The organism is Streptomyces sp. NPDC041784, from assembly GCF_055591025.1.
In genome coordinates this window covers 43,466-98,048 of record NZ_JBVJAB010000025.1, presented here as the reverse complement: position 1 = coordinate 98,048, position 54,583 = coordinate 43,466, and the positions used below count along the sequence as shown (strand labels likewise).

53 protein-coding genes and 3 pseudogenes (1 of these 56 only partly in view) are annotated in these 54,583 nt (G+C 72.6%); 31 read left to right on the top strand and 25 right to left on the bottom strand.

What is annotated here, in order from left to right:
• From ACZ6D7_RS36860 to ACZ6D7_RS36845, 4 genes are all read left to right on the top strand, one after another.
• On the top strand, positions 1-243 hold the 3' end of the coding sequence (locus tag ACZ6D7_RS36860) for an amidase (RefSeq protein ID WP_469500503.1). Its footprint begins 1,182 nt before the window's first position; the window shows 243 of its 1,425 coding nt (coding positions 1,183-1,425); its start codon lies off the left edge, out of view; its stop codon occupies positions 241-243.
• 316 nt (positions 244-559) lie between these two features.
• The gene (locus ACZ6D7_RS36855) at positions 560-778 is read left to right on the top strand and encodes a hypothetical protein (protein WP_469500502.1); all 219 of its coding nucleotides are present in this window, start codon (positions 560-562) and stop codon (positions 776-778) included.
• A 134-nt stretch (positions 779-912) separates the two neighbouring features.
• Positions 913-2,295, top strand: a complete 1,383-nt coding sequence (locus ACZ6D7_RS36850; RefSeq protein WP_469500500.1) for a flotillin family protein — start codon at positions 913-915, stop codon at positions 2,293-2,295.
• 38 nt (positions 2,296-2,333) lie between these two features.
• Positions 2,334-2,780: a type II toxin-antitoxin system PemK/MazF family toxin gene (locus tag ACZ6D7_RS36845; protein WP_469500498.1), complete on the top strand. Its 447-nt coding sequence runs from the start codon at positions 2,334-2,336 to the stop codon at positions 2,778-2,780.
• Between the two features lie 69 nt (positions 2,781-2,849).
• Here the strand turns inward: ACZ6D7_RS36845 and ACZ6D7_RS36840 are convergent, their stop codons facing one another.
• The gene (locus ACZ6D7_RS36840) at positions 2,850-3,665 is read right to left on the bottom strand and encodes a TIGR02452 family protein (protein WP_469500496.1); all 816 of its coding nucleotides are present in this window, start codon (positions 3,663-3,665) and stop codon (positions 2,850-2,852) included.
• A 329-nt stretch (positions 3,666-3,994) separates the two neighbouring features.
• Between ACZ6D7_RS36840 and egtA the strand changes: the two genes are divergently transcribed.
• From egtA to egtD, 5 genes are read left to right on the top strand one after another with little or no spacing between them, the layout of a single operon-like run.
• On the top strand, positions 3,995-5,305 hold the full coding sequence (egtA, locus tag ACZ6D7_RS36835) for an ergothioneine biosynthesis glutamate--cysteine ligase EgtA (protein WP_469500495.1): 1,311 nt from the start codon (positions 3,995-3,997) through the stop codon (positions 5,303-5,305).
• Entirely contained in the window at positions 5,302-6,618 is a 1,317-nt protein-coding gene (egtB, locus tag ACZ6D7_RS36830; protein ID WP_469500494.1) for an ergothioneine biosynthesis protein EgtB, read from the top strand. Before egtA ends, egtB begins: the two co-directional genes overlap by 4 nt.
• Positions 6,618-7,409, top strand: coding sequence for an ergothioneine biosynthesis protein EgtC (egtC, locus tag ACZ6D7_RS36825; RefSeq protein WP_469500492.1), 792 nt, complete (start codon positions 6,618-6,620; stop codon positions 7,407-7,409). Before egtB ends, egtC begins: the two co-directional genes overlap by 1 nt.
• Positions 7,406-7,540 carry a hypothetical protein gene (locus tag ACZ6D7_RS36820; protein ID WP_469500490.1) on the top strand — a complete coding sequence of 45 codons (135 nt, stop codon included), beginning with the start codon at positions 7,406-7,408 and terminating at the stop codon, positions 7,538-7,540. The genes egtC and ACZ6D7_RS36820 overlap by 4 nt, the downstream gene beginning before the upstream one ends.
• Positions 7,537-8,517 carry an L-histidine N(alpha)-methyltransferase gene (gene egtD / locus ACZ6D7_RS36815; protein WP_469500488.1) on the top strand — a complete coding sequence of 327 codons (981 nt, stop codon included), beginning with the start codon at positions 7,537-7,539 and terminating at the stop codon, positions 8,515-8,517. The genes ACZ6D7_RS36820 and egtD overlap by 4 nt, the downstream gene beginning before the upstream one ends.
• Before the next feature lie 133 nt (positions 8,518-8,650).
• On the opposite strand, the gene ACZ6D7_RS36810 is transcribed toward egtD, so the two are convergent.
• The gene (locus tag ACZ6D7_RS36810) at positions 8,651-10,207 is read right to left on the bottom strand and encodes a glycosyl hydrolase family 28-related protein (protein WP_469500486.1); all 1,557 of its coding nucleotides are present in this window, start codon (positions 10,205-10,207) and stop codon (positions 8,651-8,653) included.
• Positions 10,208-10,269: 62 nt separating this feature from the next.
• On the opposite strand from ACZ6D7_RS36810, the gene ACZ6D7_RS36805 reads away from it, so the two are divergent.
• The gene (locus ACZ6D7_RS36805; RefSeq protein ID WP_469500485.1) at positions 10,270-10,971 is read left to right on the top strand and encodes a CDP-alcohol phosphatidyltransferase family protein; all 702 of its coding nucleotides are present in this window, start codon (positions 10,270-10,272) and stop codon (positions 10,969-10,971) included.
• Here ACZ6D7_RS36805 and ACZ6D7_RS36800 read toward each other — a convergent pair.
• From ACZ6D7_RS36800 to ACZ6D7_RS36780, 5 genes and pseudogenes are all read right to left on the bottom strand, one after another.
• Positions 10,972-11,409: pseudogene (locus ACZ6D7_RS36800) on the bottom strand (FAD synthase family protein); the annotation flags it as partial. It lies immediately after the preceding gene.
• Positions 11,406-13,061, bottom strand: a complete 1,656-nt coding sequence (locus ACZ6D7_RS36795; RefSeq protein ID WP_469500483.1) for a fibronectin type III domain-containing protein — start codon at positions 13,059-13,061, stop codon at positions 11,406-11,408. The pseudogene ACZ6D7_RS36800 and the gene ACZ6D7_RS36795, both read right to left, overlap by 4 nt.
• Positions 13,062-13,118: 57 nt before the next feature.
• On the bottom strand, positions 13,119-14,669 hold the full coding sequence (locus tag ACZ6D7_RS36790) for an oligosaccharide flippase family protein (protein WP_469500482.1): 1,551 nt from the start codon (positions 14,667-14,669) through the stop codon (positions 13,119-13,121).
• The gene (locus ACZ6D7_RS36785; RefSeq protein WP_469500480.1) at positions 14,666-16,234 is read right to left on the bottom strand and encodes a YveK family protein; all 1,569 of its coding nucleotides are present in this window, start codon (positions 16,232-16,234) and stop codon (positions 14,666-14,668) included. The genes ACZ6D7_RS36790 and ACZ6D7_RS36785 overlap by 4 nt, the downstream gene beginning before the upstream one ends.
• On the bottom strand, positions 16,231-17,703 hold the full coding sequence (locus ACZ6D7_RS36780) for a hypothetical protein (RefSeq protein WP_469500478.1): 1,473 nt from the start codon (positions 17,701-17,703) through the stop codon (positions 16,231-16,233). The genes ACZ6D7_RS36785 and ACZ6D7_RS36780 overlap by 4 nt, the downstream gene beginning before the upstream one ends.
• 257 nt (positions 17,704-17,960) lie before the next feature.
• On the opposite strand from ACZ6D7_RS36780, the gene ACZ6D7_RS36775 reads away from it, so the two are divergent.
• A complete protein-coding gene (locus tag ACZ6D7_RS36775; protein ID WP_469500477.1) occupies positions 17,961-18,941 on the top strand; it encodes an NAD-dependent epimerase/dehydratase family protein in 981 nt (326 codons plus the stop codon).
• Between the two features lie 32 nt (positions 18,942-18,973).
• Entirely contained in the window at positions 18,974-20,173 is a 1,200-nt protein-coding gene (locus ACZ6D7_RS36770; RefSeq protein WP_469500475.1) for a glycosyltransferase family 4 protein, read from the top strand.
• Positions 20,174-20,242: 69 nt separating this feature from the next.
• On the opposite strand, the gene ACZ6D7_RS36765 is transcribed toward ACZ6D7_RS36770, so the two are convergent.
• The 3 genes from ACZ6D7_RS36765 to ACZ6D7_RS36755 form a co-directional block, all read right to left on the bottom strand.
• A complete protein-coding gene (locus ACZ6D7_RS36765; RefSeq protein ID WP_469500473.1) occupies positions 20,243-21,370 on the bottom strand; it encodes a glycosyltransferase in 1,128 nt (375 codons plus the stop codon).
• Complete coding sequence (locus tag ACZ6D7_RS36760) at positions 21,367-22,017, bottom strand: LbetaH domain-containing protein (protein WP_469500472.1); 651 nt, start codon at positions 22,015-22,017, stop codon at positions 21,367-21,369. Before ACZ6D7_RS36760 ends, ACZ6D7_RS36765 begins: the two co-directional genes overlap by 4 nt.
• Positions 22,018-22,225: 208 nt before the next feature.
• A complete protein-coding gene (locus ACZ6D7_RS36755; RefSeq protein WP_469500470.1) occupies positions 22,226-23,698 on the bottom strand; it encodes a sugar transferase in 1,473 nt (490 codons plus the stop codon).
• 275 nt (positions 23,699-23,973) lie between these two features.
• Here ACZ6D7_RS36755 and ACZ6D7_RS36750 point away from each other — a divergent pair, with 275 nt between their 5' ends.
• On the top strand, positions 23,974-24,189 hold the full coding sequence (locus ACZ6D7_RS36750) for a dodecin (protein WP_469500468.1): 216 nt from the start codon (positions 23,974-23,976) through the stop codon (positions 24,187-24,189).
• Positions 24,190-24,236: 47 nt separating this feature from the next.
• Here ACZ6D7_RS36750 and ACZ6D7_RS36745 read toward each other — a convergent pair whose 3' ends face one another.
• The gene (locus ACZ6D7_RS36745) at positions 24,237-24,728 is read right to left on the bottom strand and encodes a phosphatase domain-containing protein (protein WP_469500467.1); all 492 of its coding nucleotides are present in this window, start codon (positions 24,726-24,728) and stop codon (positions 24,237-24,239) included.
• Positions 24,729-24,856: 128 nt separating this feature from the next.
• Between ACZ6D7_RS36745 and rpmF the strand changes: the two genes are divergently transcribed.
• From rpmF to ACZ6D7_RS36710, 7 genes and pseudogenes are all read left to right on the top strand, one after another.
• Positions 24,857-25,027: a 50S ribosomal protein L32 gene (gene rpmF / locus ACZ6D7_RS36740; protein WP_469500465.1), complete on the top strand. Its 171-nt coding sequence runs from the start codon at positions 24,857-24,859 to the stop codon at positions 25,025-25,027.
• Between the two features lie 96 nt (positions 25,028-25,123).
• Entirely contained in the window at positions 25,124-26,818 is a 1,695-nt protein-coding gene (locus tag ACZ6D7_RS36735) for a LuxR C-terminal-related transcriptional regulator (protein WP_469500462.1), read from the top strand.
• 174 nt (positions 26,819-26,992) lie between these two features.
• On the top strand, positions 26,993-28,378 hold the full coding sequence (locus ACZ6D7_RS36730; protein WP_469500461.1) for an FAD-binding oxidoreductase: 1,386 nt from the start codon (positions 26,993-26,995) through the stop codon (positions 28,376-28,378).
• Between the two features lie 52 nt (positions 28,379-28,430).
• Entirely contained in the window at positions 28,431-29,444 is a 1,014-nt protein-coding gene (locus ACZ6D7_RS36725; protein WP_469500459.1) for an LLM class flavin-dependent oxidoreductase, read from the top strand.
• Positions 29,441-30,745 carry a DUF2716 domain-containing protein gene (locus ACZ6D7_RS36720; protein ID WP_469500457.1) on the top strand — a complete coding sequence of 435 codons (1,305 nt, stop codon included), beginning with the start codon at positions 29,441-29,443 and terminating at the stop codon, positions 30,743-30,745. The genes ACZ6D7_RS36725 and ACZ6D7_RS36720 overlap by 4 nt, the downstream gene beginning before the upstream one ends.
• A gap of 138 nt (positions 30,746-30,883) precedes the next feature.
• Positions 30,884-31,312, top strand: a pseudogene (locus tag ACZ6D7_RS36715) (ABC transporter); the annotation flags it as partial.
• 86 nt (positions 31,313-31,398) lie between these two features.
• Positions 31,399-31,953, top strand: a complete 555-nt coding sequence (locus ACZ6D7_RS36710; protein WP_469500454.1) for an HAD domain-containing protein — start codon at positions 31,399-31,401, stop codon at positions 31,951-31,953.
• Positions 31,954-31,968: 15 nt separating this feature from the next.
• Here ACZ6D7_RS36710 and ACZ6D7_RS36705 read toward each other — a convergent pair whose 3' ends face one another.
• The 6 genes from ACZ6D7_RS36705 to ACZ6D7_RS36680 all read right to left on the bottom strand — a co-directional run bounded on the left by ACZ6D7_RS36705 (position 31,969) and on the right by ACZ6D7_RS36680 (position 38,295).
• A complete protein-coding gene (locus tag ACZ6D7_RS36705; protein WP_469500452.1) occupies positions 31,969-33,039 on the bottom strand; it encodes an NAD-dependent epimerase/dehydratase family protein in 1,071 nt (356 codons plus the stop codon).
• An 11-nt stretch (positions 33,040-33,050) separates the two neighbouring features.
• The gene (locus ACZ6D7_RS36700; RefSeq protein WP_469500451.1) at positions 33,051-33,926 is read right to left on the bottom strand and encodes a lysophospholipid acyltransferase family protein; all 876 of its coding nucleotides are present in this window, start codon (positions 33,924-33,926) and stop codon (positions 33,051-33,053) included.
• Positions 33,923-34,696 (bottom strand): GNAT family N-acetyltransferase, encoded by a 774-nt coding sequence (locus tag ACZ6D7_RS36695; RefSeq protein WP_469500449.1) that lies wholly within the window; start codon positions 34,694-34,696, stop codon positions 33,923-33,925. Before ACZ6D7_RS36695 ends, ACZ6D7_RS36700 begins: the two co-directional genes overlap by 4 nt.
• Positions 34,697-34,922: 226 nt before the next feature.
• The gene (locus tag ACZ6D7_RS36690) at positions 34,923-35,672 is read right to left on the bottom strand and encodes a succinate dehydrogenase/fumarate reductase iron-sulfur subunit (protein WP_469500448.1); all 750 of its coding nucleotides are present in this window, start codon (positions 35,670-35,672) and stop codon (positions 34,923-34,925) included.
• Positions 35,669-37,621: a fumarate reductase/succinate dehydrogenase flavoprotein subunit gene (locus ACZ6D7_RS36685; protein ID WP_469500445.1), complete on the bottom strand. Its 1,953-nt coding sequence runs from the start codon at positions 37,619-37,621 to the stop codon at positions 35,669-35,671. The genes ACZ6D7_RS36690 and ACZ6D7_RS36685 overlap by 4 nt, the downstream gene beginning before the upstream one ends.
• Positions 37,622-37,623: 2 nt before the next feature.
• Positions 37,624-38,295 carry a succinate dehydrogenase gene (locus ACZ6D7_RS36680; protein WP_469500547.1) on the bottom strand — a complete coding sequence of 224 codons (672 nt, stop codon included), beginning with the start codon at positions 38,293-38,295 and terminating at the stop codon, positions 37,624-37,626.
• A gap of 119 nt (positions 38,296-38,414) precedes the next feature.
• Here ACZ6D7_RS36680 and ACZ6D7_RS36675 point away from each other — a divergent pair, with 119 nt between their 5' ends.
• Positions 38,415-39,299, top strand: a complete 885-nt coding sequence (locus ACZ6D7_RS36675) for a LysR family transcriptional regulator (RefSeq protein ID WP_469500443.1) — start codon at positions 38,415-38,417, stop codon at positions 39,297-39,299.
• Complete coding sequence (locus ACZ6D7_RS36670; protein ID WP_469500439.1) at positions 39,296-39,502, top strand: hypothetical protein; 207 nt, start codon at positions 39,296-39,298, stop codon at positions 39,500-39,502. Before ACZ6D7_RS36675 ends, ACZ6D7_RS36670 begins: the two co-directional genes overlap by 4 nt.
• Before the next feature lie 122 nt (positions 39,503-39,624).
• Here the strand turns inward: ACZ6D7_RS36670 and ACZ6D7_RS36665 are convergent, their stop codons facing one another.
• The 3 genes from ACZ6D7_RS36665 to ACZ6D7_RS36655 all read right to left on the bottom strand — a co-directional run bounded on the left by ACZ6D7_RS36665 (position 39,625) and on the right by ACZ6D7_RS36655 (position 43,877).
• Positions 39,625-41,760 carry a putative bifunctional diguanylate cyclase/phosphodiesterase gene (locus ACZ6D7_RS36665; RefSeq protein ID WP_469500437.1) on the bottom strand — a complete coding sequence of 712 codons (2,136 nt, stop codon included), beginning with the start codon at positions 41,758-41,760 and terminating at the stop codon, positions 39,625-39,627.
• Positions 41,757-42,569: an SAM-dependent methyltransferase gene (locus ACZ6D7_RS36660; protein ID WP_469500435.1), complete on the bottom strand. Its 813-nt coding sequence runs from the start codon at positions 42,567-42,569 to the stop codon at positions 41,757-41,759. The genes ACZ6D7_RS36665 and ACZ6D7_RS36660 overlap by 4 nt, the downstream gene beginning before the upstream one ends.
• Positions 42,570-42,896: 327 nt before the next feature.
• Positions 42,897-43,877, bottom strand: coding sequence for an SCO0930 family lipoprotein (locus ACZ6D7_RS36655; RefSeq protein ID WP_469500432.1), 981 nt, complete (start codon positions 43,875-43,877; stop codon positions 42,897-42,899).
• A 311-nt stretch (positions 43,878-44,188) separates the two neighbouring features.
• On the opposite strand from ACZ6D7_RS36655, the gene ACZ6D7_RS36650 reads away from it, so the two are divergent.
• From ACZ6D7_RS36650 to ACZ6D7_RS36640, 3 genes are all read left to right on the top strand, one after another.
• Positions 44,189-44,863, top strand: coding sequence for a hypothetical protein (locus tag ACZ6D7_RS36650; protein WP_469500430.1), 675 nt, complete (start codon positions 44,189-44,191; stop codon positions 44,861-44,863).
• Between the two features lie 34 nt (positions 44,864-44,897).
• Positions 44,898-45,662, top strand: coding sequence for a bestrophin-like domain (locus ACZ6D7_RS36645; RefSeq protein ID WP_469500428.1), 765 nt, complete (start codon positions 44,898-44,900; stop codon positions 45,660-45,662).
• A 212-nt stretch (positions 45,663-45,874) separates the two neighbouring features.
• Positions 45,875-46,414, top strand: a complete 540-nt coding sequence (locus ACZ6D7_RS36640) for a hypothetical protein (RefSeq protein ID WP_469500425.1) — start codon at positions 45,875-45,877, stop codon at positions 46,412-46,414.
• Between the two features lie 114 nt (positions 46,415-46,528).
• On the opposite strand, the gene ACZ6D7_RS36635 is transcribed toward ACZ6D7_RS36640, so the two are convergent.
• Complete coding sequence (locus ACZ6D7_RS36635) at positions 46,529-47,032, bottom strand: hypothetical protein (RefSeq protein WP_469500423.1); 504 nt, start codon at positions 47,030-47,032, stop codon at positions 46,529-46,531.
• Positions 47,033-47,365: 333 nt separating this feature from the next.
• Here ACZ6D7_RS36635 and ACZ6D7_RS36630 point away from each other — a divergent pair, with 333 nt between their 5' ends.
• Positions 47,366-48,037, top strand: a complete 672-nt coding sequence (locus tag ACZ6D7_RS36630; RefSeq protein WP_469500422.1) for a class F sortase — start codon at positions 47,366-47,368, stop codon at positions 48,035-48,037.
• Between the two features lie 34 nt (positions 48,038-48,071).
• On the opposite strand, the gene ACZ6D7_RS36625 is transcribed toward ACZ6D7_RS36630, so the two are convergent.
• Both ACZ6D7_RS36625 and ACZ6D7_RS36620 read right to left on the bottom strand, forming a co-directional pair.
• Positions 48,072-48,908 (bottom strand): polysaccharide deacetylase family protein, encoded by an 837-nt coding sequence (locus tag ACZ6D7_RS36625; protein ID WP_469500420.1) that lies wholly within the window; start codon positions 48,906-48,908, stop codon positions 48,072-48,074.
• A gap of 157 nt (positions 48,909-49,065) precedes the next feature.
• Positions 49,066-49,320: a hypothetical protein gene (locus ACZ6D7_RS36620; protein WP_469500418.1), complete on the bottom strand. Its 255-nt coding sequence runs from the start codon at positions 49,318-49,320 to the stop codon at positions 49,066-49,068.
• Positions 49,321-49,431: 111 nt separating this feature from the next.
• Between ACZ6D7_RS36620 and ACZ6D7_RS36615 the strand changes: the two genes are divergently transcribed.
• A complete protein-coding gene (locus tag ACZ6D7_RS36615; protein ID WP_469500416.1) occupies positions 49,432-49,905 on the top strand; it encodes a universal stress protein in 474 nt (157 codons plus the stop codon).
• Positions 49,906-49,917: 12 nt separating this feature from the next.
• Here the strand turns inward: ACZ6D7_RS36615 and ACZ6D7_RS36610 are convergent, their stop codons facing one another.
• A complete protein-coding gene (locus ACZ6D7_RS36610) occupies positions 49,918-50,748 on the bottom strand; it encodes an alpha/beta fold hydrolase (RefSeq protein WP_469500414.1) in 831 nt (276 codons plus the stop codon).
• Positions 50,749-50,820: 72 nt separating this feature from the next.
• Here ACZ6D7_RS36610 and ACZ6D7_RS36605 point away from each other — a divergent pair, with 72 nt between their 5' ends.
• On the top strand, positions 50,821-51,336 hold the full coding sequence (locus ACZ6D7_RS36605; protein WP_469500412.1) for a MarR family winged helix-turn-helix transcriptional regulator: 516 nt from the start codon (positions 50,821-50,823) through the stop codon (positions 51,334-51,336).
• A 69-nt stretch (positions 51,337-51,405) separates the two neighbouring features.
• On the opposite strand, the gene ACZ6D7_RS36600 is transcribed toward ACZ6D7_RS36605, so the two are convergent.
• Positions 51,406-52,587 (bottom strand): CapA family protein, encoded by a 1,182-nt coding sequence (locus ACZ6D7_RS36600; protein ID WP_469500411.1) that lies wholly within the window; start codon positions 52,585-52,587, stop codon positions 51,406-51,408.
• Between the two features lie 284 nt (positions 52,588-52,871).
• On the opposite strand from ACZ6D7_RS36600, the gene ACZ6D7_RS36595 reads away from it, so the two are divergent.
• The 3 genes and pseudogenes from ACZ6D7_RS36595 to ACZ6D7_RS36585 form a co-directional block, all read left to right on the top strand.
• Positions 52,872-53,420 (top strand): sigma-70 family RNA polymerase sigma factor, encoded by a 549-nt coding sequence (locus ACZ6D7_RS36595; protein WP_469500409.1) that lies wholly within the window; start codon positions 52,872-52,874, stop codon positions 53,418-53,420.
• Positions 53,421-53,558: 138 nt separating this feature from the next.
• A complete protein-coding gene (locus ACZ6D7_RS36590; protein ID WP_469500407.1) occupies positions 53,559-54,074 on the top strand; it encodes a hypothetical protein in 516 nt (171 codons plus the stop codon).
• Positions 54,075-54,215: 141 nt separating this feature from the next.
• Positions 54,216-54,473: pseudogene (locus tag ACZ6D7_RS36585) on the top strand (zf-HC2 domain-containing protein); the annotation flags it as partial.
• Positions 54,474-54,583 lie beyond the last annotated feature (110 nt).

The following is a 54,583-nucleotide window of genomic DNA, read 5'->3' as shown; positions in this document are numbered from 1 at the left end:
GCCACCGACCGCGCGATGATCGCCGCCTGTCCCTACGCCTGGCCGTGGAACGTGCTGGGCTGGCCCGGCGTCAACGTCCCCGCGGGCTTCACCCCCGACGGTCTGCCGGTCGGCGCGCAGCTGCTCGGCCCGGCGCACAGCGAGCCGCTGCTGCTCTCGCTCTCCGCCCAGCTGGAGGCGGACCTGCGCTGGCACGAGCGGTGGCCGGAGCGGACGGCCCTGGGGCCCTCGCCAGCGGTGTGAGCCGGGGGCTCTCCCGACCGGGTGAGCCGGGAACGCTCCCCGGGGTCCGAGCCGGGTGTGTCCACCGGCCCCCGGTACCGCCCGTGCGGACCGGCGGTGTGACGCTGTACCGGAGCCGGCCTGACCGGCTCGCCGACGAGCAGGGCGGCCCGCCGGAACCGCGGCCCCCGCTCCGGGCGAAGTGCCGGAACACCGCGCGCGCTCGTCTCCCTCGTACGCCGGGAACCGCGCCCCCACGGTCCGGTGCCGGTCAAGTCGACGGATCCCGTGGCGGACCGAGGCCGACTACGGGGTCACCGGCCCCTACTCTGTGACCATGGACGAAGCGTCGATGGTCGGGCTCATGGGGCGGGTCACCGGAACGGTCGGGCCCGGGCTCGTCGGCGAGGTGATCGTCCGCGTGCGCGGCGGTGCCGAGCACTTTCTCGCCTACGCCGCCTCCGGTACGGAGCGCATCGAGCGGGGGACGATGGTCACCGTGGTGGAGTACCTGCCGCCGCGGACGGTCTACGTCTCGGCGATGTACGGCAGTTGAGGCGGCGCGCCCGTGGTGTGCCGTATGTACCAAGCGGGCAACAGCGGTTCGGCCGCGTCTGTACACGGCTCGTGCGCGGGCTCACACTCCCGTTACGTACGGTGCCCCGAGGGCACCCTGCACTGGGGGAGTGCATGCCCATGGAAGTCGGTTTCATCGTCGGGGCGGCAGTCGGTGTCGTCCTCGTCCTGATCGGTGCGTTCAAGTTGATGTGGCGTGTCGCGGAGCCCAACGAGGCGCTCATCATCTCCGGTTCCAAGCACAAACTCGAAGGTCTCGAGGAAGGGATGGGATTCCGGATCGTCACCGGGCGCGGCACGCTCGTGACGCCCGGTATGCAGGCCGTGCGCAAGCTCTCGCTCGACCTGAACCAGACGGAACTGCACGTGGACTGCGTGACCCACCAGGGCATTCCGCTGAAGGTGCGGGGCGTGGTCATCTTCAAGGTGGGCGACGACTTCGTGTCGATCGCCAACGCGGCCCGCCGCTTCCTCGACCAGCAGAAGCTGATGGCGGAGCGGGTGCACACCGTGTTCGCCGGTCATCTGCGGGCCATCGTGGGCGGGTTGACGGTCGAGGACATGATCCGCGACCGGGAGAAGCTGACCGGGCAGGCCCGTGCGGCCTGTGGCACGGAGATGGAGAAGCTGGGCCTGATCGTGGACTCGCTCCAGATCCACGAGATCGAGGACCCGACCGGGTACATCAAGAACCTGTCCGCGCCGCACCTGGCGGCCGTACGGCGGGACGCCCGGATCGCGCAGGCCGAGGCCGACCGGCTCGCCACCGAGGCCGAGCAGCTGGCGTTCGGACGGATGGCGGAGGCCACCCGGGACAGCGAGATCCTCAAGGCGGGGTACCAGGCCGAACAGGACAAGGCCAACGCCAAGGCCCGGCAGGCCGGTCCGCTCGCCGATGCCGCGGCCCGCCAGGAGGTCGTGGTCCAGGAGACGCGGGTCGCCGAACTCGAGGCGCAGCGGCGCGAGCAGCAGCTCCAGGCCGACGTCCGCAAGCCGGCCGACGCCAAGGCGTACGAGAAGCGGACGCTGGCCGAGGCCGAGCGCGACGCGCGGATCTCGGCCGCCGAGGCCAAGGCGACGGAGACCCGGGCCACCGGTGAGGCGGAGGCGGCCGCAACGCAGGCCAAGGGTCTCGCGCAGGCCGAGGCGAACCGGGCCAAGGGGCTCGCCGAGGCGGAGGCCATCAAGGCGCGGGCCGCCGCCCTCGCCGAGAACCAGGAGGCCGTCGTCGCCCAGCAACTCGCGGAGAAGTGGCCGGAGATCGTCCAGGCCGGCGCGTCCGCGTTCGGCAACGTCGACAACATGGTGGTGCTCAACGGCGCCGACGGCGTGGCCGACATGCTGGCCAAGGCGCTCACCATGGGCGGGACCGGGCTGGGTCTGGCACGTCAGCTGCTGGCGTCGATGAACCAGAACGGGCAGAACCCGGACGGGACTCCGTCCGTCAACGGGTCGGCGACGCCGCCCTCGGAGAAGGTACCGATCGAGGGCGGCTGAGGGGACACGGTCACGGGGGCAGCCCGTAAGGTGCCCCCGTGACCGCGTTTACCGATGAGAACGTTCCGGGCCGCTCCGGCCCCACCGCCACCGCCGAGGCCGACACCCGCGAGGTCGGCCGGGTGCGCACCGAGTACGCGCCCGCGCACGACGGTGACCCCGACCCCGGTGAGATCGTCTGGACCTGGGTGCCCTTCGAGGAGAACGACGGCCGGGGCAAGGACCGTCCGGTGCTCGTCGTGGCCCGCGAGGCGGCCGGCACGCTCCTCGCCGTACAGCTCTCCAGCAAGCGCCACGACCACGACCGCGAGTGGGTGGCGATCGGCAGCGGCCCCTGGGACCGCTCCGGGCGCGACTCCTGGGTGGACGTCGACCGCGTCCTGCGCCTCCACGAGGACGGTATGCGCCGCGAGGCCTGCGCCCTGGACCGCATGCGGTTCAACCTGGTCAGGCAGCGGCTGCACGAGCGGTACGGCTGGACCTGAGGGGCCCTTCCACTTCCGGTACGCCCCGGGGGGGTACGGATCGACCAGGGGACGGACCTTGGACGGATCTCAGAGCGCGGCGAACGCCCTCTCGAAAGCCCCCCGCACCACGCTCCCCGCCGTCCGGTCCAGCACCCCGAACACCACATGTTCGAACGTCCGGCCGAATCGCCCGTCGGGGGCGAGGAGGGTCCGGAACGCGTCCGCCACCTGTGCCGGGTCGTTGCGGAACACCCCGCAGCCCCAGGCGCCCAGGACGAGGCGCCGGTAGCCGTGGGCGGCGGCCGTCTCCAGGACCCGCTCGGCGCGGACCGCCAGGGCACCGGGAAGTTCGGCCGCGCGCTCCGGGGCCGTCCGCAGCACCACGCCCGCGTTCGGCGCGGCGGCCGTCAGGAATCCGGCGGTGAAGGGCTCGTCCAGCAGTCGGCCCCGGTCGTCGCGGAAGACCGGTACGGCCGGCGCGTGGATGACCCGGTCCGTGTAGAACGGGTCGCGGTGGGCGCGGTGGTACGCGTAGAAGTCCGGCGCCCGCAGCAGGCACGTGTACAGCGCGGAGGCCCGGCACAACGCCTCCTCCTGCGCCTGGGCGCCGTTGAGATAGCCGCCGCCGGGGTTGCGGGCGGAGGCGAAGTTCAGGACGGCGACCTGCCGGTCCGCGAGGCGGCGGGCGGCCTGGGTGCTGCTCTCGCCCGTGACCTCGACGACCGGCTCCACCGGCGGCAGGTCGGCCACCTCGACCGGTCCGGGACCCACCATCCGGGTCCCCGCCCTGGCGGCCGCCACGGCCGCCGCCAGGGACACCTCACGCCCGTCGGACGCCCGGTAGGCGCCCGCCGCGACGATCTGCTCCGTCTCCCGCGCGATACCGCGCAGCCGTGCGCTCATGGCGCCACCCCCGTGGACGCCATGACCGTACGCCGCGCGGTCCCGCGTACCCCGCCCGTCTCCCCCGTCGTGCTCATGCACGCATCGTGAGTGATCCTGGACATGGCGTGCAACGCGTTTTCCCGGCGCGGGAACACGTCGACAACGCGGTCGTAAACACCCAGGAAACAGCACGAAAGCGGCCTGGAACCGGAGACTCCCGGTCCCGAAAGCGCCGATGTGCACCCTTGTGCGATTCGGGACGAGGGTCTTGGGTGGGACGAGCGATGCCGGTCGGGCCGCCCCGAGGCCGGACCGGTGGCATGGTGGAATCTCAGGAGGATCCCGACATGTCCGATTCGGCCAGCGACGGTACCGACCCGACCGACTGTACGGAGCACCGACATCCCCTTTCCGAAGCCGAGGTGGAGGCCCTGGTCAGGGGCATCTGCTTCAAGACCGGCCCGCCCACCACCGTGGGCATCGAGCTGGAGTGGCTGGTCCACGAGCTGCGCACGCCGCGGCTCCCCGTGACACCCGAACGACTCGCGGCGGCCTACGCCGCGCTGGAGAGCGTGCCCCTGGGCTCGGCGCTCACCGTCGAACCCGGCGGCCAGCTGGAACTCAGCTCGCTGCCCGCCGCCTCCCTGACGGAAGTCATCGGCACCGTCTCCGCCGATCTGGCGGCTGTCCGCGCGGTCCTGCGGGAGCAGGACCTCACCCTCACCGGCCTCGGCACGGACCCCTGGCACACTCCCCGCCGGTATCTGCGCGAGCCGCGCTACGACGCCATGGAGGCGTACCTCGACCGTACGGGCCCGGCCGGCCGCGCCATGATGTGCACCTCGGCCTCCGTGCAGGTCTGCCTGGACGCCGGCTACGAGGAGCCCGGCCCGCTGGGACACGGGCGGCGCTGGTGGCTGTCGCACACCCTGGGCGCGGTCCTGGTGGCGGCCTTCGCCAACTCTCCGTTCCTGCGCGGCGAGCCCACCGGCTGGCGCTCCAGCCGGCAACTGCTGTGGATGGAGATCGGCGCCGGCCGCGCCGGCGCCCCCGCCCTGGACGGCGAACCGCGCGACGCCTGGGCCCGGCACGTGCTCGACGCACCGGTGATGTGTGTACGGCGCGACAGCGGCCCGTGGGACGTGCCGGAGCGGCTCACGTTCCGTGAGTGGACCCGTACCGGGGCACCCACCCGGGCCGATCTCGACTACCACTTGACCACCCTGTTCCCGCCGGTCAGACCCCGCGGCCACCTGGAGCTGCGCATGATCGACGCGCAGTCCGGCGAGGACGGCTGGATCGTGCCGGTCGCGGTGACCACGGCGCTGTTCGACGACCCGCAGGCGGCCGAGACCGCCTACCGTGCCGTGAAACCCCTGGCCGAGCGGGCGGTGCCGCTGCCCGCCCCGCACAATCCGCTGTGGATCGAGGCGGCCCGGGACGGGCTGACCGACCCCGAGCTGCACGAGGCCGCCGTCATCTGCTTCGCGGCGGCCCTGGAGGCCCTGCCCCGGCTCGGGACCACCACCGCCGTCCTGGAGGCCGTCACGGCGTTCCGGGACCGCTATGTGCTGCCCGGCCGCACCCCCGCCGACGACCTGCTCGACCGCCTGCGCGGCACGGACACCCGCGCGCACGGGAAGGACCTCCGCACATGACCGAGCCCGCCCTGGACGCCGACACCCTCCGCGCCCGCGCGCTGGCCACCCTCACCACCGCCCGGGCCCGCACCACCCTCCTGACCAGCTGTGTCGAGGACCCCGACCTCACCGCCCAGCACTCCCCGCTGATGTCCCCGCTGGTGTGGGACCTCGCGCACATCGGCAACCAGGAGGAGCTGTGGCTGCTGCGCACGGTGGCCGGCCGCGAGGCGATGCGCCCCGAGATCGACGGCCTGTACGACGCCTTCGAGCATCCGCGCTCCGAGCGCCCGTCGCTGCCGCTGCTGCCGCCCGCCGAGGCGCGCAGGTACGCGGCGGAGGTGCGCGGCCGGGTGACGGACCTGCTGGAGTCGGCCGACTTCCACGGCACGCGGCTGACCGAGGCGGGGTTCGCCTTCGGGATGATCGCGCAGCACGAACAGCAGCATGACGAGACCATGCTGATCACCCATCAGCTGCGCACCGGCCCTCAGGCCCTGACCGCCCCCGACCCGGACCCGGCACCGCTGTTCACCGGCCCGGCCGAAGTCCTCGTCCCCGGCGGCCCGTTCCTCATGGGCACCTCCGCCGAGCCCTGGGCGCTGGACAACGAACGCCCCGCGCACCGGCGCGAGGTGGACCCGTTCTACATCGACACCACCCCGGTGACGAACGCCGCCTACCAGGCGTTCATCGACGACGGCGGCTACGACGACGAGCGCTGGTGGACGAGGGAGGGCTGGGCGCACGTCCGCCGGCACGGGCTGCACGCCCCGCTGTTCTGGCACCGGGACGCCGGGCAGTGGCTGCGCCGCAGGTTCGGGATCACCGAGGTCGTGCCGCCCGACGAGCCGGTGCTGCACGTGTGCTGGTACGAGGCCGACGCCTACGCCCGCTGGGCCGGACGCCGGCTGCCGACCGAGACCGAGTGGGAGAAGGCGGCCCGCTTCGACCCGGCGACCGGCGGCTCGATGCGCTACCCGTGGGGCGACGCCGACCCAGCGCCCGAGCACGCCAACCTCGGCCAGCGCCATCTGCGCCCGGCCCCGGCCGGAAGCTATCCGGCCGGTGAATCACCGCTCGGTGTACGGCAGTTGATCGGCGACGTCTGGGAGTGGACGGCGAGCGACTTCCTGCCCTACCCCGGGTTCCGGGCGTTCCCGTACAAGGAGTACTCGGAGGTGTTCTTCGGCCCCGAGTACAAGGTGCTGCGCGGCGGTTCGTTCGCGGTGGACCCGGTCGCCTGCCGGGGCACGTTCCGCAACTGGGACTACCCGATCCGCCGGCAGATCTTCTCCGGCTTCCGCACGGCCCGCTCGGGGGCCGTCTGATGTGCCGTCATCTCGCCTATGTGGGCCCCGAGGTGCCGCTCGGCAGCGTCCTCGTGGACCCCCCGCACAGCCTGTACCGCCAGTCGTGGGCGCCCCGCCGACAGCGGTACGGGACGGTCAACGCCGACGGTTTCGGGGTGGGCTGGTACGCCGAGGGCGACCCGGTGCCGGCCCGCTACCGCCGGGCCGGTCCCGTCTGGGCGGACCTGTCCGTCGCCGACCTGGCCCGGGTGGTCCGCTCGGGCGCGCTGCTGGCCGCCGTCCGGGACGCGACGCTGGCCGGGGCCGACGCGGAGGCCGCCGCGGCGCCGTTCGCGGCCGGGACCTGGCTGTTCAGCCACAACGGGGCGGTCGCCGGCTGGCCCGGATCCCTGGCGGGCCTCGTGCGGTCGCTGCCCGCGGCCGATGTGCTGTCGATGGAGGCCCGCACCGACTCCGCGTTCGTGTGGGCGCTGGTCCTGGCCCGGCTGCGGGCCGGGGACGGCGAGGCCCAGGCGCTGACGGACACCGTCGCCGAGGTCGCCGCGGCGGCCCCGGGCTCCCGCCTCAACCTGCTCCTCACCAACGGCGACACGATCACCGCGACCGCCTGGGGCGACACCCTCTGGTACCTGACGGAGCCCGGCGGCCGCACGGTCGTGGCCTCCGAGCCCCATGACGACGATCCGCGCTGGCAGGAGGTTCCCGACCGCACCCTCCTCACGGCGAGCCGCACCGACGTCCTGCTCACCCCGCTCAAGGACCCGAGCACCGACGCGGTACCCGTACCCCCCAAGGAGACCGGCACGTGAGTCCGTTCCAGATCACCCGCACCCTCCAGTGGATCCACGACGCGCACGGCAGCGAGCCGCTTCCAGGCGCCACCGGACTGAGCTTCCAGACCTCCCCCAGTCTGCTGCCGACCGAAGCGAGGCACTCATGACCGGCACCCGCGCCTACGGCTACACCAACACCCTGGACGCCGAGCACTACGCCACGGCGCTGCGCTCCGACATCCGTGCCGGGCTGACTCGCACCCCGAAGTCCACAGCGCCCACGTGGTTCTACGATGCCCGGGGCAGCGAACTCTTCGAACAGATCACCCAGCTCAAGGAGTACCCCCTGTGGCGGGCGGAGCTCGGCCTGTTCATGCTGCACGCTCGCGACATCGCCGCGCGTACGGGGGCCCGCAGCCTCGTGGAACTCGGTTCGGGCAGTAGCACCAAGACGAGGCTGATCCTGGAGGCGCTGGGCCCGGTCGGCCTCCACTACGTCCCGGTCGACGTCAGCGAGGACGCTCTGCACCAAGCCGGCGCCCAACTCGTCCAGGACTATCCGCACCTCGCCCTCCACGCCCTCCGGGCCGACTTCACCACTCCCTTCGTGCTGCCGGAGCTGCCCGCCGACAGCCCACGGTTGATCGCCTTCATCGGCAGCACACTGGGGAACTTCCGCCGGTCGACCCGCGTCCCCTTCCTCCGTGAACTCCGCGGCATCATGCGCCCGCAGGACTTCCTGCTGCTCGGCGCAGACCTGGTCAAGGAAACCGAGGAGATGATCGCCGCCTACGACGACAGCGACGGCGTCACCGCCGCGTTCGACAAGAACCTCCTCCACGTCCTCAACCGCGAGCTCCACGCCGACTTCGACCCCGACGCCTTCGAACACCGGGCGGTCTGGTGCGAGGCCGAGCAGCACATCGAGATGAGGCTGCGCAGCCTTGCGGATCAGCAGGTGAAGCTCCGCGAGCTCGACCTCACGGTGCACTTCGACCGCGGCGAGGAATGGATCACGGAGCGCAGCGCGAAGTTCACCACGGAAGGGCTGCGGGCGGAGCTGGACTCCGCTGGCCTGCGCACGGATCAGGTGTGGGCAGACTCCGAAGCCGGGTTCGCGGTCATCCTCGCCACCACCCGCTAGCCTCACCCGCAGCCCCGACCGCGTCATGGGATTCGGCCCCCTCACCCGCTCGGGTGCGGGGGCCGAGGAACCTGAACGGTCACCCGGCCACCCGGGCAAGGGTGAGGACGGCGCGCCCGGCCCGCCGTCCGCGTCACCTCCCGCTGGGAGCGGGCGAGGCGGCCTGGGCCGGTGGCGCCGGGTTCCCGGGCGGTGCCGGGTTCCCGGGCGGTGCCGGGTCGGGCCGCCGCGCGGCGGAGGGCGACTCCGGCGCGGCGGGCGCGGCCGCGGGGCCACCCGCGGGTGCCCCGGGGCTCGCGGGTGCCTTCGGTCCCGAGGGCGCGTCCGGTCCGGTGGGCGCGTCCGGGGCCGCGGGTTCGGGCTGCCCGGGGGTCACCCCAGGGTCGCCGGTGCCGTCCAGACAGTCCACGAAGGTGACGAAGCCGGGCCCCCGGGTGACGGCCTCGGCGGCCACGAAGTCGTCCTCGGGGTGGCTGCGCAGCAGGCACATGTCGTAGCGGGCGACGGCCTGGAGGGGTTCCTCCCGGTCGGCCGCCCGGTACTCGTGACGGCCCACCAGCTGGCAGGAGTCGTAACGGATCAGCGGTCCGCGCGGCCCCACGGTGTAGCGGTGGGCGCGGACGTCGGCGGAGAAGTCCTTGAAGGCGTGCCCGGTGTCGTCACAGTCGCTGAAGTGGACCGTGCCGCTCCCCCACTGGCAGTCGATGATCCGCGCGTCCGGGTTGCGCACCTCGAACCGGATGTCCTGGGCGTGGAAGCGCTGCACCGAGTCGTGGTGCTGGGCCACCGGGAACCGGAAGAACGTGCTGGTGGTGCCGTACTCCGGGGTGTTCTGGGGGCGGGTGCCGGTGATGATGTACGAGCCGCCCCGGCAGGTGATCGACCCGCCGTAGGGGAACTCCAGGAAGTTGCCCCACTCGTACTCGACCTTCATGTCGGTGAACCAGTAGTTGAGGAACTGGTCCTGGTCGTTGGGGTCCGCCCGCCGACGCCGGGACAGGCCCGAGTACAGGAAGGCCCGGCGGTAGCCGCCGCCGACCCGGCACGCCTCCCACCGCATCTCGGAGTTGGTGTCCGTGCCGTCCAGGGCGAGACCGTACTCCCACTCCCCCATCCACTCGCACTCGGAGAACCGGTAGTCCTGGGCCTGCCCGGTGGAGTACGAGCTGAAGAAGGAGGCGCCCGGCGTGGCCGAGCGGAACTGCATGCGTTCGAAGCTGAGATTCGACCAGACGTCGGCGTTGCGGCAGAGGTAGGAGCCCGGGCCGGTCCGCGGGCGGAACACGATCGTGGTCATGCGTTTGCCGGCCCCGCAGAAGCGCAGCCCGTTGACCGGCGGCAGCGGGGCAACGCCGTTGAGCAGCGCGTTCGGGCGGGTGATGAGGAACTCGCCGGCGGGAATCTCGATCACCGTGCGCCCGATCCCCCGGGTGATCCGGGCGACGGCATGCGCGTAGGCGAGTTCGAACGCCGCGCTGTCGTCCGTGCTTCCGTCGCCGACCGCGCCGAAGTCGGCCACGTTGATCACGCGGGCCAGCAGTTCGGAGCGGCGCGGCCGCCCGGAAGCGGCCCGTGCCGCCGCGTCGCGTCCCGGCCCCACGGCGGCTGACGCGCTGTGGGCGGTCAGAGCCGTGGCGGTCAGGATCGTCGCTCCGCCACGCAGAAGTTGCCGACGGCTGACACGAGCCATCCCGCCTCCCCGTTCTGCCATAATTGCCTTCTTTCCAGCGGTTTTGTAACTCAAGGAGAGAAATGACCGAGTTTGCCGAGGTGCTCCGGCAGCTGTCCGCGGCGCAGAAGCCCGCGAAGGGGGCCTCTCTCTACACCCGGTTCGTGAACCGTCCGGCCGGCCGGCTGCTGGCCGCGGTGGCATTCAGGGCGGGGGCGACACCGAATCAGCTGACCGTCCTCGGCGCCCTGTTCACCTTTCCGGCCCTGGCGGCGGTGGCGCTGGTGCCGCCCGGACCGAAGCTGGCCGTCTGCGTCGCCGCGTCCCTGACCGTGGGTTTCGCCCTGGACGCGGCGGACGGTCAGCTCGCGCGGGGCCAGCGCTCCGGCAGCCCGTCGGGCGAGTGGCTCGACCATGTGCTGGACTGCGTCAAGATCGTCGCCCTCCATCTGGTCGTGCTGGTGTCGTTCTACCGCTTCTTCACCCTGCCGAGCCCGGCCTTCCTGCTGGCACCGATGCTCTTCCAGCTCGCGGCCGTGGTGATCTTCTTCGCCGGGACCCTGACGGAGAAGCTCAAGCGCCGGACCCCGGAACGGACCGCGCCCGCCTCGGCCCCGGCGCTGCGCTCCGTGCTGCTGCTGCCGGTCGACTACGGCCTGACCTGCGTCAGCTTCCTATTCCTGGGACGCCAGGACGTCTTCCTTGCGGTGTACTGCGCGCTGCTGGTGGCCCATGTCCTTTTCATGGCCGCCTTCCTGGTGAAGTGGTACCGGGAACTGCGCTGAGGGGATCTCCGCCTGCTTCGGCGCGGAGAGCAGTTCCAGGGCTCCGCGCAGCTTCGTGCTGGAGGTGTGCATGGTGTACGGGAAGTAGACGACCTCGACGCCGACCTCCGCGAAACGCCGCTCCAGCTCCAGCCACTTGGGCGTGCCGCGCCAGTCGTCGCCCTTGAAGATCCGGTGGAAGCCGACCCGCCGCCACGTCGTGAGCTTGTCGACCTCCGACTCCACCACCGCGTCGTCGACGAAGCGGACGCTGCGCACGATCTCCAGCCGTTCGGCGAGCGGGACGACCGGGGTTCGGCCCTTCAGACGCTCGGTCAGTTCGTCGGAGGTCACGCCCGCCACCAGCCGGTCGCAGTGTCGGCGCGCCTCGCGCAGGATGTTGAGATGCCCGATGTGGAACAGGTCGTAGACGCCGGGAGCGAATCCGATGCGGATCATCGCGCGTCACCCGCCTCGGACTGGGTCTCCTCGGACGGCTGCTGCTGCTGCGTCTGCGGGGCGGTGGCCGACTGCTGCGGCTCGCCGGACGACTGCTGCCGCGCCGACTGCGACGGGGCGTCCGCCACCCGCTTCGCGGGCTTCGGCACGGTCACGTTCAGCGCGTCGGACCGGGCCGAGGTGTTCTTCCCGTCCGTCACCTCGATGCGGTAGGTGTGGCGCGAGCCGGCGGCGACGGTGTCGGTGTACGTCAGTCTCGGCATGTCCCAGTAGGTGGATCGTTCCGTCTTGCGAGCCACGAGCTTCCCGTCTCGGTAGATGCGGTACGTCAGGGCGGCGTCGTCCCGGTCCCAGGTGGCACGCCAGGCGAGGGTGACCTTGCCGGGTTCGGCGCTGTCCAGCTTGAGGGCGGGCACCTTCGGCGCTCCGGTGTCGGTGCCGCCGAACCGGGTGAGGGCCTGCTGCGGCTTGTCGTTGACCGTGGTGAACTCGCCGCCCACCCACAGATGGTCCCGGGACACCACGAGGGCGCGGGGGCCCACCTCCTCCCCGAGACCGCCGTTGGTGTCGGGGAACCAGTGCAGGATCCTGCGGTCGTCGACCGACTGGGCCAGCAGATGCTGGCGGTCGCCGCGCTCGGGGAACCCGCCCGGCGTCTCGTTGCAGTTGTGCGCGTGGGACGCGCTGTAGAGGACGCCCTTGAAGGGCACCACGGACTGGGTGGCCCCGTAGCAGGTGTCCTTCCAGACCATGGTCCCGTTGGTGAGCCGGCCCGCGATGCGCCCGTCGTAGATGCCGGGGCCGTGGCCCTCGGCGCCCACGAAGAAGCGGGTCTTGTCGCGGGCGATCGTCTTGACCGACGACTGGCGCGGGAACCAGCCCGGGTAGGTGAGCAGGATGTCGCTGGTGGTCGGGTTCAGGGCGACCAGGGAGCGGATGGGCCGTCCGTCCACCGACTCGAAGTCCCCGCCGACGTAGAGCGTCCGGTGCTGCGGCGCGGCGGACAGGGCGCGCACCGGCTGGTCGAAATCGGCCTTGAAGGGCAGCAGGGTGCCCTTGGTGTCGACGGCGGCGATCCGGGGCCGGGGCTGTCCGCCGACCCGGACGAAGTCGCCGCCCAGGTACACCGTGCGGTCCGTGGCGTCGATGGCCCGGATCGTCGCGGAGACCGACGGCTTGAACTGCTTGCGTACGGTGCAGGTCTTGGTGTCGATGGCCGTCACGTTGGCCACCCGGTGGTTTCCGACCTGGCCGAAGGAGCCGCCCACGTACAGCACCCGGCCGTCGGGCGAGGCCTTCATGGCCCGCACGGTGTGGTTGTGCCCGCTGAACGCCGGTGCGCAGGGCAGCAGTTTGCCGGTCTTGGCGTCGAAGGCGGCGAAGTTCTGTCGCTTCACCAGTCGTTGACCCGGAGCGGCGCCGGGCGGGCGGACCGCTTCGAAGGTTCCTCCGACGTAGACGACACCGTTCGCGGCGGCCAGCGACCAGACGATGCCCTCCGGCTGCCAGGTGGCGAGCGGATCGGCGGCGAGCGTTGCGGGGTCACCTTCGGCGGCAGCGGCGAAGGAGGCGTCGAGGAGGGCGGTGGTGCACACGAGGGCGGTGACGGCGACCCTCGTGACCGGCTTCGTACGGAGCTTTCTCAGGCGCAATGGACACCCCAGAGCAGTGGTGTGAGTGGGAGGCGGACCGTGACGCCGACTGGGTGCTCATGCGGCGCGGCGGCGCAGCACCCCGACCAGCTCGCTCACTCCCAGCGACGTCCGATATCGCCACAAGCTAGTACCAAATACACACAATCCCAAGGCCATCCCCACGGCGAGTCCTGACGGAGTGTCACCTTCCAGCAGGCGGGTGACCGTCAGGACGACCGTGACGGCCAGGCCGGCGCAGAGCGCCACGGCGTAGGCCCCGTCCACGGTCGTGAAACCGAGCCGGCTGCGGACCAGCGCGGCGGCCGCGAGGTTCTCCACCACGATGGCCGCCCCCCAGGACACCGCGGCGCCGAGCACTCCCCAGGCCGGTACGGCGAGCAGTCCCACGGTCAGCTGCACCCCGAACGACACGGCGGTGATGGCCAGATGCCAGGAACTGCGGCCGGCCATGAGGAGCACGGTCTGCGCGTTGCCGACCGCGACGTTGACCATCGACGCGGCGCACAGCACCACCAGCGCGGGCGCGCCGACGCCGAACTCCGGCCCGAACACGGACAGTACGGTGCCGGGGAAGGAGGCGACGAGAACGAACAGCGGCCAGGAGAACAAAACGGTCCAGCAGGTCGAGACGCGGTGCAGCGCCTGCGCCTGGGCGAGGTCCTCGACGGCGAGCAGCCGGCTGATCTCCGGTGCGACGGCGAGCCGGACGGCGAGCTGGATGAGGGTGCACGCGGTGACGACCCGGCCGATCGCGGTGTAGACGCCCGCCTCGCCTGCCGTGGCCAGGGCGGACAGCATCAGGACGCCCACCCAGACCGCGCTGATGTCGAAGACGGAGGAGACCGCGCGGGGGGCGGCGAAGCCCCAGAAGCCCCGCCAGGTCACGGAGCCGCCGGGGGTGCCGGGCGCGGGGTCGGCCGGCGGGCGGGCGGCCCGGCAGCGGCGCAGGGAGACCCAGGCGGCGACGGAGCCGGCCAGCGTGGGCAGCAGCCAGGCCGAGGCGAGGGAGAGCGTCCCCGGCGCCCAGAAGACCAGCGGGACGGCGATCAGCACCCGCAGCACCGGTTTGCCGATCTGCTCCACACCGACGAACGGCACCACCGTGCCGTAGCCCCGGGTGGCGCCGAGCAGGATCATCCCCACGGTGGCGGCGGGCAGGAACAGCCCGAAGAGCCGGACCAGCGCGACGGCGTCCGCCGGGGGCAGGTCGGGCAGCAGCGTGGTGGCCACGGCGGGCGACATCAGCAGCGGTACGGCGGCGGCGGTGCCGGCGACGGCCGCCGGCAGGACGGCCGTTCGCAGCAGCGCGTGCACCGAGCGGCCGTCGTCGACGGCGAGATCCCGCGGCACGAACCGGACCAGCCCGGTGTCGGCGCCGAGCTTGCAGGTGTTGCTGAGGATGGTGAACAGGGCGACGCCCGTGAAGATCGCGCCGGCCCCGTCCGCTCCGACCGCCCGGGTGATCAGGCCGACGAGCAGAAACGAGAAGACGGCGTTCACGCCGGAGCCCGCCACGCCCCACCACCCGCCCCGGGCGGCCGCGGCCACCCCGCTCGGGGCCGGGGCCCCGGGGCGGGTGGGAGCAGCCGCTTCGGGGGCGGTCATCGGCGGGAGACCGTGAACGTGCTGTCCTGCACAGGGAGTTCCATGGTCGACGCCGAGGCGGGCGACGCGGGACGGTACTTCGGACGGCGGCGCAGCAGCCCCAGCCGACGGCGCGGGCGGCCCGCGTCGAGGACAGCGCCGAGGAGACGACCGCCGGCGCAGCCGATCAGCTCCTCCACCTGCCGCAGGTCGTCGCGCCGGGTGCCGTCGAGGCCGGCGACCACGAGGACGCCGTCGACCCGCTGGGCGACCGCGAGCGCGTCGGCGTCCGCGAGGAACGGCCCGGTGACGACGACGGTCGACAGGTCGCCGTCGGCCTGCGTGCGGTGGTCTCGGTCGGCGGCGCGGACGCGCGGGGCGTTGGCGCCGCCCGAGGCGAAGGCGAAGCGTCCGGCGACGTCGGCGTCGACGAGGACACTCCCGACCGGCAGGAACGCCTCCTCCAGGGTGGGCGCCTCGTACGGCATCAGCGGCAGCCGGGCCGCGAGGTCGGAGGTGTCGGGGGCGGCGTCCACCAGCAGGACCTCACCGCCGTCGTCGGCCAGGGCCGCGGCCAGGTTGGCGGCGACCTCCTCGGCGACGTCGGAGTGGCGCGGGGCCACGACGAGCACCTGGCCGGGGCCGGAGGGGCCGGCGACCTGGCGCAGCCGGAAGGCCAGCGCCCGGAACGCCTCGGCGCGCGGGCCCTCGGTGCGGCCGACGGTCAGCAGGGCGTCGCCCTGGCGGCCGTCGGCGGGCAGGATGCCGAGCACCGGCGCGCCCAGGGCGCCCTGCACCTCGCCGACCGACCGGATCCGGTTGTCGAGGGAGGAGCGCACCCAGGCCAGCACGACGCCCAGGAGCAGACCGCACACCAGCCCGAGGCCGAGCAGGGTGCGCATACCGGGGCCGACGGGCAGGGTGGGGGCGATGGCCCGGCGGACGACGTCACCGGCGTCGATGTCCCGGGACTTGATGTCCAGGACGCGCTTCTGGAGCGTGTAGAGCTGGCTCTGCGCGGCGGTCTTGGCAGGCGCCGTGTCGTTGGCCAGCTGCTCGTTCAGTACGGCGATCTGCTGGTCCAGGGCCTGCGTGGCGCGCAGCACCGTGGCCTCGTTGCGGTTCTTGCGGTCGGCGAGGTAGGCCTCGGCGAAGGCGTTGGCGCCGCGTGCCGCCCGCTCGGGTCCGGCGGTGGTGAACTCGAAGCGCAGCACCTGGGACTTCTGCGGGTTGGTGACCCGGACCCGGGCGGCGTAGTCGCCTGCCTCGCTGTCCGGGCGGCCCAGGAGGCGTGCCGCGCGCAGGGCGACGGCGGCGCTGCCCGCGATCTGCTGCTCGGTGGTCATGCTGACCTGGTTGTCGGCGCTCACACCCACGGCGCCGAACTGGTCGAAGGTGGAGCGCACGAGGACTTCGCTGGTGGCGCTGTAGGTGTGGGCGCGTTGCTGGGCCAGGGCCAGCCCGCCGAGCACTCCCAGGAGGATCCCCAGTGCGATGAGCATGCGGTGCCGCAGAATGCGACGCAGTTGGTCGCGTAGTTGGTCCGGCTCGTCGTACCGGTCGTCGAAGTGGATGGGGCCGGTCACGGGTGCCCTCCTGTTCCGGGGATCGATGCGTGACGGTTGGGTGCGGTCGGCATCGCCGTTGAGGGGAACCGGGATGCTCGGGCGGTGGGGATGCTGATGAGCAGCGGGACGGCCACCAGCAGCGTCAGCGGGCCCGCGATGGCGAGCAGGCTGCCGCGCAGGAAGACCATCTGGTAGAAGGCGAAGGCCGGGACCAGCAGCGCCGCGAGGACGCCCGCCCGGTCGCGCAGCCGGTGCCGGGCGTCGTCGACCCGCCGTCCGAACGCGCCCAGCAGACAGAACACGACGACCACCGCGAAGGGTCCGGCCCACAGGTAACTCTCGATCCAGAGGGGCGCGGAGAGGTTGTGGAAGTCGTACCCCGCGTACCGGGCCAGGGCGATGCCGGTGTCCTCGGGCTTCTCCGGCCACAGCGAGCGCGGCACCATGAACAGCGGGGGGCCGAGCACGTTCTGCGGGAGGAACCCGTCGTCGCGGGCGTGGTCGATGCCGGTCTGCACCTGCTGGAAGGCGTCGTAGTCGCCGTTGCTGGTGAACTGCTCGGAGAGGGAGACGACGGCGACGTCCTCCCGGTCGCTGTAGCGGAAGTAGTCGCTGTAGGGGAAGACGAACAGCAGCGCGGCGATGAGGGCGGCCCCGGTGATCCGGAAGGCACGGGGCCGGCACAGCCGGGGCACCGAGAACAGCAGGGTCAGCAGGACCATGCCGGCCCAGAACCGCGGCTTGCTGATGGGGTTGTTGACCACGACGTTGAGGGCGACGAGCACCGGCAGCAGCAGCCAGCGCGCCCCGCGCAGCCATCGGTCGCCGCCGGGCCGCCGCGGTACGCGCAGCAGACCGAGCAGGGCCCAGAACGCGGGCACGGACAGCGACCAGGTGAGCAGGGACCGCAGGGAGGATTCTTCGCCGCCGGCCTCGGTGATGGCCTGCCGGCTGGTGAAGTACGCGCCCAGGCGTCCGGGTTGGCCGGCGATCAGCAGGACCGCGAGGCCGAGAGCGAGCACGCAGAGCCCGAGCAGGCGCCAGGGCGCGATACGGCGGGACAGGACGCGCTCGATGAGTCCGGGCGGTGCGGTGGCCGCGCCCCCCTGGTCCCGGCGGGCGGCGAGAGCCGCTCCGGCGCTGTAGGCGAGGAGTCCGAGTTCGACGACGGCCACGGCGCCCAGGGCGGTCACCCCGGAGGTGCGGTAGGGCCACGGGTAGGTGTCGGAGGCGAGCATCGCCAGGGGGGCCAGGCCGAGCCAGATGTAGGCGAAGACCCAGAAGCCGAAGGCGACGAACCGCACGGTGGCCGCGGTGAGCACCCGGGCGACCGCGCCCCCGGTGTGGGCCACGACGACGCCTTGCAGGGCGAGTGCGGCCGATGCCCGCACGCCGTGCGACTGGAGGATCAGCCCCGGAAGCACGACGGTCAGCACCACGGCCCAGACGAAGACCGCAGCCACACTGCGGACGCGAGCGTCCTGCATCCCGACCTCTCTGCCGAGCGAGTATTTAGGCTGAAACATCACTGAAAGATATATAGCGCTCATATCTCGTAAATCGGTCCAGGCGCGCACGAATCATTCAGTTGGACGGGACAGTCCCCGAACAGAGTCATCGAGGTGACGTGCACGATCGGGCGCGGCGCGCCATTTACCTCAAATCATGACAAATGTGTATTGCTTATGGACGCCGGTCGGACTGACCGCGCATCAGATCTCCGGAATCCCAGAGGAGTTGTGCCATGAGCAAGCAGGTCGACGTCGTCGTCGCCGGAGGCGGGGGATTCATCGGTGGTCATCTCGTGGGCGACCTCCTTGCCCAGGGGCTGACCGTCCGATCGATCGACATCAAGCCCCGGCACGAGTGGTACCAGGTGCACCCGGACGCCGAGAACGTGGTCGACGACCTCTCGCTCCTGGAGAGCGCCCGCGCGGGCGTCCGCGGCGCCCGCCAGGTGTACATGCTCGCCGCCGACATGGGCGGCATGGGCTTCATCGAGAACAACAAGGCCGCGTGCATGCTGTCGGTGCTCACCAGCACCCACATGCTGCGGGCGGCCCACGAGGCCGGTGCGGAGCGCTACTTCTACTCCTCCTCCGCCTGCGTGTACGCCGCCGGCAAGCAGACCGACCCGAACGTCACCGCGCTCCGGGAGGAGGACGCCTACCCGGCGCAGCCCGAGGACGGCTACGGCTGGGAGAAGCTGTTCTCCGAGCGCATGTGCCGCCACTACGCGGAGGACTACGGGTTCGTCACACGTGTCGCCCGATACCACAACGTGTACGGCCCGCACGGCACCTGGACCGGCGGCCGGGAGAAGGCCCCAGCGGCGGTGTGCCGGAAGGTGGCCGAGGCGGTCCTCTCCGGTGACCACCGGATCGAGATCTGGGGCGACGGACAGCAGAGCCGTTCCTTCATGTACATCGACGACTGCCTGCACGGCAGCCAGATGATCATGCGCGGGGACAGTGGCGAGCCGGTCAACCTGGGCTCCTCGGAGCTGGTGACCATCAACCAGCTCGTCGACATCGTCGAGCGGATCGCGGGTGTGCGCTGCGAGCGCCGCCACCGGCTCGACGCCCCGCAGGGCGTGCGCGGCCGCAACTCCGACAACACGCTGATCCGCGAGATCCACGGCTGGGAGCCCTCGGTCGCCCTGGTCGACGGCCTCGAGCGGACGTACGCCTGGGTCTACGACCAGGTCAAGCGCGCCCACCAGTGATGTCGGACCGGGTACCAGGACAGGGAGAACCGATGCGGATCCTCGTCCACGACTACAGCGGCCACCCGTTCCAGGCCCAGTTGAGCCGGGAGCTGGCGCGCCGCGGTCACGACGTCGTCCACTCGACGTGCACGGCGTACGTCTCCGGCAAGGGCAACCTCGCCGGGGACACCCCGGGTCTGCGCTTCGCCACCATCGGGGACGGCACCGCGCTGAAGAAGGACGCCTATGTCCGCCGGCTCCGCCAGGAGACCCTGCTGGGCCTCGAACTGGCCCGGCAGGTACGGCGGGAGAAGCCCGATGTGGCGCTGCTGTCCAACCTGCCGATCCCGGTACTGGTGGTGGCGGCGGGCATGCTCCGGCGGCTGCGCATCCCGTGGGTGCTGTGGCACCAGGACGTGACCGCGGTGGCGCTCAAGAGCTTCGCCGCCGAAGGCGTCGCGCGGTCGATGGGGATCGCCGCCAAGGTCTTCGGGGCGGGCGAGAAGTGGTCCGCGCGACGGGCCGCGGCCGTGGTGGTGATCGCCGAGTCCTTCGTGCGGATCCACCGCGAGTGGGGCACCGCCGACAAGGTCACCGTCATCCCCAACTGGGCGCCGCTGGACGAGATCGTCCCGGTGGACCGGGCCAACGCCTGGTCCGCCGAGCAGGGTCTGAACGGTGTGCGGACGGTGCTGTACTCCGGCACCCTCGGCCTGAAGCACAACCCGGAGCTGCTGGTGCGGCTGGCCGAGCGGCTGCGGGAGGGCGGCAGCCCGGTGCGGCTGGTCGTCGTCAACGACGGCCCGGCGGTGCCGGTCCTGCGGAAGGCCGCGGCCGCCCGGGGCGTGGAGCTGACCCTGCTGCCGTTCCAGCCCTACGGGCGGCTGCCCGAGGTGCTGGGCACGGGCGATCTGCTCGTCGTGCTGCTGGGCGCGGACGCCGGGCAGTTCTCGGTCCCGTCGAAGACCCTGTCGTATCTGTGCGCCGGGCGCCCCGTGCTCGGCCTGATGCCCGCCGGCAATCTGGCCGCGCGGCTGCTGCGCCGGGCGGGGTCGGCGGTCTTCCCGCCCGAAGAGTCCGCGCTCGACGCCGCCGCCGCCTGGGCCCGCGGGATCCTGTCCGACCCGGCGCGCGCCGAGGCCCTGGGCAAGGAGAGCCGTGCCCTGGCCGAGCGGGAGTTCGCCCTGGAGGACTGCGCGTCCCGGTTCGAGGACATCCTGCGGTCGGTGAGTCTCCTCCCGACGCGCTGAACCGGGAGGACCCGGGGCCTCCCCGACGGGCGGTCCGGCCGCGTACGGCGGCCGGACCGCCCGCTGTCGTCATCCGCGTCCCGGCCGGTCCCGGTACAGCTCCTCCAGCCGGTCCACGACGGCACGGATGGAGAACACCTCGTCGATCGCGCGGCGCCCGGCACCGGCCAGCCGGGCGCGCAGGTCCGCGTCGGCGAGCAGCCGGCCCACCGCGTCCGCCAGCTCCTCGGGGCTGCCGTCGGTGACCAGGGCCGCCTGTCTGCGGGCCAGTTCGGCGGCGATCCCGCTGCTGTCCGTGCACACGACGGGAGTTCCCTCGGCCAGGGCCTCCAGGACCGTCATCGGGAACGGCTCCCGCACGCTCGGCAGGACGTACACGGCGGCCCGGCGGTAGGCCGCCAGCGCGGCGGAGTGCTCCAGCGCGCCGCCGTAGGAGACCACCTCGGTCAGCCCCCGGTCGGCGATCAGCCGCCGCACCTGGGACAGGGACCCCTCGTCCGCCCCGTACAGCGTGAAGCGGGCCTCGGTGTTCTCCTTGTGGACCAGCGCGGCCATCTCGACGAACGCCTCGGGGCGTTTGCGCGGGTGCAGCCGGGCCAGGAACATCACCTCGTGCCCGCCGCGCGCCCGGCCGCCCGCCTCTTCGGGGGCACAGCGCAGGCCGTTGGGCAGCGACACCAGCGGCGGGCCGTCCGGGCCCAGCACGGCGGCGAGTTCCCGGCGCTCGCGCTCGGTGAGCACGAGACAGCCGCGGGCCCGGCGCAGCAGGGGCACGAACGCCCGGTCGAAGAGCCGCGCGACCGTGCCGGTGCGGGGTTCGACCATGCCGTGCGTCTGGGTGACGAAGTCCTTGCCCCGCAGGCGGGCGACGGCGAGCCCGGCGAGGGAGACCAGGTCTCGGCCGGCGTGGAGGTGCACGACGTCCGCGCCTCCCACGGCCCGCCACAGGTCCCACAGCAGCAGCGGATTCATCAGCCCGAGGCAGCCCCGGCCGGGGACGATCCGCCGGGCCGGGCGGGAGAGGAAGCGGACGCCGCCGAGGCGCGTCGCGGCCGGTGACCTGCCGCGCCACAGCGACACCAGCGTCACGTCGTGCCCGCGCGCGGCGCACTCCTCGAGCTGGGCCAAAGCCACGCTCGTGGGACCGCCGAACGCCCCGTCGTCGCTGACCAGGGTGACCACATGGACGATCCTCATGCCGGGATCTCCTTCACGAACGGGGCGGACGAAGCGGCGGGGGCGGACGAGACGGAGGAGGCGGTCGACGCGGTCGACGCTGTCGAGCGGGACGTGCCGGCCGCACCGTTCGCCAGGACCGCGCCCGGCGCCAGGTCCTGGTGGGCGACGGCGCCGGCCCCCACCACCGCGCCCCGGCCGACCGTGACCCCGCGCAGCACGACCGCGCGGGCCGCGACCCAGCTGCCCGGCTCCAGCCGGACGGGGCCGTTGTCGAACTCGAAGGTGGCGGAACGACGGCGGTGGCTTCCGGTGCACAGCAACGCGCCCTGCGAGACACAGCAGTCGCTGCCGATGGTGACCGGTTCGAGGTTGAGGATCCAGGCGTCCTCGCCGATCCAGACGTCGTCGCCGATGTCCAGTTTCCAGGGCCAGTGGACCCGCACCCCGCGCCGGATCAGCACCCGCTGTCCGACGCGGGCGCCGAAGGCGCGCAACAGGGCGGGCCGCCAGCGCGCCGGGAACCACCACTTGACGAAGAGCAGATGGAGCGCGGCGAACCAGGCGGCCTGGATCAGCGGCGGGCGCCCCTTGTCGTATCCGGCACCGGTGAAACCGCGCAGGGACCGCGCCACGGCTGCGGGCTGGGCGGATGTGGTCTGTACCATGACGCGATCCTTCACGCCCCCGGGGACGCAGCGCCCCGGTTCACCGCGTGTTGGCGGCAGACGTGCCCGGATGGCGGACGCGCCCCGGACGGCGGGCGAGGAGCGGGGCTACGGGCGAGGCGCGGACCGGGGGACGGCACACGGACACGGGTGCGGCTCCCGGTTCCGAGGAGCCGCACCCGTGTCCGTGGTCAGCCCGTGTCCGTGGTCAGTAGGCGCCCTGGCCGTCCAGCACCGCGCGCAGGGTACGGGCCATCACGTTCATGTCCCCGGCCAGCGACCAGTTGTCGACGTAGCGCAGGTCGAGCGCGACGGTCTCGCGCCAGGACAGGTCCGAGCGTCCGCTGACCTGCCACAACCCGGTCAGGCCCGGTTTGATGCTGAGCCGGCGCATCTCGACGCCGTTGTACTTGACGACCTCCTCGGGCAGCGGGGGGCGCGGTCCGACGAGGGACATGTGGCCGAAGAGGATGTTGAACAGCTGGGGCAGCTCGTCCAGCGAGTAGCGACGCAGGATCCGGCCCACCGGGGTGACCCGGGGATCACGGCGCATCTTGAACATGTGCCCGTCGTTCTCGTTCTGCGCCTCCAGCCCGCACTTGAGCCGGTCCGCGTCGACCACCATGGTGCGGAACTTCCACATGGCGAACCGCTTCCCCTGCCGGCCGACCCGGGTCTGGCGGTAGAAGACGGGGCCTGGCGAGCCGAGCCGGACGGCGAGCGCCAGCAGGATCAGCAACGGCGACAGCAGCAGGATCAGGGACAGGGCGCCGGCCCGGTCGAGTGCGGACTTCGTCAGCGTGTGCATCCCGCGCTGCAACGGCGGCGCGATGTGCAGCAGGGTGAGACCGGCCGCCGAGGTCAGCCGCACCCGCCGGCGGGCCACGTCGGTGATGCCGGGCAGCACCATGAGCGAGCGGCCCCGGTCGTGCAGCGCCCAGGACAGCCGGCGCACCCGTTCCCCGGACATCTGCCGGCCGGGTGCCACGAAGACCAGGTCGGCCTGGACCTCTTCGGCGGCCGCGAGCACGGCCGTGGCGTCCGCCTCCGGCGCCTCGGGCGCCTCGCCGGGCAGCCGGACGTACTCCGGCACCCCGGAGCGCACCTCGCCCTCACCCACCAGGCAGGCGCCGACCACCACGTACTCGTGGTCGGTGCGCTGGGCGAGCTGCTCGACGACGGCGTCGACGGTCGGGGCCTCGCCGACGACCACCACGGGGCGCAGGGCGCGGGCGTTGCGGCGCGCGGCCAGAAGATGCCGGTGGATCGCCTTCTGGCAGATGCCGGTGAGGACGAGCGCCGGGATCAGGGCCGTGAACGCCTCGGCGGGCACGCTGTCCAGCCCGCACACCACCCGGAGCGTGGCCAGCGCGCCGACGAGGACCAGCCAGTCTCGTATCACGGCCCGCAGACCGCCTCCGTCACCCCAGGCCAGCGGGGTGTACCGCTTGCTGAACACCCCGATGAGGGGCCACAGCAGGGCCGAGGCGGCCGCCAGGCGCAGCGGGTGTGGCTCATGGACCTCGACAATGGCCGCCGCGACCGGCAGGCCCGCGGCGAGGACGTCCACGCACACGGCCGCGGGGCCGTACCAAGGCGCCCGTGTCTCCTCGCGCCGGACGGGAGGACGCGCCACGGGGATCGGCGCCTGTCGGGACATCGGGACTCTGAACAGCCGCATGGTCTCCTTCAAACCCCCAATCACGGATAGTGGGCGCGGCCGTACGGACCACCGATGCGTACAGCCACCCCCTTCACGTGATCCTTATATCATCGGATGGATACCAATATCGGACTTTTTACCCCCAAGCGTGCGTGGCTGGCACGAAGGGCCGAGCCACGGCGCACGAACGGGGAGGGCGTCGGCGCACGCATGGCGGCGCGGCGCGGCGTGGGGCACGGTGGAGTGACGCGTGACACACGTGACGCCGCCGTCGCGGCCGAGAGGAGCACCTGATGTCGAACCACACCTACCGGGTCACGGAGATCGTCGGCACCTCGCCGGAGGGCGTCGACGCGGCCGTCCGCAACGGCATCACCCGCGCCTCGCAGACCCTGCGCAACCTGGACTGGTTCGAGGTGACCCAGGTGCGCGGGCAGATCGAGGGCGGCGACATCGCCCACTGGCAGGTGGGACTGAAGGTGGGCTTCCGCCTGGAGGAGTCGGACTGACGACCCGAACGGACGGGGAAGACGCGAGCGGGAAGGGCCGAGCGGGACTACGTCCGCCCGTCCCGCTCCTGAGCGGTCCTCAGTTCGGCGGACGGGGCCGTCCAGCGCGCCCGGACCACCGTGAATCCGGCCTGTACGGCGTCGGCGCACACCAGTTCGTCGTCGTCCACCAGCACCCGCACCTCCCGGTCCCGGGCGAGCCGCCGCAGGATCTCCAGCTTGGTGCGCCGGGCGGGCCGGCGGTCGTGGTCGCGCCGCATGTACACCCGCCCCTCCGGCAGCCCGTGCGTGGCGAGCCACTCCCGGGTGTCCGCGCGGCAGCGCTCGGGCCGGCCGGTGAGGTAGACGACCTCGCACTCCTCGGCGCTCGCCACGGCCAGCGCGACACCTTCCGGGATCGGCGGGTCCTGCGGCGCGGCGGCGAAGAAGGCGTCCCAGTCGCGCGGCCTGCCCTCCAGGAAACGCTGCCGGTGGGCCGTGTCGGCCAGGGTGTTGTCCAGATCGAACACGGCGAGCGGCCGTCTGCTGCTGTCGGTCACACCGCCCACCCTAGACAGCCGGCCCCCCGGCAGCCACGACGGTCCCACTCCGCGCCAATTGCTAATGGGATCCATTTTCATATAGCGTCCTCGGAGCCCGTCCGCCCAGCTCACCGAGGAGGATCCCCATGGCCGTCCCCAAACGGAAGATGTCCCGCAGCAACACCCGGCACCGCCGCGCCCAGTGGAAGGCGAGCACGCCACGGCTGGTCCCGGTCACCGTCGACGGCGTCCGTCACCTCGTGCCGCAGCACCTGGTGAAGGCGTACGAACGCGGCCTGCTGCGCCCCGAGGGCTGACCGGGATGCCGTGGAGCGACCGGCTCGCGGCCCCCGTGCCCTGACTATCCTGAAGAGGGACGGTCCTGCTCGCGGCGAGCGAGAAGGGAGCCGCGTGTGACTGGGCGGACGGCCGGCCGGACGGCCACGGCCACGCAGACGGACACGGGGACGGGCGCGGACGCGCTGCGCCGGGCGCGGGACGCCGTGGCCCGGGAGGCGTGGGCCGACGCCCACCGTCTGCTGTCCGGCCTGGACCCCGCCCGGCTCACCCCCGACGACCACGCCGGCTTCGCGGACGCCGCCTGGTGGACCAGCCGGATCGAGGAGTCCGTCGTCCACCGCACCCACGCCTACTCCGGGTACGCGGCGGCGGGCGCCGCCCGCCGGGCCGGGCTCATGGCCTGGCTCCTCTTCTACGAGCACCAGCTGGCCGGACGCACCGCGGTGGCCGCCGGCTGGCTGCGCCGGGCCCGGCAGCACCTCGGCGGCGAGCCCGAGTGCGCCGAGCAGTGCTACCTGACGTGGATGGACGCGGAGGCGGCGCAGCGGCGCGGCGCGTTCGACGAGGCGATGGCCTGCGCCCGGCGGATGGCCGCCGTCGCCCGCCGCTGCGACAGCCCCGACCTGTACGCGATGAGCGTCCAGGCGCAGGCGTCCGTGCTGGTGGCGCGCGGCCGGATCGCCGAGGGGCTCGATCTGCTCGACGACGCGATGTGCGCGGCCGCCGCGGGCGAGCTCTCGTCCTTCTTCACCGGCTGGGTGTACTGCCTGGGCCTCCAGCAGTCCATGGCCTGCGTCGACCTGGAGCGCGCCGCCGAGTGGACCGACGCGGCGATGCGCTGGTGCGCGTCGATGCCCGCCGAGAACAACTTCCGCGGGCTGTGCCGGATCCACCGGGTGGAGGTGCTGGAGCTGCGCGGCGAGTGGGACCTGGCGCTCACCGAGGCCGTCCGCACCTGCGAGGAGCTGCTGCCGCACGAGGAGCGGGCGGCCGGCGAGGTGTTCTACCTGGTCGGGGACGTCCGGCGGCGGCGCGGTGAGCCGGCCGCGGCCGAGGAGGCCTACGGCACGGCGCACCGGCTGGGCCGTGATCCGCAGCCCGGTCTGGCGCTGCTGCGGCTGGCGCAGGGCAAGGCCGAGGCCTCGGCGGCGGCCCTCGCCCATCGGCACGACGGCGACGGCCGGCTGGAGCGGTGCCGGCTGCTCGCCGCCCGGGTGGAGGTGTCCCTGGCGCTCGGCCGGGTCGACGAGGCCCGGACGGCGGCCGGGGAGCTCGAGGCGCTGGCCCGGGAGTGGCGGCGGCTGTGCGGCTCGGCGACGACGCTGCCGCACGCGTGTGCCACGGCGGCGGCCGGCGCGGTGGCGTTCGCGGCCGGTGACCTCGACGCCGCGCAGACCGGGCTGCACCGGGCGCTGGCGCTCTGGCTGGAGCTGGGCGTGCCGTACGAGGCGGCGCAGGTACGGATGACGCTGGCCGCCGCCGACCGGGCCGCCGGTGACGAGGAGGGCGCCCGGCTGGAGCTGGAGGCCGCCCACCGCACCTTCGGCCAGCTGGGCGCCGTACCGGACGCTCGCCGGGCTGCGGCGCTGCTCACGGCGGGGCGCGGGCGGCGGCCGGGCGGGCTGACCGACCGCGAGGTCCAGGTGCTGCGGCTGGTGGCGGCGGGGTGCACGAACCGGGCCGTGGCGGCGGAGCTGACGATCAGCGAGCACACGGTCGCGAGGCACCTCAACAACATCTTCGCCAAGCTCGACGTGTCCTCGCGGGCGGCGGCGACCGCGTACGCCTGTACGCACGGGCTGGCCTGAGCGCCGTATGGGCCGTTCTGCCCATGCCCGGTCCGGCGCGGGATGGGCGATTCCGGCGATGAGCGCGCCACGCTCGCGGGCGTAGACCGGTGTCGTGACCCCTCCTCCACGTGCCCCTTCCTCCAGTGCCCCCTCCCCTACGTAACCTCCTCTACCGGAAGGCGGGTGGCGGCCATGACGACCTACACCCCGACCCTCGACCACCAGCTGTTGGAACGGCTGCGCGGGGCCCTGCGCGGCGACCTCGTCGAGCCCGGCGACCCGGAGTACGACGAGGCGCGCGCGGTCTACAACGCGATGATCGACCGCCGGCCGGCCCTCGTCGTGCGGGCGGTCGACGCGGGCGACGTGATCGCGACCGTGGACTTCGCCCGCGAGCAGGGGCTCCCGCTCGCCGTGCGCGGCGGCAGCCACAGCGTGCCCGGGTACGGCACCTGCGACGGCGGGGTCGTCCTCGATCTGGCGCTGATGCGCGGCATCCGGGTCGATCCCGGCGCCCGCCGGGCGTGGGTGGAGGGCGGCTGCACCTGGGCGGACGTCAACCACGCCACGCACGCCTTCGGCCTGGCCACCACCGGCGGGATCGTCTCCACCACCGGCGTGGGCGGTCTGACGACCGGCGGCGGCATGGGCCATCTGACCCGGCGCTGCGGCCTGGCCTGCGACAACCTGCTCTCGGTGGATCTGGTGACGGCCGACGGGGCCTTCGTGACCTGCACGGACGAACAGAACGCCGACCTGATGTGGGCGGTGCGCGGCGGGGGCGGGAACTTCGGCGTCGTCACCTCCTTCTCGTACCGGCTGCACCCGATCGCCGACATCCTCGGCGGGCCGACGTTCTTCCCGCTCGACGCGGACGTGCTGCGTCGCTACCGCGAGTTGGTCGCGGAGGGCGACGAACTGCTCGGGGCGGTGCTCGTCGTCGGGCTCGGCCCGCCGGTGCCCTTCCTGCCCGAGCGCTGGCACGGCCGGCCGGTGTGCGGGGTGGTGGGCTGCTGGAGCGGCCCGCGGGAGGAGGACGACCGGATCCGGGACCGGCTGGCGGCCCTCGGCCCGGTGGTGGGCCGGCATCTGGAGCGCATGCCCTACCCGGTGATCAACACCCTCTTCGACGACCTGGTCCCCGCCGGTCTCTTCCACTACTGGAAGGGCACCTTCACCCGGGGCCTGCCGGACGGCGCGATCGACGCGTTCGTGGAGTACGGCCCCACGACCCCGTCCGTGCAGAGCGTCACCGTCGTCTTCCCCGTCGACGGCGCCTGCCACCGCGTCGGCCCCGAGGACACCGCGTTCTCCTACCGGGACGCCGACTTCTCGATCGCGCTCAGCCCGACCCTCACCACCCGGGCGGACTGCGAGGCCCACAAGGACTGGGTGCGCGGCTTCCACCGGGCGCTCACGCCCCACGCCATGGAGGGCGGTTACGTGAACTTCATGGACGGCGACGACCAGGACCGGGTGCGGGCCAACTACCGCGCGAACTACGCCCGGCTCACGGAACTGAAGCGGCGTCACGATCCGGGGAACCTGTTCCGGCTGAACCACAACATCGTCCCCTGAGGAATCCCGCGGGCCGTGCGGTGTTGAACCCGGTATGAGTTCCGTGAGTTCCGTGAGTTCCGTGATCGCCTCGGCCCGCTTCTCCGTCCTCGACCGTTCCCGCGTCCGCGAGGGGCACACGGCCGCCCGGGCGCTGCGGGACACCGTGGCGCTGGCGCGGGAGGCGGAGCGGCTCGGCTACCACCGGTTCTGGGTCTCCGAGCACCACGGGGTGCCCGGGGTCGCCGGTTCGGCGCCCACCGTCCTCGCGGCCGCGGTGGCGGGCGCGACCCGCACCATCCGGGTCGGCACCGGCGGGGTGATGCTGCCCAACCACCGGCCGCTGGTGGTGGCCGAGCAGTTCGGCGTGCTGGAGTCCCTCTTCCCGGGCCGGATCGACATGGGCCTGGGCCGCTCGGTGGGCTTCACCGACGGCGTGCGCCGGGCGCTGGGCCGCGACAAGGACGACGCCGACGACTTCGCGGCCCACCTCGACGAGCTGCTCGGCTGGTTCCGGGGCACCTCCCCGACCCGGGTGCACGCGTATCCGGCGGAGGGGCTGAGCGTGCCGCCGTTCGTGCTGGCCATGGGCGAGGGCGCGGCGATCGCCGCCCGCGCGGGCCTGCCGATGGTCATCGGGGATCTGCGCGACCGGGACAGGATGCGCCGGGGTGTCGACACCTACCGCGCGGGGTTCCGGCCGTCGCCGTGGGCGAGCGAGCCGTACGTCGTCGTCTCGGGCACGGTCGCCGTGGCCGCGACCCCCGAGGCGGCCCGCCGGATCCTGCTCCCGGAGGCCTGGTCGATGGCCTCCTCGCGCACGCACGGCACCTTCCCGCCGCTGCCGCCCGCCGAGCGGGTCGAGGCGCTGGAGATGACCGCGAAGGAGCGCGGGTTCTACGAGTCCGGTCTGGCCGGCCAGCTCGCGGGGACCGAGGAGCAGGTGGCCGCGGAGCTGGAAATGCTGTTGAAGGACACCGGCGCGCAGGAGATCCTCGTCACGACCAGCACGTACGACCGTGTGGCGCTGCTGGACTCCTACCGGCGACTGGCCGGGATCGTGAACGGGGAGAAGCACACCGAGTGACCGCCGAAGAACTGCTGTCCGCCTGCCGGGACCAACTGCGCGCGCGGGTGCCCGAGGACCCCTTCCGGACGCCCTGCGGCACGGTCGTCGAGGAGGACGGACCGGTCGTCCGCGTGCACTGCGGCACGCACGCCGTCGTGCACCACGGGGACCTCACCGGCGTGAGCCTGCCGGACCTGGTGCACCGGCAGCAGGAGGTGTGCGCCGGGCGGGTCGAGCCGGTGGAGTGGAAGGTGTCCTCCGCCGACCCGCCCGGACTCGCCCGGGCGCTGGGCGCGGCGGGCTTCACGCCGGGCGCGGCCCGCTCCCTGCTCGTGGCCGAGGTCGCGGACGTACCGGCGCCGCGGGACGCCCGGGTGCGGCCCCGCCGGGCGGGCGGCTCGTCCGACGAACAGGCGGCGGTCCAGCGGCTCGCGGCGGCCGCCCCCGAGCAGCGCAGGCCGCTGACGGAGCTGATGGCGGACGGGGCGGTGTGGTCCACCGACGCCGCCATGGAGGTCCTGGTCCTGGACCGGCACGGGCGGGCCGTCGACACGGTCTGGATGGAGCGGGTCCCCGGCACGGAGTTCACCTCCGTCGGAGGCATCAGCGGGCCGCGCCCCGAGCTGCTGCACGCGGCGGCGGCGTGGGCCGCCCGGGGGCTGTGGGGGCGGCAGGGGTCCCGGTACCTGGTGGCCGAGGCGAGCGGGGACCTGGTGCCCGTCCATCTCGGGGCCGGCTTCCGGGAGGTCGCCGAGGTGACGACGTACCGCTGGGCGCCGACCGGTGAGCCGGCCCGGGAGCGTCCGGTGGGGTGGCTGCTGGGCCAGCCGGAGCACGACGAGATCTGGCGACGGTTCGAGCGGCGTTTCGAAGTGACGTACGAGACCGCCTACGACGGCATCGCCGAACCCCCGGGATCGGTCACCTGGCACATGGCCGCCGTCGACCACACCGTGCGCGACCCGCTGCTCGCCGAGGTGGAGGCCGTGGTCGCCCGCGGGCTGCGGGCCTGCGGGCGGCCCGGTGACCGGCTGTACCGGCTGAAGTGGTACATCAACGGCTCCCGCTGGGATCCCACCCGGGCGGGAGGCCCCGGGCAGCCACGGTGGCCGGGCTACGCGTATCTCGTGGACGAGAACGTCGTCCAGGTCTCCGGCGACCTGCGCATGGGTACCTACGGGAACTTCAAGGAGGAGTCCCTCTGCGTCTTCGGCGCGGACGTCGTCGCCGAGGTCGAGGAGGAACTCACCGCCCTCCTGGGGACGGTACTGCGGCGCGACGGCAGACCGGTGGGGAACGTGTGGAGCTTCGGCCCCTGACAGGACGCCTCCGGCAGGAACCCGTGACAGGAAACCCTGCCAGGACACCCCTGGCAGGACGCCCCGCTCCCGTGCCGGTCGGCCGGACGTGGCCTGCACCGCGCCCTGGAGGCCGGGGCGGGTTCCGGGCCCGGTTCCGGGTCCGGTTCGGAATCCGCCCGGGTGCTCGCCGGCGATCTGCTGTCCCGGATCGCGCCGGTCGTCGAGCTGGGCCTCGGCTATCTCGGGCTGGACCGCGCCACGCCGACCCTCTCGGCGGGCGAGCTCCAGCGGCTGCGCCTGGCGACCCAGCTGCGCTCCGGGCTGTTCGGCGTGGTGTACGTCCTCGACGAGCCGTCCGCGGGTCTGCACCCGGCGGACACGGAGGCCCTGCTGGAGCGCCTGCACGGCCTGGTCGACGCCGGGCACACCGTGGTCGTCGTCGAGCACGACATGGCGGTGGTGGCGGGCGCCGACTGGGTCCTGGACCTCGGCCCGGGCGGCGGCGACGCGGGCGGCAGGATCGTGGCCACGGGCACGCCGGGCGAGGTGGCGGCGGCACGGGACAGTGCCACGGCGCCGTATCTGGCACGGGCCCTGGGCGGTACGGCGCCGTAGACTCGCGACGGGACGCCGCCGGGCCCGTCCGGCCGCCGACGACGGGGAGTTCAGAGATGTCCGACACCGCCGCGGCGGACCGCCCCCTGCTCCTCATCGACGTCGACGGTCCGCTCAACCCCTACGCGGCCAAGCCCGAGCGGCGGCCCGAGGGGTACACCACCCACCGGATGCGGCCGCGCGGCTGGGACGACCCGTCTCTGAAGCCGCTGCGGGTCTGGCTCAACCCCGCACACGGGCCGGCCCTGCGAGCGCTGCCGTACGACCTGGTGTGGGCCACGACGTGGGCCGCCGACGCCAACACCTGGATCGCGCCGCGGATCGGGCTGCCGGAGCTGCCGTACATCGACTGGGACACCGGCGACGGCACGCCGCCGCCCGCGGGCACGTTCTGGAAGACCCGCCTCGTCGTGTCCTTGGCCGCCGGACGGCCGTTCGCCTGGATCGACGACGAGATCACCGACCGGGACCGGGAGTTCGTGGCCGCCCACCACCCCGGCCCGGCCCTCCTGCACCACGTCGACCCGCGCCGCGGCCTCCTTCCCCCCGACTTCACGCGGCTGGCCGCGTGGGCGGCCGGGCAGGCGACCGGCGGTCCTGGCCGCCCCTGAACCGGAGGCGGGGAGTCAGGCGGAGCGTGCCGCGTTGCGTTGTTCCCGCCACGACCGGTAGTGGTCCACCAGTGTCTCCTCGATCGGCCGGTAGGTGAGGCCGAGTTCCTCGACGCTGCGGTGGTTGTCGACCGGGAAGCGGATGCCGAGGTGGTTGCGGATGTAGTCCTGGGTGAGGCCGAACGCGGGGCCGAGGACGCGCACCGGCCAGTGCGGCAGGGCCGTGCGGGGCAGCCGCAGGTTGCGCGGGTGGTGCTTCAGCAGGGCCTCGGCCATCTGGTGGAAGGAGGTCATCTCCGCCGCCGCGACGATGTAGCGGCCGTGCGCCTCGGGGCGTTCCGCCGCCGCTATGTGGGCCTCCGCCACCTCCCGTACGTCGGCCGTGGTGAAGCTGAAGTCCGGGGCGCCGTAGAAGAAGTAGCCCTTGAACAGCTCGTCCAGGAGGAACAGGCTGCCCGAGGCGGAGACCGGGGTGAGCGAGGGGCCCAGGATCAGGCCGGGGTTGACGGAGACCATGTGCCAGCGGTCCTGCGCGGCCGCCGCCTCCCAGGCCGCCTGCTCGGCGACCGTCTTGGCGTAGTGGTACGGGTTGTTCTCCACCGTGCTGGTGGTGTTGACGTACGTCTCCGAGAGGGTACGGCCGTCCATGCGCTCGACGTCCGCGTAGTCGCCGAAGATCGCGCCCACCGTGGAGGTGAACACCAGCCGCTCGACGGTCTCCGTGCGGTCGATGCCCGCGACGACGTTGCGCGTGCCCCGCAGGGCCGGTTCCACGACGTCCCGGCGGCCGTCCTTGATCTTCTCGGGCATGAGGAAGGGCGAGGCCACGTGGAAGACCACCGAGCAGCCCTTCAGCGCCTCGTCGAAGGAGCCGTCCTTCAACAGGTCCGCCTCGAAGAGGTCGAGACGGCCGGGGTGGGCGTCCTGGAGGGCACGCAGGGGAGCGAGCTTCGCCGTGTTCGCCGTACCGCGTACGGTCGTGCGCACCCGGTACCCGCGCTCCAGGAGCCGCTGTACCAGGTGCGCGGCGACGAAGCCGCTGCCTCCCGTGACGAGAACCGTCCGGCCGGCCGGGCTGGTGTTCACGCGCGCTCCCCTCAGGTGGTCGGGATGCGCGCCATGATCCCATCCCGGGCGCCCGGCACCCCCCTGCTCGACGGGAATGCGTGCACCGGGCGACCGTGCTCGTGCGGCCCGGCCAGCACCCGCGCCCCGGCCGCCGCCGTGAGCGCCCTGCGGTCGGTGTGGCCGCCCGGCCCGATCACCGGCAGCACCTCGACCTCGGCGACCAGTCCGCGCGCCGAGGCCACCCGCCACAGGGACGCCGACAGGGAGTCGTCGCCGACGTACGCGGGTGCGGTGCTGGCCGCTCCCCGGCCGTCCCGGTAGCGGATGCGCACCGGCTGGACCGGGACGCCGGCGTCCAGCGCCGCCTGGAACACCGCCCGCCGGAAGTGGCCCTGGGCGCGGCCGCACCACGTGCTGCCCTCCGGGAACACCGCGACGGCCTGTCCGCCGCGCATCACCTCGGCGAGCCGGGCGACCGTGCCGGGCAGCGCGCGCAGCCGGTCCCGGTCGATGAACAGGACGCCGCCGCGCGCGGCCAGCGCGCCCGCCACCGGCCACGCCCGGATCTCGGCCTTGGCGAGCATCCGGGCCGGGCGGACACCGGCCAGCAGCGGGATATCCAGCCAGGAGATGTGGTTGGCCACCAGGAGCAGTCCGCCGGTGGCGGGCGCGGCCGTGCCGGTCACCCGGACCCGGACGCCCGCCGCCCGCACCACCGCCCGGCTCCACCGCCGTACCGCACCGGCCGGGATCCTCCGGCCGAGCGGGGACAGCACGACCCCGACGAGGACGAGCAGGACCACGGCCGTGAGCCGCAGGACGGCCCGCGGTACGGCGGTGAGGGAGGCGGTGGCCTGCACGCACGCCCGCGGGGTGCAGGGCGCGCCGGGCAGCCAGACGCTCATGAGGCCGGGACGAGGGAGAGGAAGTGGCGCAGGTAGCGCGCGTTGACCCGGCGCATCGACAGCAGCACGTACAGGTCGGCCACCCCGAAGTCGGGGTCGTGCGCGGGCTCCCCGCACACCCAGGCGCCGAGGCGCACATAGCCGCGCAGCAGGGCGGGCAGTTCGGTGCGGCCCTCGGGCGCCGGCACGGTGGGCACCCACGGGAGCAGGGCCCGTACGCGGTACTCCTCGGGGGCCAGGTGCTTGTCGCGCACCCGGTCCCAGGTGCCGGCCGCGAGGGAGCCGCCGTCGGCGAGCGGGATCGAGCAGCAGCCCGCGAGCCACTCGTGGCCGCGGTCCACCATGTAGCGGGCGATGCCGGCCCAGATCAGGCCGATGACGGCGCCGTCGCGGTGGTCGGGGTGCACACAGGAGCGGCCGACCTCGACCAGTCCCGGCCGGATCCCGTCGAGGCGTGACAGGTCGAACTCGCCCTCCGAGTAGAGTCGTCCGGCGACCGAGGCGCGCTCCGGCGGCAGCAGCCGGTAGGTGCCGACGACCTGTCCGGTCTCCGTGTCGCGGACCAGCAGGTGGTCGCAGTACGCGTCGAAGGGGTCGACGTCCAGGCCGGGCTGCGGGGAGGTCAGCAGGGCGCCCATCTCACCGGCGAACACGTCGTGCCGCAGTTTCTGCGCGGCCCGCACGTCGGCCTCGTCGCGGGCCAGGGTGACGGTGTAGCGGACGGGGGCCGTGGACTGCGGGGGACGGTCGAGGGTGGAAACGCCGGTCATGGCTCACTCCTGGGGACGGGCCACAGCGGGGACGGTGGCGCTCCCCCTGTTTCTCCCGACCCCGGTTGGCGTGTACGTGACCGGTGCCGAGAGAACGGATGTGGGAATGTTGAATGCCAGGGTCCGAGCCCCCGGAAAAGCCAGACGGGACCGGGGATGAGCACCACTCCCGGTCCCGCCCGTCCGCACTGTCGGCGAACGTTTTCCCTTGTATCCCGGGGTGGGCCTACCGCTTGGCCACCCGACGGGTCGCGCGCAGCCACTCCTTGTTCATGCTGGTGATGGACACGAGCGGAATCCCCTTCGGGCAGGCCGTCGCGCACTCCCCGGCGAGCGTGCACCCGCCGAACCCCTCGTCGTCCATCTGCGCGACCATGTCCAGCACGCGGGTCTCCCGCTCGGGCGCGCCCTGCGGCAGCACGTTCAGATGGTTGATCTTGGCGGAGGTGAACAGCATCGCCGCCCCGTTGGGGCAGGCCGCCACGCACGCCCCGCAGCCGATGCACTCCGCGTGCTCGAACGCGAGGTCGGCGTCCGGCTTGGGCACCGGGGTGGCATGGGCCTCCGGCGCGGCTCCGGTCGGCGCGGTGATGTACCCGCCGGCCTGGATGATCCGGTCGAACGCCGACCGGTCCACCACCAGGTCCTTGATCACCGGGAAGGCGGCGGCCCGCCACGGCTCGACGTCGATCGTGTCGCCGTCCTGGAAGGACCGCATGTGCAGCTGGCAGGTGGTGGTGCGCTCGGGGCCGTGCGCGTCACCGTTGATGACCAGGCTGCACGCCCCGCAGATGCCCTCGCGGCAGTCGTGGTCGAAGGCGACCGGGTCCTCGCCGCGCAGGATGAGTTCCTCGTTGAGGGTGTCGAGCATCTCCAGGAAGGACATGTCGGGCGAGATGCCGTCCACCTCGTACGTGGACATGGCGCCGTCGGCGTCGGCGGCGCGCTGCCGCCAGACGCGCAGGGTGAGCTTCATGCGTAGCTCCGCTGGGTGGGATGGACGTACTCGAAGACCAGGTCTTCCTTGTGCAGGGTGGGGGCCTCGCCGGTTCCGGTGAACTCCCAGGCGGCCGCGTACGAGAACTCCTCGTCGCGGCGGGCGGCCTCGCCGTCGGGGGTCTGGGACTCCTCGCGGAAGTGGCCGCCGCAGGACTCGGCGCGGTGCAGTGCGTCGAGGCACATCAGCTCGGCGAGTTCCAGGTAGTCGACGATCCGGTTGGCCTTCTCCAGCGACTGGTTGAACTCCTCGCCGGTGCCGGGGACCTTGATGCGGCGCCAGAACTCCTCGCGGATCTGCGGGATGCGTTCCAGGGCCTTGCGCAGGCCGGCGTCACTGCGGGCCATGCCGCAGAACTCCCACATCAGTTCGCCGACCTCGCGGTGGAAGGAGTCGGGGGTGCGGTCGCCGTCGACGGACAGCAGGAGGTTGAGCCGGTCCTGGGTCTCGGCCAGCACCTCCTGCACGACCGGGTGGTCGCCGGTCACCTCGCCCTGGTGGGGGTTGCGGGCGAGGTAGTCGTTGATGGTGGCCGGGAGCACGAAGTAGCCGTCGGCCAGGCCCTGCATCAGGGCGGAGGCGCCGAGCCGGTTGGCTCCGTGGTCGGAGAAGTTGGCCTCGCCGATCGCGAAGAGGCCGGGGACGGTGGTCTGGAGGTCGTAGTCGACCCACAGGCCGCCCATCGTGTAGTGCACGGCCGGGTAGATCCGCATCGGCACCTCGTACGGATCCTCGTCGGTGATCCGCTGGTACATGTCGAAGAGGTTGCCGTACTTGGCCTCGACGGCCCCCCGGCCCATGCGCGCGATGGCGTCCGCGAAGTCCAGGTAGACGCCCTGTCCGCCGGGGCCCACTCCCCTGCCCTCGTCGCAGACGTTCTTCGCGGCGCGGGAGGCGATGTCGCGCGGGACGAGATTGCCGAAGGACGGGTAGATGCGCTCCAGGTAGTAGTCGCGCTCGTCCTCGGGGATCCGGTTCGCGGGCCGGGTGTCGCCCTTGGCCTTCGGCACCCAGATCCGGCCGTCGTTGCGCAGCGATTCGCTCATCAGCGTGAGCTTGGACTGGTGGTCGCCGGTGCGCGGGATGCAGGTGGGGTGGATCTGGGTGAAGCAGGGGTTGGCGAAGTACGCGCCGCGCCGGTGCGCCCGCCAGACGGCGGTGGCGTTGGAGTTCATGGCGTTGGTCGACAGGTAGAAAACGTTTCCGTAGCCGCCGCTGGCGAGGACGACGGCGTCCGCGACGTACGTGTCGATCTTGCCGGTGATCAGGTCCCGCGCCACGATCCCGCGCGCCCGCCCGTCGATCACGATCAGGTCGAGCATCTCGGTGCGCGGGTGCATCTCCACGTTCCCGGCGGCGATCTGCCGGCTGAGGGCCTGGTAGGCGCCGAGCAGCAGCTGCTGGCCGGTCTGGCCGCGGGCGTAGAAGGTACGGGAGACCTGGACGCCGCCGAAGGAGCGGGTGTCGAGCAGACCGCCGTACTCGCGGGCGAAGGGCACGCCCTGCGCCACGCACTGGTCGATGATCTCGACGGAGATCTGCGCGAGCCGGTGCACGTTCGACTCCCGGGCGCGGAAGTCGCCGCCCTTGACGGTGTCGTAGAACAGCCGGTGCACGGAGTCGCCGTCGTTGCGGTAGTTCTTCGCCGCGTTGATGCCGCCCTGGGCGGCGATCGAGTGGGCGCGGCGCGGGGAGTCCTGGTAGCAGAACTGGACGACGTGGTAGCCCTGTTCGGCGAGCGTGGCGCCCGCGGAGCCGCCGGCGAGGCCGGTGCCGACGACGATCACCGTGTGCTTGCGCCGGTTGGCCGGGTTGACCAGCTTGGCCTCGAAGCGGCGCTTGTCCCAGCGCTCGCCGACCGGTCCGGAGGGGGCTTTGGCGTCGACGACCGGCTCACCGGTCGGGTAGTCCGCGTAATGGGTAGTCATGTTCAGCTCACCACTCCGGTCATGACGCCCACGGGTACGGCGATGAAGCCGGCCGTGAGCAGCAGTGCGAGGACGTTGGCCGTGGTCTTCAGGGCGCGGTCGCGGGTGCGGCTGCCGGCGCCGAGGGTCTGGGCGGCGCTCCAGAAGCCGTGCCGGATGTGCAGGCCGAGGGCGAGCATCGCGACGATGTAGACGAGGTTGCCGTACCAGGTGGAGAAGGTGTCCACCACGTTCTGGTACGGGTGGCCCTCCTGGAAGCCGCCGCTGTGCACGGTGCCGGTCGTGAGGTCCAGGACGTGCCAGACGATGAAGAGGCCGAGGATGATCCCGCCCCAGCGCATGGTGCGCGTGGCGTAGCTCGCCCGCGCCTTCCGGTGCACGTACTTGCTGGGCCGGGCCCTGATGTCGCGGCGGCTGAGCTGGTACGCGGAGGTGGCGTGGGCGACGACGGCGGCCACGAGGACGACGCGGATCAGCCACAGCGTCCACTCGTAGTGCATGAACGGTTCGCCGACCGTGCGCAGCCAGTGCGCGTAGTGGTTGAACTCGCCCGGCCCGAAGAAGATCTTCAGGTTTCCGATCATGTGGACGACCAGGTACAGCAGCATGATCAGGCCGCTGACGGCCATCACCGTCTTCTTGCCGACGGAGGAGTTCCACACGGTGCGCGCCATCGACGGCCGTCGGTCCGTCCGCGTTGCCAGAGCCATGCCCCAGACGCTAGGGCCGTTCGACCCCATCGGTCCAAGACATGGAACGGCTCGTTTCCATAGCCTGTGCCTATCATGGCTGGATGCAGTTCCAGCAGCTCCAGTACTTCGTGGCGGTCGCCGAGACCCGGCACTTCACCCGGGCCGCCGAACTGGTGCATGTCGCGCAGCCCTCGCTGTCGCAGCAGATCCGGGCGCTGGAACGGGAGTTGGGCGCTGATCTCTTCCAGCGGGCGCGCGGCAACATCACGCTGACCGACGCCGGGGAGGCGCTGCTGCCGCTGGCCCGGCGGATCCTCGCGGACACCGAGACCGCGCGCTACGAGGTGCAGGAACTGGTGCAGCTGCGCAGCGGCCGGGTACGGCTGGGCGCGACCCCGAGTCTGTGCACGGGCCTGCTGCCGGACGTGCTGCGCGCCTTCCACGACCGCTACCCGGGCATCCGGCTGCTGATCGAGGAGGGCGGCTCGCACGACCTGGTCCGGGAGCTGGCCCGAGGCGCCCTCGACCTGGCCCTGATCGTGCTGCCCCTGCCAACGCCGTCCCCGGCGCTGACGACGGTGGAACTGCTGCGGGAGGACCTGGTCGTGGTGTCCTCCCCGGAGGCGCCCCGGCCGGGCGAGGGACGGCGCACCGTCCGCATCGCCGATCTGGAGGGCGAGCGCCTGGTGATGTTCCGGCACGGCTACGACCTGCGGGAACTGACCGTGGCCGCGTGCCGGGCGGAGGGGTTCGAGCCGGACTTCGCGGTGGAGGGCGGGGAGATGGACGCGGTGCTGGGCTTCGTACGGGCGGGCCTCGGCATGGCGGTCGTCCCGCGCATGGTGGCGGCCCGCTCGGGCCGGGGTCTGCGCGTCACCCCGCTCGCCCGCCCCGGCCTGCACCGCACGATCGCCCTCGCCCACCGCAGCGACGTGGCTCCGCCCCGGGCCGCCCGGGAGTTGCAGCGGATGCTGCTGGAGAGGTGACCGGCCGGATTCCGGCCGCCGCCTCGAGCTCCGTCGGCGCCGGCTGTCCCCGCGACGGCATCGTCTGCCACCCGGTCCCGGACGCCCCACCCTCGGTCCTGGCCGTCGCCCGGCTCCGGCGGTCCCGCTCGACGTCCGCGGCGGCGCTGGTGCGCGCCGCCTTGGCCGTGGCGGGCGACCTGGACCCGCACGCGGCGGGCTGACCCGAGGCGCGCCGGGCGGACCCCGCACACGCTACGGAGATCCGCCCGCGGCAAGGCCCACGGGGGGAGGCGTCCTCGGCGTCCTCGGCGTCCTCGCCCCCTTCGCCTTCACCCTTCGCCCTTCACCCGATGGCGTCCACCAGCGCCAGGTCGTGCAGGCGTTCCGGTGGGCCCGGGCGGGCGTAGTACCAGCCCTGGGCCGTGTCGCAGCCGAGTATGCGCAGCTGTTCGGCCTGGGCACCGGTCTCCACGCCCTCCACCGTGACCGCGAGGTCCAGGCTGTGGGCGAGGGAGACGATCCCCTCGACGATCTTGAGGTCGACGGGGTCGGCCGGGAACTGCTGCATGCCCTGGGTGAAGGAGCGGTCCAGCTTGAGGACGCTCACCGGCAGCCGGCGCAGGTTGGCGAGGTTGGAGTAGCCGGTGCCGAAGTCGTCCAGGGCGATGTCGACGCCCATCTCGGCGAGCCGGCGCAGCGGCTTGAGCAGGTCGTCGTCGGCGCCGATCAGCGCCGACTCGGTCACCTCCAGGCAGAGGGCCTGCGGCTCGACGCCCGCGCGTTCCAGGATGTCGACCGTGTCCTGCACCAGGCCGGGGTGGGTGAGCTGGCACGGCGAGAGATTGACGTTGATCCGGAGGGAATCGGTCTCCCCGCCCCGCTCCCGCCACTGCCGGGCCTGGCCGACGGCCTGCTCCAGCACCCAGCGGCCCAGCGGCACGATCAGGCCGGTGTGCTCGGCGAGCGGGATGAACCGGTCGGGGCCGAGCACCCCGTGCTGCGGATGCAGCCAGCGCACCAGCGCCTCCGCGCCGCGCACACTGCCGTCGCCGAGATGCACCAGCGGCTGGTACTCGATGAAGAACTCGCCGCGCTCCAGGGCGGCCGGCAGTGCCGTGGTCAGCCCGTGCCGGGTGATCGCGCGGGCGTCGGCCTCGGGGTCGGCCAGCTCGAAGCGGTTGCCGCCCGCCGACTTGGCCCGGTACATGGTGATGTCGGCGCTGCGCAGCACCTCGGCCGGGCTGCGCTCCCCCGCCGCGCCCTCGACGATGCCGATGCTGCCGCGCACGGTCAGCTCCCGGCCGTCGATGCGCACGGGCGCGACCAGGGCGTTCTGGATCCGGGTGGCGAGTTCGTCGACCTCGCGGCAGGTGTCGGGGCTGGTGGTCAGCGCCACGAACTCGTCGCCGCCGAGGCGGGCGACCATCTCGCCGGGCGCGGTCGCGCAGGACTGGAGCCGGTCGGCGACCTCGACGAGCAGCTGGTCGCCGGCCGCGTGGCCGAGGCTGTCGTTGATGGTCTTGAAGCCGTCCAGGTCGAGGTAGCACAGCCCGAAGCGCTGGTCCCCGCCGGCGCCGAGCACCTTCTCCAGTCGTTCGAAGAACAGCGTGCGGTTGGGCAGACCGGTGAGCGCGTCGTGGGTGGCCTCGTAGCGCAGCCGGAGGTTGAGCAGACGGCGCTCGGTGGTGTCCTCCATCAGCACCAGCTGGTACTGCGGCCGGCCGTCGGGGTCGCGCAGCAGGGAGACCGTCAGATTGGTCCACAGGACCGTTCCGTCGGGGCGGTAGAACGCCTTCTCCGTGTGGTAGTGCTCGCGTTCGCCCCGCACCAGCTCCTCGTAGAGGCGCCAGACCTGGGGGGCGTCCTCGGCGTGCGTCCACTCGCGGAGGTTGCGGCCGCGCACCGTCTGCTCGGAACCGCCGAACATGCGCAGCATGGCACCGTTGGACTCCAGGACGTTGCCGTCCAGATCGGCGATGCCGATTCCTATCGCGGCCCCTTCGAAGACCGCGCGGAAGCGGGCCTCGCTCGCGTGCAGCGCCTGCGCCACCACGCCCTGGGCCCGCAACGCGGCCTGGGCGATGGCCTCCTGCTCGGCCAGTGTGCGCTCGCGCAGCGCCTGCGCGTACCCGGCGGCCATGGCGTGCTGGAGGCGTGAGGCGCGGGTGCGCAGGTCCTCCTGGGGGCCGTCCTCGCCGCAGTAGAGCACCAGATAGGCGTCGACGCAGTCGAGGGCGCGGCTGAGCGCCTCGGGGTCGGTGCAGTGCGCCGCGACGAGGGCCGCGCCGACCTCCTTGCCCGTGTCGGCGTCGAGGGCCCTCGCCAGCAGCGCCCCGCGCAACCGTCGCGCCAGTGGCAGGAGTTGTTCCTCGAACTCCGGCCGGGTCAGCGACGTCGAGGTCACCGGGAACACCGCCCGGCTCCAGATCGTCGCGAAACGGCGCAGTCTGTCCTCCGGCCCGTCCGGTTCGGCGGTCACGCGGTACGCCCCACGCCGCCGAACCCGGAGAAGGCGTAGGGATCCTCGTCCTCCGGTGCTGTGTCCGGCCGCCATCGCGGCATCGGCACCAGTCCCGGTTCCACCATGTCGTACCCCTTGAAGAACCGCGCGATCTCGTCACGCGAGCGCATGATCAGCGGGTTGCGGATGTCCTCGTACACGTCCACCGCGCCCTCGGCCCGCTCCGGGGGCAGCGGGATTCCCTCGTACGAGGCATGGGTGAGCACGAGCAGGCTGCCGGGCGCCAGCGCCGCGCTCAGCTCGGCCACCGCCGCGTACGGGTCGTCCGCGTCCTCCACGAAGTGCAGTATGGCAACGAGCAGCAGGGCCACCGGCCGGTCCAGGTCGATCAGGCCCTGCACCTGGGGGCTGGCGAGGATCTCCCGCGGCTTGCGCAGATCGGCGGCGACGACGTCCGTGTCCGCGTTGCCCGCCAGCACGGCCTGGCTGTGCGCCACGGCCACCGGGTCGTGGTCGACGTAGACGACACGGGCGCCGGGGTAGGCCGACTGCGCCACCTCGTGGACGTTGCCGAAGGTGGGGATGCCCGATCCGATGTCGAGGAACTGGGTGATGCCCTCACCGACCGCCCAGCGCACCGCGCGCCGCATGAACGCCCGGTTCGCCTGCATGATCTTCGGGAGCCCCGGCATGAACTCCATGGCCCTGCGGGCCGCTTCCCGGTCGACCTCGAAGTTGTGCGAACCGCCCAGGTAGTAGTCGTAGATCCGCGAGACACTGGGCACCGAGATGTCGATGCTCCGTGGGGCCCAGGCGGGACGCTCCATGTATCTCTCCAAGGCGTAGGCGATCCGGTGTTCGAGCTGAGGCTACTGATCGCCCGCCAAACGGGCGAGCCGAAACGGAAATTGACCGTCCGTTCCCGGTCACTGCCTGCGGCACGTGCCGAATTGACGCCCCCCGAAGGGGCCACCGAAAAGCACCCGAAGCGTTCCGGAGAGTTCCGAAGTGGCCTGAAGGGCGGCGAAAGTCTACGCATACGACGGATGACGTCACAGCACAGCGGTCCGCCCCCTCCGTGCGGCGCGGAGGGGGCGGACCGGGGGGTCGGGCGCGTCGGGCAGTTGCGGGGATCAGCCCTGGGGAGGTGATCTCTACTGCTCCGGCGCGCCGACCAGCTTTCCGTCGGGGGCCACGGCGTACCACTGGCCGCCCACGCCCTGCCCGTTGATGTCACCCGGGGCCTTGTCACCGGAGAAGGTGTAGATCGGCGAGCAGTTGACCGTCATCTGCTTGACGCCGTCACCCCGGGTGAAGCTCATGAGGCCCTTCTTCTGGACGCCCTCGGTGTCGTTGGTGGCGACCGGGGCGACGACCGGCCACTTCTCCACGCAGGCGCCCTCGCAGTTGGAGATCGGGTCGGGCCACGCCTTGTCCTTCAGGAAGCGGTAGACCGTCATGCCGTTCTTGTCGACGACGATCTCGCCCAGGTTGGGGTCGTTGCGCACGGACAGCCCGGGCTCGTCGGTGGCGGAGCCGGAGCCCGCGGCGGACTTGGCCTTCTTGCCGTCGGGGGCCAGCGCGAACCACTTGTTGCCCACGCCCTGGCCGGTGGTGTCACCGGCCTTGGCGTCCTTGGCGTAGTAGTAGGCGGGCCAGCCGGCCACGGTCAGCTGCTTGGTGCCGTCGGAGCGGGTGACCTCGCCGAGCAGCGACTTGTCGATGCCGTCGCCGGCGGTCACGTCGTCGGCGGACACCGGAGGCCACGCGGTGGCGCAGTCGCCGTCGCAGTTGGACTTCGGCGGTTCGGCGGTGTCGGAGTCGAACCGGTAGAGGGTCTTGCCGCTGCCGTCGGTCAGGATCTTGCCCAGCTCCGCGTTGGCGCTGACCGCCAGCCCCCCGCTACCGCCCGCGGCGTCCGCACCGGTCCCACCGGTCGGGCTCGCCGTGGCACCGGCACCCACGCCCGCGCCGACACCGGCCCCGGCACCCACACCCGCGATCGTGCCCGGGGCCGTGGCGCCCACGTTCTGGCTCGAGCTCGACGTCCCGCTTTCCTGACCGCACGCCGTCGTCAGCGTCAGCACGGCCACAGCGCTCGCCGTGAGCGAGGCGCTCCGCCAGGAGGTCTTCATCGTCAACAACTCCCCGATAGTCGCAAGGGTGTTGCAGCGCCCTGCTGCGCCGCCGCACGACACTGGGTACGCACGGAGGGGGTCGTTGCGTTCAAACGCGGCACAAAATTCTTTCCGGGAGCTGTGTTCCGGGGGCCCGACGGGCCGCATCGGGCCATGGCCGGACGCAGGCCGCGACCGTCGTACACGTGTGCCCGGAGTGGTGGCGCGAACATCCGCCCGCCAAACCTGCGGGCGCGGACTTCCCCCGTTCGGGGCAATCCCGACCGGGGCGGGCGTGGCCGGGTGCGGCAGGCCGCATGATCTCCGACGTGCATGGATCCGAACCGACCCGATCCGCCGCCGTCGCCGCGAGGGCGTTGGCCCTGGTGACCGCCACCTGGATCCTCGCGGCCGGGCCGGCCGGGGTGGCCGCGGCCGACGCGTGCGCGTACGCCTCGACGGGCCCGGGCGGCAGCGCGGCGGTGGCCGTCGCGGGGAGCACCGCGGACGGCGCCGCGGGAGGCACTGCGGGAAGCGCCGCAGGAGCCGCGGGGAGCGTCTCGGGGGGCCTTTCGTGGCCGGCGAAGCCGACGCCCCCGGTGTGCCCGGTGTCGACCCCCACGCCCACCCCGACGCCCGAGCCGCCGCCCCCGCCCGAACCGCCCCCGCAGCCCAAGCCTTCACCGCCCCCGAAACCCACACCCAAGCCGCCGAAGCCGCCGCCCCGGACCACCCCCCGGCCGGCCCCGCCGCCCGCGCCCGCACCGCCCGCGGCACCGCGTCCGCTGCCGACCCCGACGCCCACCCCCACACCCACCCCGAAACCGAAGCCCACCCCCAAACCGAAGCCCACTCCGACCCCTTCGGCGACCCCGGTGAGCTACCCGGCGTACCACTCCCCTGCGCGCCCCCGGTCGTCCGGCGGCGGCTCGTCACCGGTCACCTACGTCCTGCTCATCACCGTGCCCGCGCTGGTCGCCGTCGCCGCGCTGCGGCCCCGCTAGGGGGCGGGCCCCATGCCGATACAGGAGGCTTCTCTTGCCGGAATGGCTTGTTCTCACCTTCGCGATGCTCGCCGCCTGCGCGGTGGTGATCGTCGTGACCCTCGTACGGCACCGCACGGCGGCCGACGACGAGGACCCCTCCGAGACCCCGGACGTCATCGAGTACATGACGATGTGGATCGGTGTGGTGTACGCCATCGTCCTGGGCCTGGCCATCGCCGGTGTCTGGGAGGCGCGCAGCGTCGCGCAGGACCACGTCCAGGCGGAGGCCCAGGCGCTGCACGAGATCTCGGAGCGGGTGCGGGTCTACCCGGCCGACGTCAGGGACCGCATCCGGGAGGATGTCAACGCCTATGTCGGACACGTCGTCACCGTCGAGTGGAAGAAGATGGCCGAGGACGGCGAGGTCACCGAGCGCGGTGACGAGCTCCTCGAGCGCGTCCGGGCGGACGTCACCGACTACGAGCCCGCGGACGACTTCCAGGCACAGGCCTACCAGCCGCTGCTGGACCAGATGGCCGCGGCGGACCAGGCGCGCAACTCCCGCGCCGGCTCGACCGGGGCGACCATGCCCGGAGTGGTGTGGTTCGGCCTGCTCGCCGGAGCGCTCATCACGATCGGCATGGTCTTCGCGCTCCAGATCCGGCGTACCCCCCGTGAACTGATCCTGGCGGGGCTGTTCTCCGCGCTGATCGCGTTCCTGCTGTTCCTCATCTGGGACTTCGACGCGCCCTACAGCCGGGGCATCACCGCGTCCGCCGAACCCTTCCTGCACCTCTTCCCGTCCGCCGGGGACTGAGCGGGCCCACCGGGGGACGGGCGGCCGCCACGCCGTCACCGTCCCCCGGACGCAGCAGCGGACGTCCCCTGAGCGGCCCACACCCGTGCCCCATTCGCGCGACTGCGATCGCGCGGGCGCACACCTGTTCCTAGCGTTTCGGTCATCGAGGTGCATTTCTGGCGCGAGCGGAACAGGTCCGCAGCTGCTCCTCGGGGACCGGAGGATCCACCATGCACGCGATACGCGTCGCTTCGGCCGCACTGCTGGGCATCAGCGCCCTGGCCCTCTCCGCACCGGCCGCCGTCGCGATCAGCGGCGACGACCACTACGTCATGTCCACCGGGTACAGCGTGGTGCCCGCCACCGTGGTGGCGGGCGGGGAGGTCGTCCTGCGGGTGGACCGGGAGGTCACCGGGTGCAGAAGCTCGGTGACGGTGTCGTCGGGGGTGTTCGACACGGTCACCATCCCCCGGGGGTCGTCGTCGGCGGTGGCGGAGGTCGACTGGGACGCGAAGCCCGGCGCGTCGTACCGGGTGACGTTCAGCTGCGGCGGTCTGAGCGCCGTCAAGGAGCTGACCATCGCCGCCGTGCGGCCCGGCAATCCGACTCCGGTGCCCTATCCGCTGTACCACGGGGTGCACGCCGGCGAGGGCGGCAGCGCCGCCGGGTTCGATCTGAAGGAGATCGGCCTGGGTGCCGCGCTGATCGCGGGCGCGATCGGTGCCGCGTACCACTTCTCCCGGCGGCGCACCGGCGAGGATGGCGGCTGACCGGCCACGGGGCTTCGCCCCGGACCCTTGGGGATCCGGGGCGAGGCCCTTCCTGCTGCTGTCCGCCGAGAGCAGCTGTGCGGGTGCGTCGGACAGCGCCGTCCGACAGCGCCGTCAGATACGGCGTTCGGCGCGGCGCCGCATCCAGAACAGGCCGCCGCCGACCACGGCCGCGGCCACCAGCCCGCCGCCGATGGCCACGTCGGTGGGGGTGGCGCCGGTGGAGCTGCCGCCGACACCGCCGCGGACACCGCCGATGACGGTGAAGGCGGCCGGGCGGGTCAGCGTCCGGCCCGAGCAGTTGACGGTGATGTCGTAGGGGCCCGGGCGGGCGTTGTTGTCGATGGTCGCGGTGCCCTTCGCGGTCTGGTTGACACCGTTGATGGGCGTCAGGTTGGACTGCCGGAAGGCGTTCGAGGTCATGGTGCCGCCGGTCGGGCAGCCGTCGACCATGACCGTGATCTGGCCGCCGCGGGCGATGACGCTGGGCAGGACGACGATGTTCCTCGGGCTGACGTTCGCGCCGTCCCGGGCGGCGGCCGCCGGGGCGGCGAGGCCGAGGGCGGCGACCGCGGCGGCCGAGACCGCCGAGGCCGCCACGATACGAGTGCTGCGCATGTGTTCCTCCGCGGAAGGCACCCCGGGGCCCGTCCCCGGTGTGTCGGCGAGAAAGCGCCTCCCGGAACGACCCTCAGATGCCGTCTGCGTGCCCGCATGTCGAGAATGGTCCGTCCTGGTGAGAGGACACGCCGGGGGAAAAGCGCGCATTCGGATATCGCCGCAGGTCACGGACCGTCAGAAAATTACTTTCGTCGGCAACTCGGATGGCGCACCGAAAGCCCGGAACGCCACCCGTTCGCTGCGGCCCCGTCGCCGGTTTCCCTTGGGACACTTAGCGTTCTCTTATGCGCGAAAGGACGTGGCGACGGCCGCGTCGAAAGGGGCTGGCGAATGTCTGCGTACGAGCTGTCCGAGGTGGCGGAAGAGGAGGAGCGGCAGCGGAAGCGGGCCCCCTGGGGGGTGATAGCGCTGGTTCTGCTGACCGGTCTCGCGCTCATCCGGAACGGTTCGGGGGAATTCGACATCGGGCCGCCGCAGCCCGCGTCGGCGGCGGCCGCGGACAGCCGGACCGGGGTCGGCGTCTTCGGAAAGGCCCCGGATCCGCTGCCGTACGGGCTGCCCGCCCGGGTGCGGATTCCCACGATCCGGGTCGACGCGCCGGTGATGCCGGTGGGGCTGGACGCGGACGGCTGGGTGGCCGCGCCGCCCCCCGAGGACCCCAATCTGGCCGGCTGGTTCACCGGGGGTGTCACACCGGGCGAAAAGGGGACGGCCGTCGTCGTCGGCCATGTCGACAACAGGCTGGGCCCCGCCGTTTTCTATGGACTCGGGGCCCTGAAGAAGGGAAATCGCGTCGAGGTGGCGCGGCAGGACGGAAAGACGGCCGTCTTCGAGATCTACGGCATCGAGGTCTTCGCGAAGAACGACTTCCCCGGCGACCGTGTCTATGCCTCCAAGGGCGCCCCGGAACTCCGGGTGATCACCTGCGGCGGTGGTTTCTCCAAGGCGAACGGATACGACGGGAACGTGGTCGCCTTCGCCCGCCTGGTCGAGGTCCGCTGAACGGCCCCGACCGGGCGGGAAACCCGCCGCGCGCCTAGGAGTACTGCCGGCGCGGGACGGTGATGTGGTAGCCGGAGTCCAGCAGTTGGGGCAGATAGCGGCGCAGGGCCCGCACGCTCTGGGAGCGGTCGCCGCCGGCGTCGTGCGAGAGCACCACGACGCCCGGGCCGGCACCGTTCTCGACGCGGTCGACGATGGTGCCGGTGCCGGGGGCGGTCCAGTCGAGGGTGTCGACGGTCCAGCCCAGGGGCTCCATGCCGAGTTCGGCGCCCAGTTGGAAGGCGGCGCGGTTCCAGGCGCCGTAGGGGGCGCGGAACCAGTGCGGCCGCTCGCCGTAGCCGTCCTCGATCACCTCGCAGGTGCGGGTCATCTCGGAGCGGATCTGGCGGCGGGTGAGCGCGGTGAGCAGGGGGTGGGACCAGGTGTGGTTGCCGACGACGTGCCCCTCGTCGGCCATCCGCGCGAGGAGGTCCTTGTGGTCGACGGCCATCTCCCCGCACACGAAGAACATCGCGCGGACGTCGTACTCGGCGAGAGTGTCGAGGATGGCGGGGGTGTAGCGGGGGTCGGGGCCGTCATCGAAGGTCAGCACCATGGTGCGGCCGCGGCCGGTCATCTTCAGCAGCGGAGCGCGGCGGACCGGGGGGCGGCCGGGCGCGGTGCGCGGCGGACCGTACCCGGTCAGCGGCTGGAGGCGGTAGGCGGAGGGCTTCAGCGGGAGGCGGCGCGCGGGGGCGCCCGCGGCCGGGGCGGCGGCCGCGGGCGGCTTCTCGCCCGCGCCCCGGAGCAGTCCGGCCGTACCGGCCGCCCCGACGGCGGCGGTGCCGATGAGCAACACCCGGCGCCGCGTGAACAACTGATCCTTCTTCATGCAGTCATCAGTCGCCCGCTGCGCCCCCGACGCACCACGGCGACACCGCTCCGGCGGCACGAATCCACTCAGGCGGCGCAGCGGTCAGTCCCAGCTGTTGAAGAGGGCCCCGCCGAGGGGTCCGTGCGGGAGAGGTGCAGGGAGAGCTGATCAGCCGTCAGGACGGTGAACCCTGCGGGGCCGCGTAGGCGAGGTTGGCGCTGACCGGGACGATCACCAGGTCGAGGAAGCGGACGAGCGGGCGCAGCAGGCGGCGCAGCGGCGGGAAGAGCGCGAGCAGGACACAGAGCAGACCCAGGGCGCCGAAGAACGTCGCGAAGACGTCGGGCACCCGGCTCAGGTAGCGGTCCGCGGGCCGCCCCGGCGGGCCCGCGGTGTCCTTGGCCGTGGTGCTCGCCACGGTGGCACTCATGTTCCGGCTGTAGGAACAGCCGGGCGGCCGCGCCCGTCGAGCGGCCCGCGGGGCGGCCGGATCCAGGGCCCGCGCGCGGAACGGACCTGGGGGTTCCGATAGCCTCGGACCGTGACGGAACAGCACGCGCAGCAGCCCGCGCACCGGTTCGAGCGGGGTACGGACGGCCCCAAGGTGATCCTCGTCGGCGTGGACGGCTCCGATTCCTCGCTGCGGGCCGCGTCCTACGCGGGCGGCCTGGCCCGCCGCCAGAACGCGCTCCTCGCGTTGGTGTACGTGCAGCCGGTGCTGGCGGCGGGCGCGGCGCTCGGGGTGCCGGTCTCGGAGACGACCGACGAGATCGCCGAGGACCTGGTCGCGCAGATCCGGGAGTCGGCCGAGCGCACGCGCGGGATATTCGACGTGCGCTGGGAGTTCCACACGTTCCGCGGCGACCCGTACAACGGGCTGGTGAAGGCCGCGGACGACCTGAAGGCCGACGCGGTGGTGGTGGGCGCCTCCGAGCAGGCCGGCCACCGGATCGTGGGATCGGTGGCCGTGCGGCTGGTCAAGGCCGGGCGATGGCCGGTGACGGTGGTGCCGTAGCCGTACGGCCGGTCAGAGGCCGCGCAGGAAGTCCGCGACTACCGCCGTGAACTCCTCGTGCTTCTCCATGTTCGCGTAGTGCCCGGTGCCCTCGATCAGCACGGACCGGCCGTTACGGACGCCGTCGGCCAGGCGCTGTGCCGCGGCGATCGCGTCGGCGGTGTCCAGGGCGCCGTTCACGGTGAGCACGGGGACGTCGATCTTCGGTACCCGGGACCAGGTGTCGGTCACCGGGACACGCCAGTCCGGCTCGCCGGGCGTGTGCTTGGAGAGGGTGTGCAGGGCCATCTCCCGCAGCCGGTGCAGGATGTCCGGGTCCACGTCGTCGAGCGTGCGGTGCGGGCCGGGCACATAGGAGAGGAACGCCTTCAGCCAGGCCCCGATGTCACCGGCCGTCAGCGCGCGGCCCATCTCGTCCTGGATCGCCCGGTGCCAGGGGTCGGAGTCCTGGAACTCGCCGGTCGAGGCGCCGCCCACGACGGCCGCGCGGACCAGCTCCGGGTGTTCCAGCAGGGTTTCGCTGACGATGACGCCGCCCATGGAGGCGCCGACGAGCACCACGGGGCCCGCGTCGAGATGGCGGATCAGGTCGGCGAGGTCGTCGGCCCAGCGGAAGGGCCTGCTCGCGTTGGCGGAGGCGCCGTGTCCGCGTACGTCCGCCGCGATCACCCGGTGGGTGGCGGCGAGCGCCGGGATCACCGCGTCGAACACGCGGTGGTCGACGAATCCCGAGTGGACCAGGACCACGACGTCGCCGGTGCCGGCCTCGCGGTAGGCGAGATCGCCGTCGGCGGAGGCGAAGGACTTCATGGACGGATAGGTGTGCTCCGAAGCAGTAGTCATGACAACCAAGGTGTCATCTTGGAGGGAATTTGGCAACCAAGGTGTCATACTGGGGGCATGCATGATGGGGGAGTGAACGACACCGACAGGTCCGCCCAGCCCGGCGGCGACGAGCACGCGGGCGACGCCCCCCTCCCGCCCGACGAACTCGGCCACCGGCTCGCCCAGGTCTTCGACCTGATCGGCCCGCTCTACCGGCGCGCCCTGCGCAAGGTCGAGCAGGGCGAGGCCGTCGAAGGGGCCTCCGTCGGCGTGCGCTCCGTGCTCGATCTGCTGCGCCGGAAAGGGGACATGACGGTCCCGCAGCTGAGCCGGATGCAGGCGCTGAGCCGGCAGTTCGTGCAGCGCATGGTCAACGACGCGATGGCGCACGGGTGGGCGGAGACCGTCCCCAATCCCGCGCACCAGCGCTCGTCCCTGATCCGGCTCACCGACGAGGGCCGGACGCTGATCACCTCCGTCCTGGAGCGCGAGCACACCCTGAACCGCCAGGTCGGGGGCGACCTGACCGACGCCGAGGTGCGGGCCTGCGTACGGGTGCTGACGGAGATGCTGAGGACCTTCGACCACGTCGACGTCGGTGACTGACCTGCCGCGCCTTCCCTTGCCGCCCCTCTCCCTGCCGCGCCTTCCCCTGCCGCCCAGCCCCCTTCTCGGCTACTCCCCCATCCTCAGCCCGTCCTTCGCGGCGCCCCGGCCGAGGACGACGTCCCGGATCCGGTCGCGCACACCCTGGACGGCGGCGCCCTGCGCGAGGGCCCGGTTGAGGTCGACGACACGGCCGGCGTCCACGTCGAACAACTGCGGCACGAACTCGGCCTTGCGCACCTCCCAGCGGCCACCGGGCCGGGCGGGCGGGGCGAAGGTGAAGCGGGCCACGGTGGACTGGTTGCCGCGCGGATCCCGGGAGCCCAGGTCGTTGAACATCTCACCGGCGATCTGGTCACCCATGCCGTAGACGACCCAGGTGCCGTTGACCTTCTCGTACGCCTGCGGGACATGGGCGTGGGTGCCCAGGATCAGGTCGATGTCGGCGCGCCCGCCGGTGCGGGAGGCGGTGAGGGCGCGGGCGAGGGTGAGCTGGCGGTCGTCCGGCGCGTCCTGCCACTCGGTGCCCCAGTGCAGGGAGACGACGACCACGTCGGCGCCCGCCTTCCGGGCGGCCTTGGCGTCGGCGACGATGCGGTCCTCGTCGATGAGGTTGACGGTCCACGGCTGACCCGGCGGGAGCGGGAAGCCGTTGGTGTCGTAGGTGTAGGCGAGGTGGGCGACCTCGGCCCCACCGGCGCGCAGGAGCGTGACCGAGTTGGCCTCGGACTCGGTGCGGGCGGTTCCGGCGTGGCGCACGCCCGCGCCGTCGAGGGCGTCGAGGGTGCGCTGCACTCCGGCGGCGCCGTCGTCGAGGCTGTGGTTGGAGGCGGTGGAGCAGCCGTCGTAGCCGGTGGCGGCGACGGCCGCGGCGATCTCCGGCGGGGACTTGAAGACCGGGTAGCCGGTGTAGTCGCCGTTCGCGCCGTACACGGTCTCCATGTGACACAGCGCCAGATCGGCGCGGGAGACCACCGGTTGGATGCCCCGGAGCATCGGGCGGAAGTCGTAGCCGGTGCCGCCGGCGTCGAAGCGCGCCCGGTCGATGATCGTGGCGTGCGGGATGATGTCGCCGGAGGCGACCAGGGTGAAGCTGCGGGCGGCGGACGGGGCCGGGTTGCCGGCCCGTTCGGCCGGGTGATCGCGGGCCTGACAGGCGGCGGCCGCGGCGAGGAGAGCGGTCAGGGCGAGAGCCACCTGGTGTCTGCGGGCGAGGAACACCGGGTCACCCCCCTTCGAATGCATTGTCATATTTACGCACGTATCACTCCTAGCTCATACGCGCGGAGAGACGGCCCCGGCACTCCCGACGCTCCGCCCGATGCGCGCGATCGGACTAGAGCTGGTCCGGCCGTTCGCGACCGCCCCGATCCCGTCCAGCCGTTCGCGACCGCCCCGGTCCGCCCCGATCCGGTACGCCCCGTTCCCGGCCGCCCCGACCGTTCGTCGAACCGTTCGTCGACGCGATCGACCGTCCGCCGCAGACCCTTGTGCGCGCCCTGTCCCGAAACCGTCCCTTGCGGTGCCATACGCCCATGACCGCCGGGACCACCCTCACCGCCAGGACGACGACCGCCGAGCACGAGCTGGCCGCGCTCCAGCGCGAGCACGGCCGACCGCTCTTCGCGCTGCTCCTGCGGCTCTGCGACGGCGACCGCCAGCGCGCCGAGGACCTCGTCCAGGAGACCCTGGTGCGCGCCTGGCAGCATCCCGAGGCACTGCGGGCCGACACCTTCGAATCCGTGCGGCCCTGGCTGCTCACCGTCGGACGGCGGCTGGCGATCGACGCGCGGCGGGCCCGGCAGGCCCGGCCGGCCGAGGTCGGGGACGCGGTCCTGGAGAACGCGCCGGTCTGCGCCGACCACGCCGAACGGGCCGCCGCGGCCCTCGATGTGCGCGAGGCTGTGAAGACACTCACTCCGGAGCACCGTGAAGTCCTGGTGCTGGTGTACTTCCAGGGGGCCAGTGTGGCGGAGGCCGCCGAGGCCCTCGGGATCCCGCCCGGTACCGTGAAGTCGCGCGCGTACTACGCGCTGCGCGCCCTGCGCCGGGTGCTTCCCGGTTACGCGCCCGACCTGGCCTGAAACCCAGCGTCGAGTCAAACCTCCGTAAAGCGCCTTGCCGAGGACCTCGGTTGAGTAATCGGGTGTCCTTATCCGTGTTCCGGACTGGGGGATCCCGGCATCGGGCGACGCGCACGCACCGGAGGAAGGCAGGAAGGGATGCTGCACAGAGGTCATCAGAGCACGGACGGTTCCGACGGAGGTCAGCTCACCGTCCCCATGGCCTGGTTGTACGCCGAATACATCGCCGACGAGCTGCTGCGGACCGGCGATCTGATGCCGCCGACGTCCTTCGAGTTCCGCGCCGGCCGCGACGCGCTGGCGTTGACGATCTTCCTGTCCGACACCGACGGGGAACTGCCCGGCATCCGGGTCGTGACCCAGCTGGAGACCTGGCTTTCGCTCACGGCGTACGACCAGCCGTGGCAGGACTGGGTCGGTGAACGTATGTCCCAACTGAGGGCCGAGGCCGCCCGGTCGGACGGTCCCGCACCCGATCTCGATCTGGCCGAGGCCGCCTGGCGGTGGCTGGAGGAGACCGAGTTGCTGGCCCCCGACCTGAACGCGGTCCCGGGCGGCGCCCCGGGGGTGGGAGAGGACGAGGGACCGAAGGTCTGGACGCCCGCCTGGCAGCTCGGACTGCCCCTCGGACACCTCGCGATCCATCTTTTTTAGATTCGCACCAATCCGTGGGACCGACCGCTCCGAACACCTGGGTCACGATTCGGTACGTGGCTTGAGTGATTCGGGTGCCTGGTCCGTACCGGTGGGAGCAAGGAGTAACCCCACTGGCACCCAAAGGCACGAGGTTTCGGCATGAGGTCCCTGGAGAGGCATCGCGACGTCGCCGCGTACGCGCTCGGCGTGCTGGACGAGGCGGAGGCCTTCCGCTTCGAGGACCACCTCATGGAGTGTCCCAGCTGCGCGGCACAGGTCACCGAGTTCGGCCCGACCGCCCGGCAGATGATGCTCTACCGGCGGGCGACCCCGCGGACCGTGCACCCGTTCGCGGGGCCCGGGCCGCGGCTGCTCGACCGCCTGCTCGGCGAGGTGGCGGCCCGGGGGGGGGGGGGGGGGGGGGGGGGGGGGGGGGGGCGGGGCAGGGGGGGGGGGGGGGGGGGGGGGGGGGGGGGGAGGGGGCAACACCCCCCCCCCCCCGCACAATGGAGGTCTCTATCTTTTCT

Excerpts from the sequence above, each read along its gene's own strand:
- ACZ6D7_RS36855 (WP_469500502.1), top strand. The coding sequence starts at position 560 with ATGGACGAAGCGTCGATGGTCGGGCTCATGGGGCGGGTCACCGGAACG.
- ACZ6D7_RS36850 (WP_469500500.1), top strand. The coding sequence starts at position 913 with ATGCCCATGGAAGTCGGTTTCATCGTCGGGGCGGCAGTCGGTGTCGTC.
- ACZ6D7_RS36840 (WP_469500496.1), bottom strand. The coding sequence starts at position 3,665 with ATGAGCGCACGGCTGCGCGGTATCGCGCGGGAGACGGAGCAGATCGTC.
- egtA (WP_469500495.1), top strand. The coding sequence starts at position 3,995 with ATGTCCGATTCGGCCAGCGACGGTACCGACCCGACCGACTGTACGGAG.
- egtB (WP_469500494.1), top strand. The coding sequence starts at position 5,302 with ATGACCGAGCCCGCCCTGGACGCCGACACCCTCCGCGCCCGCGCGCTG.
- egtC (WP_469500492.1), top strand. The coding sequence starts at position 6,618 with ATGTGCCGTCATCTCGCCTATGTGGGCCCCGAGGTGCCGCTCGGCAGC.
- egtD (WP_469500488.1), top strand. The coding sequence starts at position 7,537 with ATGACCGGCACCCGCGCCTACGGCTACACCAACACCCTGGACGCCGAG.
- ACZ6D7_RS36810 (WP_469500486.1), bottom strand. The coding sequence starts at position 10,207 with ATGGCTCGTGTCAGCCGTCGGCAACTTCTGCGTGGCGGAGCGACGATC.
- ACZ6D7_RS36805 (WP_469500485.1), top strand. The coding sequence starts at position 10,270 with ATGACCGAGTTTGCCGAGGTGCTCCGGCAGCTGTCCGCGGCGCAGAAG.
- ACZ6D7_RS36790 (WP_469500482.1), bottom strand. The coding sequence starts at position 14,669 with ATGACCGCCCCCGAAGCGGCTGCTCCCACCCGCCCCGGGGCCCCGGCC.
- ACZ6D7_RS36780 (WP_469500478.1), bottom strand. The coding sequence starts at position 17,703 with ATGCAGGACGCTCGCGTCCGCAGTGTGGCTGCGGTCTTCGTCTGGGCC.
- ACZ6D7_RS36775 (WP_469500477.1), top strand. The coding sequence starts at position 17,961 with ATGAGCAAGCAGGTCGACGTCGTCGTCGCCGGAGGCGGGGGATTCATC.
- ACZ6D7_RS36770 (WP_469500475.1), top strand. The coding sequence starts at position 18,974 with ATGCGGATCCTCGTCCACGACTACAGCGGCCACCCGTTCCAGGCCCAG.
- ACZ6D7_RS36765 (WP_469500473.1), bottom strand. The coding sequence starts at position 21,370 with ATGAGGATCGTCCATGTGGTCACCCTGGTCAGCGACGACGGGGCGTTC.
- ACZ6D7_RS36760 (WP_469500472.1), bottom strand. The coding sequence starts at position 22,017 with ATGGTACAGACCACATCCGCCCAGCCCGCAGCCGTGGCGCGGTCCCTG.
- ACZ6D7_RS36755 (WP_469500470.1), bottom strand. The coding sequence starts at position 23,698 with ATGCGGCTGTTCAGAGTCCCGATGTCCCGACAGGCGCCGATCCCCGTG.
- ACZ6D7_RS36750 (WP_469500468.1), top strand. The coding sequence starts at position 23,974 with ATGTCGAACCACACCTACCGGGTCACGGAGATCGTCGGCACCTCGCCG.
- rpmF (WP_469500465.1), top strand. The coding sequence starts at position 24,857 with ATGGCCGTCCCCAAACGGAAGATGTCCCGCAGCAACACCCGGCACCGC.
- ACZ6D7_RS36730 (WP_469500461.1), top strand. The coding sequence starts at position 26,993 with ATGACGACCTACACCCCGACCCTCGACCACCAGCTGTTGGAACGGCTG.
- ACZ6D7_RS36710 (WP_469500454.1), top strand. The coding sequence starts at position 31,399 with ATGTCCGACACCGCCGCGGCGGACCGCCCCCTGCTCCTCATCGACGTC.
- ACZ6D7_RS36700 (WP_469500451.1), bottom strand. The coding sequence starts at position 33,926 with ATGAGCGTCTGGCTGCCCGGCGCGCCCTGCACCCCGCGGGCGTGCGTG.
- ACZ6D7_RS36695 (WP_469500449.1), bottom strand. The coding sequence starts at position 34,696 with ATGACCGGCGTTTCCACCCTCGACCGTCCCCCGCAGTCCACGGCCCCC.
- ACZ6D7_RS36690 (WP_469500448.1), bottom strand. The coding sequence starts at position 35,672 with ATGAAGCTCACCCTGCGCGTCTGGCGGCAGCGCGCCGCCGACGCCGAC.
- ACZ6D7_RS36685 (WP_469500445.1), bottom strand. The coding sequence starts at position 37,621 with ATGACTACCCATTACGCGGACTACCCGACCGGTGAGCCGGTCGTCGAC.
- ACZ6D7_RS36680 (WP_469500547.1), bottom strand. The coding sequence starts at position 38,295 with ATGGCGCGCACCGTGTGGAACTCCTCCGTCGGCAAGAAGACGGTGATG.
- ACZ6D7_RS36675 (WP_469500443.1), top strand. The coding sequence starts at position 38,415 with ATGCAGTTCCAGCAGCTCCAGTACTTCGTGGCGGTCGCCGAGACCCGG.
- ACZ6D7_RS36660 (WP_469500435.1), bottom strand. The coding sequence starts at position 42,569 with ATGGAGCGTCCCGCCTGGGCCCCACGGAGCATCGACATCTCGGTGCCC.
- ACZ6D7_RS36655 (WP_469500432.1), bottom strand. The coding sequence starts at position 43,877 with ATGAAGACCTCCTGGCGGAGCGCCTCGCTCACGGCGAGCGCTGTGGCC.
- ACZ6D7_RS36640 (WP_469500425.1), top strand. The coding sequence starts at position 45,875 with ATGCACGCGATACGCGTCGCTTCGGCCGCACTGCTGGGCATCAGCGCC.
- ACZ6D7_RS36635 (WP_469500423.1), bottom strand. The coding sequence starts at position 47,032 with ATGCGCAGCACTCGTATCGTGGCGGCCTCGGCGGTCTCGGCCGCCGCG.
- ACZ6D7_RS36630 (WP_469500422.1), top strand. The coding sequence starts at position 47,366 with ATGTCTGCGTACGAGCTGTCCGAGGTGGCGGAAGAGGAGGAGCGGCAG.
- ACZ6D7_RS36625 (WP_469500420.1), bottom strand. The coding sequence starts at position 48,908 with ATGAAGAAGGATCAGTTGTTCACGCGGCGCCGGGTGTTGCTCATCGGC.
- ACZ6D7_RS36620 (WP_469500418.1), bottom strand. The coding sequence starts at position 49,320 with ATGAGTGCCACCGTGGCGAGCACCACGGCCAAGGACACCGCGGGCCCG.
- ACZ6D7_RS36610 (WP_469500414.1), bottom strand. The coding sequence starts at position 50,748 with ATGACTACTGCTTCGGAGCACACCTATCCGTCCATGAAGTCCTTCGCC.
- ACZ6D7_RS36600 (WP_469500411.1), bottom strand. The coding sequence starts at position 52,587 with ATGACAATGCATTCGAAGGGGGGTGACCCGGTGTTCCTCGCCCGCAGA.
- ACZ6D7_RS36595 (WP_469500409.1), top strand. The coding sequence starts at position 52,872 with ATGACCGCCGGGACCACCCTCACCGCCAGGACGACGACCGCCGAGCAC.
- ACZ6D7_RS36590 (WP_469500407.1), top strand. The coding sequence starts at position 53,559 with ATGCTGCACAGAGGTCATCAGAGCACGGACGGTTCCGACGGAGGTCAG.